The sequence below is a fragment of the Dickeya ananatis genome (assembly GCF_019464615.1).
Lineage (GTDB): Bacteria > Pseudomonadota > Gammaproteobacteria > Enterobacterales > Enterobacteriaceae > Dickeya > Dickeya oryzae.
The window spans coordinates 2,244,990-2,301,710 of sequence record NZ_CP040816.1 but is presented as its reverse complement, the minus strand read 5'-3'; the positions used below and the strand labels follow the sequence as shown (position 1 = coordinate 2,301,710).

Annotated in this window: 57 protein-coding genes and 1 tRNA gene (2 of these 58 running past the window's edge); 26 read left to right on the top strand and 32 right to left on the bottom strand. The window is 51.4% G+C overall.

The genetic code is table 11. The annotated features are described in order from the left end of the window. The 4 genes from glnP to rhtA all read right to left on the bottom strand — a co-directional run. On the bottom strand, window positions 1-226 hold the 5' end (the start) of the coding sequence (gene glnP, locus FGI04_RS10170; protein WP_342700553.1) for a glutamine ABC transporter permease GlnP. The gene continues 434 nt to the left of window position 1, outside the view; the window shows 226 of its 660 coding nt (coding positions 1-226); it begins with the start codon at window positions 224-226; the stop codon falls past the left edge of the window. A gap of 155 nt (window positions 227-381) precedes the next feature. After that, window positions 382-1,128 (bottom strand): glutamine ABC transporter substrate-binding protein GlnH, encoded by a 747-nt coding sequence (glnH, locus tag FGI04_RS10165; RefSeq protein WP_342700554.1) that lies wholly within the window; start codon window positions 1,126-1,128, stop codon window positions 382-384. Window positions 1,129-1,630: 502 nt separating this feature from the next. Beyond that, window positions 1,631-2,134 (bottom strand): DNA starvation/stationary phase protection protein Dps, encoded by a 504-nt coding sequence (gene dps / locus FGI04_RS10160; RefSeq protein WP_038908293.1) that lies wholly within the window; start codon window positions 2,132-2,134, stop codon window positions 1,631-1,633. A gap of 499 nt (window positions 2,135-2,633) precedes the next feature. Then, window positions 2,634-3,515, bottom strand: coding sequence for a threonine/homoserine exporter RhtA (gene rhtA, locus FGI04_RS10155; protein ID WP_342700555.1), 882 nt, complete (start codon window positions 3,513-3,515; stop codon window positions 2,634-2,636). A 373-nt stretch (window positions 3,516-3,888) separates the two neighbouring features. On the opposite strand from rhtA, the gene ompX reads away from it, so the two are divergent. Continuing rightward, entirely contained in the window at window positions 3,889-4,404 is a 516-nt protein-coding gene (gene ompX / locus FGI04_RS10150) for an outer membrane protein OmpX (protein WP_248587770.1), read from the top strand. Window positions 4,405-4,473: 69 nt separating this feature from the next. Here the strand turns inward: ompX and FGI04_RS10145 are convergent, their stop codons facing one another. Then, window positions 4,474-4,968, bottom strand: coding sequence for a MarR family winged helix-turn-helix transcriptional regulator (locus FGI04_RS10145; RefSeq protein WP_342700556.1), 495 nt, complete (start codon window positions 4,966-4,968; stop codon window positions 4,474-4,476). A gap of 96 nt (window positions 4,969-5,064) precedes the next feature. Here FGI04_RS10145 and FGI04_RS10140 point away from each other — a divergent pair, with 96 nt between their 5' ends. Further along, a complete protein-coding gene (locus tag FGI04_RS10140) occupies window positions 5,065-6,246 on the top strand; it encodes an MFS transporter (protein WP_342700557.1) in 1,182 nt (393 codons plus the stop codon). On the opposite strand, the gene FGI04_RS10135 is transcribed toward FGI04_RS10140, so the two are convergent. After that, window positions 6,243-7,157 carry a LysR family transcriptional regulator gene (locus FGI04_RS10135; RefSeq protein ID WP_342700558.1) on the bottom strand — a complete coding sequence of 305 codons (915 nt, stop codon included), beginning with the start codon at window positions 7,155-7,157 and terminating at the stop codon, window positions 6,243-6,245. The two genes, FGI04_RS10140 and FGI04_RS10135, sit on opposite strands and share 4 nt — an antisense overlap. Before the next feature lie 127 nt (window positions 7,158-7,284). Between FGI04_RS10135 and FGI04_RS10130 the strand changes: the two genes are divergently transcribed. The 8 genes from FGI04_RS10130 (at window position 7,285) to FGI04_RS10095 (ending at window position 14,408) form a co-directional block, all read left to right on the top strand. Further along, window positions 7,285-8,067, top strand: a complete 783-nt coding sequence (locus FGI04_RS10130; protein WP_342700559.1) for a 5-oxoprolinase subunit PxpA — start codon at window positions 7,285-7,287, stop codon at window positions 8,065-8,067. 29 nt (window positions 8,068-8,096) lie between these two features. Then, on the top strand, window positions 8,097-8,345 hold the full coding sequence (locus FGI04_RS10125; protein WP_019845612.1) for an acetyl-CoA carboxylase: 249 nt from the start codon (window positions 8,097-8,099) through the stop codon (window positions 8,343-8,345). 52 nt (window positions 8,346-8,397) lie between these two features. Further along, a complete protein-coding gene (locus FGI04_RS10120; protein ID WP_342700560.1) occupies window positions 8,398-9,783 on the top strand; it encodes an acetyl-CoA carboxylase biotin carboxylase subunit in 1,386 nt (461 codons plus the stop codon). Between the two features lies 1 nt (window position 9,784). Continuing rightward, window positions 9,785-10,669 (top strand): 5-oxoprolinase subunit B family protein, encoded by an 885-nt coding sequence (locus FGI04_RS10115; protein ID WP_019845610.1) that lies wholly within the window; start codon window positions 9,785-9,787, stop codon window positions 10,667-10,669. Then, window positions 10,656-11,663 (top strand): 5-oxoprolinase subunit C family protein, encoded by a 1,008-nt coding sequence (locus tag FGI04_RS10110; RefSeq protein WP_407336672.1) that lies wholly within the window; start codon window positions 10,656-10,658, stop codon window positions 11,661-11,663. The genes FGI04_RS10115 and FGI04_RS10110 overlap by 14 nt, the downstream gene beginning before the upstream one ends. Window positions 11,664-11,861: 198 nt before the next feature. Continuing rightward, on the top strand, window positions 11,862-13,169 hold the full coding sequence (locus FGI04_RS10105) for a purine-cytosine permease family protein (RefSeq protein WP_342700563.1): 1,308 nt from the start codon (window positions 11,862-11,864) through the stop codon (window positions 13,167-13,169). Between the two features lie 244 nt (window positions 13,170-13,413). After that, window positions 13,414-13,902: an Hsp20 family protein gene (locus FGI04_RS10100; protein ID WP_407336671.1), complete on the top strand. Its 489-nt coding sequence runs from the start codon at window positions 13,414-13,416 to the stop codon at window positions 13,900-13,902. Window positions 13,903-14,066: 164 nt separating this feature from the next. After that, the gene (locus tag FGI04_RS10095; RefSeq protein ID WP_342700565.1) at window positions 14,067-14,408 is read left to right on the top strand and encodes a GlpM family protein; all 342 of its coding nucleotides are present in this window, start codon (window positions 14,067-14,069) and stop codon (window positions 14,406-14,408) included. Window positions 14,409-14,506: 98 nt separating this feature from the next. Here the strand turns inward: FGI04_RS10095 and FGI04_RS10090 are convergent, their stop codons facing one another. Then, a complete protein-coding gene (locus FGI04_RS10090) occupies window positions 14,507-15,040 on the bottom strand; it encodes an HI_1492 family protein (RefSeq protein WP_407336670.1) in 534 nt (177 codons plus the stop codon). A 524-nt stretch (window positions 15,041-15,564) separates the two neighbouring features. Here FGI04_RS10090 and FGI04_RS10085 point away from each other — a divergent pair. Genes FGI04_RS10085 through FGI04_RS10065 form a run of 5 tightly spaced genes read left to right on the top strand, consistent with a single transcriptional unit; the run spans window position 15,565 to window position 20,949 of the window. Then, window positions 15,565-17,124 (top strand): ABC transporter substrate-binding protein, encoded by a 1,560-nt coding sequence (locus tag FGI04_RS10085; RefSeq protein WP_407273586.1) that lies wholly within the window; start codon window positions 15,565-15,567, stop codon window positions 17,122-17,124. 56 nt (window positions 17,125-17,180) lie between these two features. After that, window positions 17,181-18,134, top strand: coding sequence for an ABC transporter permease (locus FGI04_RS10080; RefSeq protein ID WP_342700568.1), 954 nt, complete (start codon window positions 17,181-17,183; stop codon window positions 18,132-18,134). A 5-nt stretch (window positions 18,135-18,139) separates the two neighbouring features. Continuing rightward, entirely contained in the window at window positions 18,140-18,985 is an 846-nt protein-coding gene (locus FGI04_RS10075) for an ABC transporter permease (protein ID WP_407321300.1), read from the top strand. Continuing rightward, entirely contained in the window at window positions 18,978-19,982 is a 1,005-nt protein-coding gene (locus FGI04_RS10070) for an ABC transporter ATP-binding protein (protein ID WP_407336669.1), read from the top strand. Before FGI04_RS10075 ends, FGI04_RS10070 begins: the two co-directional genes overlap by 8 nt. Beyond that, window positions 19,972-20,949, top strand: coding sequence for an ABC transporter ATP-binding protein (locus FGI04_RS10065; RefSeq protein WP_407336668.1), 978 nt, complete (start codon window positions 19,972-19,974; stop codon window positions 20,947-20,949). The genes FGI04_RS10070 and FGI04_RS10065 overlap by 11 nt, the downstream gene beginning before the upstream one ends. 82 nt (window positions 20,950-21,031) lie before the next feature. On the opposite strand, the gene FGI04_RS10060 is transcribed toward FGI04_RS10065, so the two are convergent. The 4 genes from FGI04_RS10060 to FGI04_RS10045 form a co-directional block, all read right to left on the bottom strand. Beyond that, window positions 21,032-21,397 (bottom strand): protease inhibitor I42 family protein, encoded by a 366-nt coding sequence (locus tag FGI04_RS10060; RefSeq protein WP_016942570.1) that lies wholly within the window; start codon window positions 21,395-21,397, stop codon window positions 21,032-21,034. Window positions 21,398-21,843: 446 nt separating this feature from the next. Then, window positions 21,844-22,086: a hypothetical protein gene (locus FGI04_RS10055; RefSeq protein ID WP_407273581.1), complete on the bottom strand. Its 243-nt coding sequence runs from the start codon at window positions 22,084-22,086 to the stop codon at window positions 21,844-21,846. Continuing rightward, entirely contained in the window at window positions 22,083-22,346 is a 264-nt protein-coding gene (locus tag FGI04_RS10050) for a hypothetical protein (RefSeq protein WP_407336667.1), read from the bottom strand. Before FGI04_RS10050 ends, FGI04_RS10055 begins: the two co-directional genes overlap by 4 nt. Continuing rightward, window positions 22,343-22,750 (bottom strand): Imm63 family immunity protein, encoded by a 408-nt coding sequence (locus FGI04_RS10045; RefSeq protein ID WP_407336666.1) that lies wholly within the window; start codon window positions 22,748-22,750, stop codon window positions 22,343-22,345. The genes FGI04_RS10050 and FGI04_RS10045 overlap by 4 nt, the downstream gene beginning before the upstream one ends. 200 nt (window positions 22,751-22,950) lie before the next feature. Between FGI04_RS10045 and FGI04_RS10040 the strand changes: the two genes are divergently transcribed. The 4 genes from FGI04_RS10040 to FGI04_RS10025 are packed head-to-tail and all read left to right on the top strand — an operon-like array spanning window position 22,951 to window position 25,613. Next, window positions 22,951-23,283, top strand: a complete 333-nt coding sequence (locus FGI04_RS10040) for a metalloregulator ArsR/SmtB family transcription factor (RefSeq protein WP_038904667.1) — start codon at window positions 22,951-22,953, stop codon at window positions 23,281-23,283. Window positions 23,284-23,334: 51 nt separating this feature from the next. Continuing rightward, window positions 23,335-24,618: an arsenic transporter gene (locus FGI04_RS10035; protein ID WP_407336665.1), complete on the top strand. Its 1,284-nt coding sequence runs from the start codon at window positions 23,335-23,337 to the stop codon at window positions 24,616-24,618. Between the two features lie 43 nt (window positions 24,619-24,661). After that, entirely contained in the window at window positions 24,662-25,087 is a 426-nt protein-coding gene (arsC, locus tag FGI04_RS10030) for a glutaredoxin-dependent arsenate reductase (RefSeq protein WP_407336664.1), read from the top strand. A gap of 34 nt (window positions 25,088-25,121) precedes the next feature. Continuing rightward, window positions 25,122-25,613 carry a hypothetical protein gene (locus FGI04_RS10025; RefSeq protein ID WP_407336663.1) on the top strand — a complete coding sequence of 164 codons (492 nt, stop codon included), beginning with the start codon at window positions 25,122-25,124 and terminating at the stop codon, window positions 25,611-25,613. A gap of 33 nt (window positions 25,614-25,646) precedes the next feature. On the opposite strand, the gene FGI04_RS10020 is transcribed toward FGI04_RS10025, so the two are convergent. The 12 genes from FGI04_RS10020 to FGI04_RS09965 all read right to left on the bottom strand — a co-directional run bounded on the left by FGI04_RS10020 (window position 25,647) and on the right by FGI04_RS09965 (window position 38,199). Then, window positions 25,647-25,889, bottom strand: coding sequence for a hypothetical protein (locus FGI04_RS10020; protein WP_407336662.1), 243 nt, complete (start codon window positions 25,887-25,889; stop codon window positions 25,647-25,649). A 69-nt stretch (window positions 25,890-25,958) separates the two neighbouring features. After that, window positions 25,959-26,894: a GlxA family transcriptional regulator gene (locus FGI04_RS10015; protein ID WP_407336661.1), complete on the bottom strand. Its 936-nt coding sequence runs from the start codon at window positions 26,892-26,894 to the stop codon at window positions 25,959-25,961. Then, entirely contained in the window at window positions 26,882-28,093 is a 1,212-nt protein-coding gene (locus FGI04_RS10010) for an MFS transporter (protein WP_407337407.1), read from the bottom strand. Before FGI04_RS10010 ends, FGI04_RS10015 begins: the two co-directional genes overlap by 13 nt. A gap of 42 nt (window positions 28,094-28,135) precedes the next feature. Beyond that, window positions 28,136-28,897, bottom strand: a complete 762-nt coding sequence (locus FGI04_RS10005) for an SDR family oxidoreductase (RefSeq protein ID WP_226067973.1) — start codon at window positions 28,895-28,897, stop codon at window positions 28,136-28,138. A gap of 29 nt (window positions 28,898-28,926) precedes the next feature. Beyond that, window positions 28,927-29,742 carry an SDR family NAD(P)-dependent oxidoreductase gene (locus tag FGI04_RS10000; RefSeq protein ID WP_407336660.1) on the bottom strand — a complete coding sequence of 272 codons (816 nt, stop codon included), beginning with the start codon at window positions 29,740-29,742 and terminating at the stop codon, window positions 28,927-28,929. A gap of 526 nt (window positions 29,743-30,268) precedes the next feature. After that, a complete protein-coding gene (locus tag FGI04_RS09995; protein WP_407336659.1) occupies window positions 30,269-30,745 on the bottom strand; it encodes a GNAT family N-acetyltransferase in 477 nt (158 codons plus the stop codon). A gap of 1,322 nt (window positions 30,746-32,067) precedes the next feature. Next, a complete protein-coding gene (locus tag FGI04_RS09990) occupies window positions 32,068-33,390 on the bottom strand; it encodes an AAA family ATPase (protein WP_407336657.1) in 1,323 nt (440 codons plus the stop codon). A 1-nt stretch (window position 33,391) separates the two neighbouring features. Then, entirely contained in the window at window positions 33,392-34,339 is a 948-nt protein-coding gene (locus tag FGI04_RS09985) for a reverse transcriptase domain-containing protein (protein WP_407336656.1), read from the bottom strand. Window positions 34,340-34,614: 275 nt separating this feature from the next. After that, a complete protein-coding gene (locus FGI04_RS09980) occupies window positions 34,615-35,862 on the bottom strand; it encodes an integrase domain-containing protein (protein ID WP_407336655.1) in 1,248 nt (415 codons plus the stop codon). Between the two features lie 165 nt (window positions 35,863-36,027). Beyond that, window positions 36,028-36,104 (bottom strand) — tRNA-Pro (locus tag FGI04_RS09975). Between the two features lie 78 nt (window positions 36,105-36,182). After that, window positions 36,183-37,955, bottom strand: a complete 1,773-nt coding sequence (gene yejM / locus FGI04_RS09970; RefSeq protein ID WP_342700582.1) for an LPS biosynthesis-modulating metalloenzyme YejM — start codon at window positions 37,953-37,955, stop codon at window positions 36,183-36,185. Between the two features lie 13 nt (window positions 37,956-37,968). Continuing rightward, window positions 37,969-38,199: a YejL family protein gene (locus tag FGI04_RS09965; RefSeq protein ID WP_012885051.1), complete on the bottom strand. Its 231-nt coding sequence runs from the start codon at window positions 38,197-38,199 to the stop codon at window positions 37,969-37,971. Window positions 38,200-38,361: 162 nt separating this feature from the next. On the opposite strand from FGI04_RS09965, the gene yejK reads away from it, so the two are divergent. The 4 genes from yejK (at window position 38,362) to FGI04_RS09945 (ending at window position 43,489) form a co-directional block, all read left to right on the top strand. After that, on the top strand, window positions 38,362-39,372 hold the full coding sequence (gene yejK, locus FGI04_RS09960) for a nucleoid-associated protein YejK (protein WP_016942549.1): 1,011 nt from the start codon (window positions 38,362-38,364) through the stop codon (window positions 39,370-39,372). Between the two features lie 240 nt (window positions 39,373-39,612). Then, complete coding sequence (locus FGI04_RS09955) at window positions 39,613-41,325, top strand: sensor histidine kinase (RefSeq protein ID WP_342700583.1); 1,713 nt, start codon at window positions 39,613-39,615, stop codon at window positions 41,323-41,325. A 12-nt stretch (window positions 41,326-41,337) separates the two neighbouring features. Continuing rightward, window positions 41,338-42,075: a LytR/AlgR family response regulator transcription factor gene (locus FGI04_RS09950; protein ID WP_016942547.1), complete on the top strand. Its 738-nt coding sequence runs from the start codon at window positions 41,338-41,340 to the stop codon at window positions 42,073-42,075. A gap of 196 nt (window positions 42,076-42,271) precedes the next feature. Continuing rightward, entirely contained in the window at window positions 42,272-43,489 is a 1,218-nt protein-coding gene (locus FGI04_RS09945; RefSeq protein WP_407336654.1) for an L-lactate MFS transporter, read from the top strand. A gap of 203 nt (window positions 43,490-43,692) precedes the next feature. Here FGI04_RS09945 and rplY read toward each other — a convergent pair whose 3' ends face one another. The 3 genes from rplY to FGI04_RS09930 form a co-directional block, all read right to left on the bottom strand. Continuing rightward, a complete protein-coding gene (gene rplY / locus FGI04_RS09940; protein WP_012770144.1) occupies window positions 43,693-43,980 on the bottom strand; it encodes a 50S ribosomal protein L25 in 288 nt (95 codons plus the stop codon). A gap of 347 nt (window positions 43,981-44,327) precedes the next feature. Continuing rightward, window positions 44,328-46,088: a DNA repair helicase RadD gene (gene radD, locus FGI04_RS09935; RefSeq protein WP_407321307.1), complete on the bottom strand. Its 1,761-nt coding sequence runs from the start codon at window positions 46,086-46,088 to the stop codon at window positions 44,328-44,330. Next, window positions 46,088-46,327 carry a YecH family metal-binding protein gene (locus FGI04_RS09930; protein ID WP_168365522.1) on the bottom strand — a complete coding sequence of 80 codons (240 nt, stop codon included), beginning with the start codon at window positions 46,325-46,327 and terminating at the stop codon, window positions 46,088-46,090. The genes radD and FGI04_RS09930 overlap by 1 nt, the downstream gene beginning before the upstream one ends. A 276-nt stretch (window positions 46,328-46,603) precedes the next feature. Here FGI04_RS09930 and rsuA point away from each other — a divergent pair, with 276 nt between their 5' ends. The 3 genes from rsuA to FGI04_RS09915 all read left to right on the top strand — a co-directional run bounded on the left by rsuA (window position 46,604) and on the right by FGI04_RS09915 (window position 49,299). Further along, window positions 46,604-47,302, top strand: coding sequence for a 16S rRNA pseudouridine(516) synthase RsuA (gene rsuA / locus FGI04_RS09925; protein ID WP_342700665.1), 699 nt, complete (start codon window positions 46,604-46,606; stop codon window positions 47,300-47,302). A gap of 108 nt (window positions 47,303-47,410) precedes the next feature. Further along, a complete protein-coding gene (locus tag FGI04_RS09920) occupies window positions 47,411-48,601 on the top strand; it encodes a Bcr/CflA family multidrug efflux MFS transporter (RefSeq protein WP_407273570.1) in 1,191 nt (396 codons plus the stop codon). A gap of 353 nt (window positions 48,602-48,954) precedes the next feature. Next, the gene (locus FGI04_RS09915; protein ID WP_012885040.1) at window positions 48,955-49,299 is read left to right on the top strand and encodes a YejG family protein; all 345 of its coding nucleotides are present in this window, start codon (window positions 48,955-48,957) and stop codon (window positions 49,297-49,299) included. A 74-nt stretch (window positions 49,300-49,373) separates the two neighbouring features. Here the strand turns inward: FGI04_RS09915 and yejF are convergent, their stop codons facing one another. From yejF to FGI04_RS09885, 6 genes are all read right to left on the bottom strand, one after another. Continuing rightward, window positions 49,374-50,966, bottom strand: a complete 1,593-nt coding sequence (gene yejF / locus FGI04_RS09910) for a microcin C ABC transporter ATP-binding protein YejF (protein ID WP_342700588.1) — start codon at window positions 50,964-50,966, stop codon at window positions 49,374-49,376. A gap of 1 nt (window position 50,967) precedes the next feature. Beyond that, window positions 50,968-51,993 carry an ABC transporter permease gene (locus FGI04_RS09905; protein ID WP_407336653.1) on the bottom strand — a complete coding sequence of 342 codons (1,026 nt, stop codon included), beginning with the start codon at window positions 51,991-51,993 and terminating at the stop codon, window positions 50,968-50,970. Beyond that, the gene (locus FGI04_RS09900) at window positions 51,990-53,084 is read right to left on the bottom strand and encodes a microcin C ABC transporter permease YejB (protein ID WP_012885037.1); all 1,095 of its coding nucleotides are present in this window, start codon (window positions 53,082-53,084) and stop codon (window positions 51,990-51,992) included. Before FGI04_RS09900 ends, FGI04_RS09905 begins: the two co-directional genes overlap by 4 nt. 9 nt (window positions 53,085-53,093) lie before the next feature. Next, window positions 53,094-54,905: an extracellular solute-binding protein gene (locus FGI04_RS09895; RefSeq protein ID WP_407336652.1), complete on the bottom strand. Its 1,812-nt coding sequence runs from the start codon at window positions 54,903-54,905 to the stop codon at window positions 53,094-53,096. A gap of 252 nt (window positions 54,906-55,157) precedes the next feature. Next, on the bottom strand, window positions 55,158-55,733 hold the full coding sequence (mepS, locus tag FGI04_RS09890) for a bifunctional murein DD-endopeptidase/murein LD-carboxypeptidase (protein WP_342700590.1): 576 nt from the start codon (window positions 55,731-55,733) through the stop codon (window positions 55,158-55,160). A gap of 426 nt (window positions 55,734-56,159) precedes the next feature. Beyond that, a protein-coding gene (locus tag FGI04_RS09885; protein WP_407273565.1) for a CobW family GTP-binding protein crosses the window boundary here: on the bottom strand, window positions 56,160-56,721 show its 3' portion. 416 nt of this gene lie beyond the right edge of the window; only the last 562 of its 978 coding nucleotides appear in the window; its start codon lies beyond the right edge, outside the window — the gene reads right to left on this strand; the stop codon is at window positions 56,160-56,162.

The window sequence follows — 56,721 nt, the reverse complement described above, 5'->3', positions numbered from 1 at the left end:
AATAGATAAACATCACCTGTACGACAATCGGCGTACCGCGGATGATTTCGATAAATACCAGCGCGATACGGTTGGACAGCCAGCCGCCGTAAACACGGGCAAACCCTGCCAGTACGCCAATTACCAGCCCCCCCAGCAGACCCAGCACCGAAATCAGCAGGGTCATTTTCGCCCCTTCCAGCAGAAGCGGGATGGACGGCCAGATGGCACTCCAGTCAAACTGCATGAACATTCTCCAGCAATAATCATTCTGTAATAGCAAGGTGCCGAACGGTCTGGCCGACGGCACCCTAAATGCTATTAAGCGGATACGTTACTCAACCTGGTACGTCGTTAACCAGGCAACACACATGCTCAGCACGCGTGTTGTGTTTCCGCTGGTTATTTCGGGTCAGTACCGAACCATTTCTTGTAGATAGTGGCGTAGGTGCCGTTGTCACGCAGGGTTTTCAGCGCCGCGTTCACCTTGTTGCGCAGGTCGTCGCTGCCTTTCGGGAACGCGATACCATACTGCTGTGCTTTGATGGAATCGCCTACCGCTTTAAACTTGCCGTTGCCTGCGGTTTTGATGAAGTAAAGGATATTTGGCGTGTCGTGCAGCACGGCATCGGCGCGGTTAGTACCGAGTTCCAGATAGGCGTTGTCGATGTTCGGGAACTGACGCAGCTCTTTGGTTTTGATGTTGGCTTTCGCGTAGTCGACAGAACCGGTGCCGCTCTTCACTGCCACGACTTTACCGGCCAGATCCTGCTCGCCTTTGATGTCCTGATTGTCGGCACGTACCATCACCAGCAGGCCGCTGTTGTAGTAACCGTCCGAGAAATCGATTGCGTGCTTACGCTCTTCAGTAATAGTGATGCCAGCCAACGCCAGATCCACATTGCGGGTTTGCAGTGCCGGGATGATCCCACTGAAATCCATCGGTTTCAGGGTATAGGTCAGGTTCAGCTGTTTAGCGATGGCATCCCACAGGTCGATATCAAAACCGACATATTTGTCGCCTTGCTTGAATTCAAACGGTACGAATGCTGTATCAGTTGCTACGATGAGCGGCTTCTCTGCGGCCTGACCGGACAGGCTGAAGGCCAGCGCTAATGCGGCCAGTGAAGATTTAAATAACGATTTCATCAAAACGTCCTTCCTCTCGTTGGTTATATATTCCACTGTCTCACCGCACCTCACAGGTGTGTTGCACCCACTCCGGCATGTCGGTATGACGCTGATGGCACGGCATCGGCTAGGGTCGCCCGCCGTGCTGCCGTTGACGGTGCGGCGGAGAAAACAGGGGGAGTCGTTGCCAAAACAGGACGGGTAGACCCGCTAATAATTATGGTGCTTCCATCAGAAACGCCTATGGAACGCGCTGCTATGAATAACTGAATTGTGCAGGGGACACAACCGTTGATTACGTTCAAAAGGCAATATTGCTAACAAGCGCTAATTTTTTGTACATTTTTTGGCTGCTACACATGCGTTCTGAGTAGCGATGCAAAAAAAATGCATATTATTTCACAGCGTCCGAGGGTGTCAGAATCGTGGAAAATGGCATAGAGAGAACAACTGTGAAGGGGAAGTGCTGATAATAGTCGGGGAAACCCGGCGGCAGAGCCCGCCGGTAGTGATTGATGAATTATTCGATGTTAGCTTCGATGAACCACAGGTACTGATCCAGATCGCGGGAGGCGGCGGTGAGCATGTCGGCGGTATCTTCGTCCTGCGCCTGGCTGATGGCTTTACGCACCGTATTGGCAACAATGGCATAGCGATCCGCCAATGCTTTCAGATGGTCTTGCACACTGTGGAGCGTCAGTGGGTAGCTGGCTAACGCCGTATTCTGATGGATGACCTGCACTGTGCCGGTTGCCACGCCGCCCAATTGCACCACGCGTTCGGCGAAGGTATCCAGATGGGTCACCAGCGATGTGCGGAAGGTATCCAGCATTTCATGTACGGCGATGAAATTTGCTCCACGCATATTCCAGTGCGCCTGTTTGGTAATAAGCGACAGATCGGTAAAGTCCACGACCAGCTGGTTGAGCAGGGCGATGGTCGAGGCTTTAACGTTATCGTCCAGATCGTTACGGGTGAAAATAAGGTCAGCAGATGCTGCTTTTACCAGTTTGGCTGTACGCATAGTGTTATCCTCTTTATTTCTTCTGTTGCTGATAATGAGTCTGGCTTTCAACGAAAAGAATTATAACAGTCGATATCTGCCGGGGATGCTCAGTTCGGTCTATTACAGGAATAGCTTCAGGCAGTGAAGAATAACGTACCGTTGGCATGTTATTTATCGCTCACATCACCCGCTAAAAAAGCGAAAGGATATCGGTGAAGGAGGGAGAATGATTTACGTTGCCAGCCTGATAACGAAAACAAGAAGGTTAACTTCACGTTTAGTGCTATTGGAATAATCCACTGATTTTCTGAATGCGGTGGTTAATAACGCATCAGCGAAGAATGACACTTTCAAGAATGACACTTTCGATTGAAGACAGTAGAAGACAGTAATTGAAGGCAGTAAAGGCAATCAACGCACTATTTCCCAGCCGGATGACCGGTGGGAAATATTTTTTAGCCAGGGTGACACCGCAATGGTGGGTCAGTATTGCAGGGCAATACTGACTGCCGGTGTTTTAGGATGTGGCAGAGGCGCTACGCGTTTTCACGCTGAGCGTGGTGCCCAGGGACGCAATAATAATAAACGCCAGCGCCAGCCACTGAGTGAGGGTCAGGTGCTCATTCAAAAACAGTATGCCGGATAAGGCTGCCACCGCGGGCTCCAGACTCATCAATGTGCTGAAGGTGCGTGTCGGCAGCCGGGTCAGCGCCAGCATTTCTAATGTGTAGGGTAGGGCGGTAGAGAGTACCGCCACGGCAACTCCGATGGGTAAGATGCTCATCGACAATAGGCTGCTGATATCGGAGAACAGCAATCCTATCGGGCAATACACCAGCGCGGCGATAAGCGAGCCCATCGCGACAGTACCGGCACCGTGGCTGGCACCCGCTTTTTGGCCAAACAGGATGTAGCCTGCCCAGCAGGCACCTGCGCCCACGGCGAAAGCCGCACCGGTGAGATCGACATTATTGACGTGCTGACCGAGTGGCAACAGCAGCCACAGCCCGGCGGCAGCCAGCGCTATCCACACGAAATCCAACACTCGGCGCGAGGCCAGTATCGCCACCGCCAGCGGCCCGGTGAATTCCAGCGCTACCGCAATACCCAATGGCACGGTGCGCACCGCCAGATAAAACAGATAGTTCATGCCGCCCAGCGTGATGCCATAAATCAACAATGGCAACCGGTTGGAACCCGCGCGTAGCCGCCAGGGTTTGAACGCTATCAGTAAAATCAGCGAGCCTATCGCCAGACGCAGCACCGTCATGCCGGATGCGCCAATCAGCGGAAAGACAGTTTTGGCCAGCGCGGCCCCCGTCTGGATGGACAACATGGCGATGATTAGCAGTAATACGGGTAACAGAACGGAGTTTTTTAATGCGGAAATCAAGGTCATTGCAGGGCCTTAACATTCAGTGGGGCAATCGGGGAAAAGCAGGCAATAAATGAACAAATTATTCTCGCTTAGTTTACTCTTGTTGACCTTAATTTACTCTCACTTTGAAAATCTTTTTTTTGATATAAAATCAGCCTGAAAATTAATCAAAAAATTAAGAAAACTCTGTATCAAAGAACGGCCTGTTATTATTTTTTTCATGTAAAAATGAACTTTGTTTTTTGTTTTAAAACAGTCAATTACCTTGATATTGAAAAATTTTGTTACATGTTTACCCTAATTGAAAAATAATAACCAGGCAGCATGCGCCCTAATTTTTTGTTATATTTACCTCGCTTAAATCTTCTTTGGTAAGATAAATTCGAGGCATATTATGAAAAAAATCGCGTGTCTTTCCGCTTTAGCTTGTGTTCTGGCTGTAAGCGCTGGTTCTGCTGTCGCTGGTGAAAGTACTGTTACTCTGGGTTATGCTCAGGGTGACGCTCAGAGCGTGCAGAACAAACTGCCGGGCTTCAACCTGAAGTACCGTTACGAGTTTGATAATAGCCAGCTGGGCGTGGTAGGTTCTTTCACCTATCTGCAAGACAGCCAGACTATTGGTACCACTTACAACAAGAACCAGTACTATGGCTTCAGCGCAGGTCCGTCTTTCCGCTTCAATGACTGGGCAAGCATCTACGGTCTGGTGGGTGTGAGCGCAGGCAAGTTCACCTTCAACGAAACTGACGGTTCTTCCAACAACCGCACCAGCGATGCTGGCTTTGTGTATGGTGCTGGTCTGCAGTTCAACCCGGTTCAGAACGTTGCCTTTGATGTTGGCTACGAACAGAGCCGCATCCGCAGCGTTGACGTGGGCAGCTGGAACGTTGGCGTAGGCTACCGTTTCTAATTGCACCCAGTGCGTCAGGCACAGCTTTTACGCAGTGCGCTTAAAAATCCGCCCATCCGGGCGGATTTTTTATTGCTGTGGCAAACCGGCCAGTAATTTTTTGAGCAACACATTCAACTGGCGTTGTTCTTCTTCATCCAGCGATGCCAGTAGTTGCCGTTCGTTATCAATATGCTGCGTCAGCACTGCTTCGACCTGTTCCCGTCCTTTTTCTGTCAATCTCACCAGGGTGCCGCGTCGGTCTTGCGGGTTACTTTGACGCACGACCCATTGTGCCTGCTCCAGCCGGTCGATACGGTTGGTCATACCGCCTGATGACATCATCAGTGCTTCGTATAGTTGAGTGGGCGTCAGTGCGTAAGGTGCACCGCTACGCCGCAAGGTTGCCAGTACATCAAATTCACCTGGGCGCAGGCCGAACTGCGCAAACAGCGGGTTTAGATGATCCCGTTCCAGCCGCAATGAGGCTTCAAACAACCGCCCTACCAGTTGCATCGGAAACGGGTCAATATCCGGTCTTTCCCGTTGCCATTGCTCATATGCATTATCTGCTCGATCAGTCATACGTATAATTTATCTTGACGTTAAGATTCTTTTTGTGAAGATATTCTATGGGTAAAATGTATCATTGTTCAAGTATCAGTAGCCACAGGGAGCGCTATGTCACACGCAATTCGTGCCAAATCACTATTTTTTGTCGTTATTACCGTCATGTTACTGGGACTTAACCTCCGGCCGGTGCTGGCCGGTATTGGGCCGTTGCTGTCACGGATTCAGGCAGATACCGGCATGGGGGATGCGCAGGCAGGCCTGCTGACAACGCTGCCTGTATTTGCGATGGGGATCTGTGCCTTGTATGGTGGATGGTTGCAGGCCCGGGTGGGTGAATACCGGGGGATCGGTGTCGGTATTGTCGGCATTGCGGTTGCCAGCCTGCTGCGTTGTTGGTTAACCGGCACCACCGGGTTACTGCTGACCGCGGCGTTAGCGGGTATTGGTATTGCGTTGATTCAGACGTTGATGCCGTCGTTTTTGCGTCGTAGCTTCAGTCAACAAAGCAGCCGCCTGATGGGGTTGTACACCACGGCGATTATGGCGGGTGCCGCGCTGGCCGCAGCCAGTGTCTCTCCGCTGGCGGATGTGATGGATTGGGACGGTGCGCTGGCAATATGGGGTGGTCTGGCGACGCTGGCTGCCGTGGCCTGGATGATCACCGTATCGATCAATCCAATGCCGAATAATGCACCGCACACAAGGGCGGTAGCCGCTTTGCCGCGCAGCCGGGCATGGGCGCTGATGATATTTTTTGGTATCGGCACCGCAGCCTATACCCTGGTGCTGGCCTGGTTGCCGCCTTACTACACACAGCTTGGCTGGAGCTCGGCCCATAGTGGCCTGCTACTGGGCGGGCTGACGCTAACAGAAGTGGTGGCCGGGTTGCTGGTGTCGTGGCTTATCAACCATGTTCCTGACCGGCGCTATCTGTTGCTGCCGGTGTTGCTGCTGCTGCTGCTGGGCATGGCTGGCCTGATACTGGCACCGCTGACGTTGGTACTGCCGATTATGGTGGCACTGGGGTTGGGGATTGGCGCGTTATTTCCACTGTCGCTGATTATCGCGCTGGATCAGGTAGACGACCCGCGTCAGGCCGGTGCACTGATGGGGTTTGTGCAAGGCGGCGGTTATCTGATAGCCAGCCTGATGCCGCTGCTGGCAGGATTTATCCGGCAACATACCAGCGGGCTGAATCAAGCCTGGTTTATCATGGCGGCGGGTGTTGTCGTCTTGATCCTGATGGCACTGCGTTTTGGTCCACGTGATCCGGTTCCGGCATCAGCCTAACGGCGTGAAAACGCCAACTGCGGTGTCAGGAAAAGGTTACGGAAATATTCCCGCACCGCCTGCATGGCCGGGCTAAACTCGGCGTCACGATACCAGGCCAACCCAACGCTCATGGGGTGAACCTTATCTTTTAGTGAACGGGTCTCGATACGCCGCCCCTCAAGCGACCAGGGGCGGTACACCAGATCAGACAGTATCGCCACACCTAACCCATTCGCCACCATGCTGCGCACCGCTTCCACCGAGCTGGTGCGTAGCATCACCTTCGGGCGATGTCCACTTGACTCCCAGTAACGCATCGCACTGTGGTCCGCCTCATCGACGGTCAGCATGATAAAAGGCTCGTCAGCGACATCCGCCAGGCTCACTTCCGCTTTATCACACAAAGGATGCCGACTGGGTAGCCATAGACGTCGCTCGGAATTAAACAGAGTTTCTGAGGTGATTTCCGGATGCGTGAGGTTAGCCGTCAGCACTAACGATAGGTCCAACGAGCGGTCCAGTAACCCCAGTTCGATATCCTGCCGCTCACGTTCATTGAGATGCAGGGTGACATGAGGGAAACCGTCAGACAGCCGTTGCAGGTGAAAAGGCAGGAAGTAGCCCATGACCGTATAGCTGGCGGCGATATTCAGTGAACCGCTGATTCGGTTATCGGTTAACGGGATGTTCATGGCGTCGTTAACACTGCGCAGCACCGCATAAGCGTGATTAAGGAAGTAACTGCCGTTTTCCGTCAGCGTCATACCGTGTACCGAGCGCAGGAACAGCGGCTTTCCCAACAGGTGTTCCAACTCCTGAATAGCGGTCGTGACCGCCGACTGCGAAATATTGAGATGAATCGCCGCCTGTGAGATTTGGCCCATCTCGGCGGTGGCGATGAAGTAGCGGATCTGACGCAATGTGACCATAACCGTTTCCTTATCGATGAGCGTTCTGTTTTTCAGATAGTGAGTGTTCTGAAAATACGTCTTTCCGAATGGAAAATTGTAGTTCTATATTATTTTTAAACAAAACCATCACAAATAAGAAATAACTATGAAATATGAAATCGATCTGAATTCCGATATGGGCGAAAACTTCGGTCCCTGGAAAATAGGCGATAACGTTGATCAGGAGATTATGCCTTATATCAGTTCGGCCAATATTGCCGCCGGATTTCACGCAGGCGATCCTTCAACGATATACCAGACCATTGAATGGGCTAAAGCGTGTGGTGTTGCAGTGGGTGCCCATCCCGGATTTCGCGATCTGGTCGGTTTTGGTCGTCGGCATATTCATAGCCAGCCGCAGGAAGTGGTCAATGACATTCTGTATCAGCTTGGGGCGGTGCGAGAATTTACCCGACTGCACCAATTACCGTTACAGCATGTGAAACCACACGGCGCGTTGTATATGCATCTGGCCCGTGATCAGGTTGCCGCGCAACAGTTTGTGGAAGCACTGCACCGGCTGGACCCGGAATTACGGTTATTTTGCCTGCACGGTTCCTTGGTGTGGCAGGAAGCAAAAAAGCTACAACATCCTGTTATTTGTGAGTTTTATGGTGACAGGGAATACGACATCAGTGGTTCTATCGTGTTTACTCGCCGGGTCGGTACGCTGGACCCAACGGCGGTGGCGGCGAAGGTCGTGCGCGCTTGTGTTGAGGGCAAAGTCACGACGGTTGACGGCGAGGATATCGCTGTCGAGTTTGATTCTATCTGTATTCATAGTGATACCCCCGGTGCGCTGTCATTAATTAAAGCCACGCGAGAAGCATTGAATGACGCCAATATTCATGTGCGCTCGCCATTGAAAAATAGTTTCAATCATCGGTAATCAGTCAATAAATATAAGGGTTAAAGATAATGAAAACATATGAAGTGTGTTCCCCTTTGCCGGGTATTTTCTATCGGCAGCCTGCCCCGGACACCCCGGTGTTTATTGAAGAGAATACCCCAGTGACGGCGAATAGCGTTATTGGTCTGGTCGAAGTGATGAAACAGTTCAGTGAGATTTATGCGGAGCAGGCCGGGGTATTAGTTTCGTTTTGTGTGAATAACGGTGATGCGCTGGAACCGGGGCAGGTTATAGCCATCATAAAAATCGATGAATAACGGTAAATCTACCCTATAACCTCATTATTACGTCATCAGGAGGACCACAACGATGCGTCAGCCGATCAAAAAATTGCTTATCGCTAACCGTGGGGAGATTGCCGTACGCATTATTCATGCTGCACGCAGTCTGGGGATCACCTCGGTCGCTGCCTGCAGCGAAGCCGACATCGATTCATTGCCCGCGCGTCTGGCGGATGAAACCGTATTGTTGGGGCCGGCGCGCGCTGATCAAAGTTACCTGAATCAGGCCGCGTTGCTCAAAGCCGCCCACGAGTGCGCCGCCGATGCGGTCCACCCGGGATACGGTTTTCTGTCGGAGAATGCGGCATTTGCTGACGCGGTGGAACAGGCTGGGCTGGTGTTTGTCGGCCCTACGGCGGACACCATTCGCCTGATGGGGGACAAGGCAGCGGCACGGCGCACGGCACAGGCTGCCGGGGTGCCGGTCGTTCCCGGTTCCGGGGTGCTGTCATCATTGGAAGCGGCGTTGCAGGCGGCGACGGAGATTGGTTATCCATTGTTGATTAAGGCCGCCGCCGGTGGCGGTGGGCGCGGTATACGGGTGGTGAATAACGAGGATGACCTGAAACGGGAATTACCGATCGCCCAAAGTGAAGCGAAAGCGGCATTTGGGTGTGGCGATGTCTATCTGGAGCTGTTTATCCGTCATGCCCGTCACATTGAAGTGCAAATTCTGGGGGATGGCGAACGGGCGGTACATTTGTATGAGCGTGAATGCTCGCTGCAACGCCGACGTCAGAAAGTCTTTGAGGAAGCCCCCTCATCGGCGTTATCACCAGAACAGCGTGACGCGCTGTGCCGTAGTGCATTGCAGCTGGCACAGCAGTTGTGCTATCGCAGCGCCGGTACGCTGGAATACCTGTTCGATACCGAGCGAGAGCAGTTCTATTTTATCGAAATGAATACCCGCATTCAGGTTGAACACCCGGTTACCGAGCGGGTAACCGGCGTTGATTTAGTACAGTGGATGTTGCGTATCGCCAGCGGTGAACCCCTTGCGCTGCGTCAGGAAGATATCGCCTTACGCGGGCATGCCTGCGAAATGCGAATTAACGCGGAAGACCCGGCGCGCAATTTCTTTCCTTGCCCCGGCGTAGTGACCTCGCTGACCTGGCCGCAGGGCCCCGGTATTCGCATCGACAGCCATGTGTTCAGTGGTTACCGGATTCCACCGTATTACGACTCGCTGCTGGCGAAAGTGGTGGTGTCAGGGGCGGATCGCTCACAAGCGCTGGCTCGTGCCGAACAGGCGCTGCATCAGTTACGGATCGATGGGATCACGACCACGCAATCGTTACACCAGTGGTTGCTGGCTGACCCCCGAGTGCGGGCCGGGCGCTTTGATACCACCTCGCTGGAAAACTGGCTACAGGCGCGGGAAGCCGACGCGCTACCGCTGACGAGGGAGGCCTGAGATGACGTTCCCTGAAATCAGGTACACCTTTGGTGGCGATGAGCACTTGTTTGCTGAAATTGATGAAGCGATGTCGTTGGGGGCGTTCTTCCGTGGGCTGGCGATGACCCGGGCACTCGAACAGCAGGCGTTGCCCGGCGTACTGGACATTTGCCTTGCCAACGCATCGTTTCAGGTGCGTTTTAACCCGGACCTCATCGCACCGCAGGCGCTGTTGGAACAGGTGCGGCAAACCGAGAGTCAGGCGCAAACGATGACGGTGCTCGACACTCGCATCATCGAAATTCCGGTGCTGTACAACGACCCCTGGACGCACGAGACCCTGATGCGGTTTCGCGATCGCCATCAGGACCCCAGCGCTACTGATCTGGAGTACGCCGCTCGCATCAACGGTTATCAGGATGTGGCGGCGTTTATTGCCGCACACAGCGGTACACCGTGGTTTGTGTCGATGGTGGGGTTCGTGGCGGGATTACCGTTCATGTTCCAAATGGCAGAGCAGGCACAACAGCTTCAGGTACCGAAATACCTGCGTCCGCGCACTGATACCCCCAAACTGTCGCTGGGGCATGGTGGCTGTTTCGGCTGCATCTACTCGGTACGTGGAGCAGGTGGCTACCAGTTGTTTGGTGTGACGCCAGCACCGATTTACGACCCGGAGCAGCGGCTGGACTATTTGCAATCGTCGATGGTGTTTTTCCGTGCGGGCGACATCGTGCAGTTCAAGCCCATTGATCTGGCTCGTTACGAACAAGACGTGCAGGCGGTGGAAGCGGGCAGCTTCAGCCTGCGTATTCGCCCGGTCACGTTTGAGCTGGATAAATTCCTCGCCGACCCGGTGGGTTATAAACACTATCTTCAGGGGGTGCTGTATGCAGCGCAATAGTGGGCCACTATCGGGTGGGCGAGTCAACGTTATCCGGCCAGGGCTTGCCACCTCGGTACAGGATACCGGGCGTGAAGGGTATTACCATCTCGGTATCCCGCCGTCCGGTGGGTTAGACCAGTATTCACTGCGGCTGGCAAACCTGCTGGTGGGAAATCCGGCACAGGCGGCGGTGCTGGAGATGACGCTGCTGGGGCCGGAATTACAGTTTGAAGGCGATGCGGTGGTGGCGGTGTGTGGCGCGCGCATGTCGCCGTTGCTGGATGGCGATGCGATGCCGATGGATACCTCGTTTGCGGTGCGGGCTGGTCAGGTGTTGCGGTTTGCACCGACAACGGCAGGCTGTCGTGCCTATCTGGCGGTAGCCGGGGGAGTGGCGGTACCTGAGGTGTTGGACAGCCGTTCGACTTATGCGCTGGGTGCGTTGGGCGGTTATCAGGGGCGGCGGCTGGCGGCCAACGATGTCTTACCGATAGGCGTACCGACCCGTCAGGTGAGCCCCGGTGTGACGGTGCCTGCAGATTGCCTTCAGCCGCTGGATAAGCAGGTAACGCTGCGTATGGTCACCGGCTTGTATATTCATCGGCTGACACCCGCCGCCGTTGAACAGTTTTTCGCTGATAACTGGCGGGTTGGCACCGAGGCGGATCGTATTGGTTATCGCCTGAAAGGTGGCGCACCGCTAGCATTTGAGCCGCGCACACCTCCCTTTGGTGCCGGGTCAGACCCGTCTAATATCGTTGATGCCTGTTATCCCATCGGTTCGGTACAAGTGCCGGGCGGGCTGGAGCCGATTATTTTGTTGCGAGACGCGGTATCCGGCGGAGGGTACATGACGTTGGGCACGGTGATCAGCAGTGATCTGGACCTCATCGGGCAGTTACAACCCCATTACGGCGTTCGTTTTACGCCGGTATCGCTGGAGGAGGCGTTGCTTGCCCGCCAGCACTATCGCCACCGCCTTGAGCGGCTGGAACATCTGTTAGCGCACTGATTTCAGACAGCCCCGCCAACTCTCACCCCCGCGCCAACGCCAGGGCAACGGTGGCGGCGGGGCATGTCTGATTATACCGAATACATCATTGACCGTGCGGTATTGCTGCCACGGCGGGTGCGTTCGGCCTGAAAACCTGCGACAGCAGGTTCATCAACGTCAACAACGATACATCAATGACAGGTCTGCGGAGGGTGTATGGCTGAAATATCAGGAGTACAAGGGGAGGTGGTGACGCCTGCCGATACGGTGTCTGGCGCAGAGCGCATGGGCAAGCTCTCGCTGACCATGGCCTGGTGGGCGGTGTGCAGCGCTATTTTTTACATTGTGGTCGGTGCATCGCTGGCGCTGAATTACGGTGCGCGCAATGCCATCATCGGCATGGTGCTCTCCGTGGTGTGTTACGGTGTGATCAACGCGGTGATTAGCCGTTTTGCCATTCGCAGCGGCCTGTCGGTGGCGGCGTTTTCCGGCCAGTTATTCGGTCAGGCGGGGTCAGCGTTGGCGACGCTGATTTTTTTCTCTACCGCGATTTATTACGCCGTGTTTGAAGGCTCGGTGATCGCGTTTGCCATCAATCACCTGTTTCCCGCGCTGGATTATCGCTGGGCGGCGTTACTGGTGGTGCTCTACAGCGTACCGTTGATCTTCGGCAGCGTGCAGCACTGGCTGGATAAATTCAACGGCGTTCTGTTGCCGTTTTATCTGTTAGGTCTGGCGCTGACGGTCGCGGTGTCTATCCAGCATTATGGCTATCAGCCGCAATGGTTGTCGTTTGGCCCGGCGTCACCGCCTGCCAATGGCTGGTGGAACTGTTTTACCTACTATATGGGGGTGTGGATCCTGATGATGTACACCTTTGATTACGCACGGTTCGGCCGTCAGGAAGACAGTCAGTATCATGCGCGCATTAACTTCGGTATGCCGTTCTATCTGATCACCTTCCTGCTCAATGGTGCGGTGGGTATCTATCTGGTGAGTAGTTTTGCCCAGCAAAATGGCGTCAGTGAAACCGCTGTTGTGGTTAATATCCTTAATCTGCTCGGTTTCTGGGGATTACTGTTTGTGTGGGTGACACAAACACGTATCAATACCGCCAACTATTATTTGGCTACCGTCAACATGCAGGTGTTTTTTGACCGACTGTTTCGATTGCGCCATCGCAAGATTGTTTGGGCCTGTGTGGTGGGCGCGGCGGTATATGGCCTGATGCTGGCAGATGTCTTTGCCTATATTTTGCAGGCGCTGGCCTATCAAGGGGTGTTTGTGGTGGCGTGGGTTGGTGTGGCGCTGGCGCATATTCTTGGTCACCGCACGCTACCGGCCGCGACGGCGATACGTGCATTTAATCCGACCGGCCTTATTGCCTGGCTGCTGAGCGTGATTGCCGGGGTAGCACTGATGCATGGCAACGCGTTGTTACAGTCATTTTCCGCGCCAGTGACTTTTGTGGTGGCGTTGGCGCTCTATCGGGTATTGCCGGATAGCCATCGCGTTCGGGGATAGTCGCCGCGCTTAAGCATGCCGTAACGCCTTAATCACGTAAACCAGGAAATCGTGTAAACCAAGTGTACCGGGGCAGGGACGCCCACACCTTTCTATTGGTCGATTTCCTATTGGTCTATTTCTTGAGTAATCCCCTTGAAAAAATCGGATACGGATCTATATGAAGAAGTGAAAGCAAGACAATGCTGTTGCCTTGCGGTTTGCACTTTTGAATGTGTATCACGATATATTCAGGAGGTTAACCATGGCATTCAAAACGGTGTCTTTATTTCCGGCGTTTACCGACTCACTGTTCTCTGATCGTTTCAACCGTATCGACAGGCTTTTCAGCCAGTTGACGGGGGATACGCCGCTTAGCGCGACACCATCCTACGATATCCGTCGTCTTGACGACACCCATTACGGCATTACGGTGAGTGTGCCGGGCTGGCGCGAAGAGGAATTGGAGATCAATACACAGGGTGGTCAGCTCACCATTAGCGGCAAACACAGTGAAGACGTACCGGAAGCGTCGCAACATCAGGAAGGCTGGCTCTACCGCGGGATCAACCGCACGGATTTCAGCATCAGTTATTCGCTACCGGAGCATGTCAAGGTGGAAGGCGCGCACCTGGAAAACGGGTTGCTGACCGTTAACCTTCGGCAGGATATCCCGGAAAGCGAAAAACCGAAGAAAATCGCCATTGAAAACCGTAATCCGCAGGCGTCTAAGGCGCTGGAGCACGCCCATTAACCGGTGTTTGCCGCTGTGTAGCCCCGAGAGTATCGGGGCTTTTTATTTTTCAAGTTTTTGTCCGATTTTTCTGTTAGATATAGCAATAGCCGCTGGATGAAGACGGTGGAAAGGGCGGACGTGTGACGTGCCGAATAGCAAACCGATAACCGAACATCATAAATATGGCCTTACTGATAAAAGCGGCGCTGGGCGCACTCGTGGTGGTTTTGATTGGCCTGCTGGCCAAAACCCGTAATTACTACATTGCCGGACTGGTGCCGCTGTTTCCGACCTTTGCGTTGATTGCGCACTACATCGTGGGAACGGAGCGTGGTGTGGAAGCGTTACGCGCCACGATTCTGTTTGGTATTTGGGCGGTGATCCCTTATCTGGTGTACCTGATATCGCTCTATTACTTTACTGGTGTGATGCGTCTGCCCCCAGCGCTGTTACTGGCGGTGGTGTGCTGGAGCCTTTCGGCTGCGGTATTGGTCAAAGTCTGGAGTGACTATTATGTTGGATAAACCCACATGTTGGATAAACCAGCACGCCGGATAAACCCGTGTGATTGCGGTGTTGCTGAGAGAAGAAGAGCCCGGTGCCTGGCACCGGGAACGCGATATTACAGGTCGTCTTTGGTGATGCCCCGGCTGGCTAGTGCCGCCGTCGGACCGGCGCTGACACTGTTTTCAGCGTTATACACCAGGTAGATATTCTTCTGACTATCGATACCGTTGTCGAACACCAGCGTAATAGTGTTCTTGTCGAACCGGGCCGTGACGCGGGTATTGGGCTTGTTCATGAAGGTATCCACATCGTTGGCGGACAGCGGTGCCGTCATGCCGTATTTGCTTTTTAACCCTTCGATGACGCTTGGCAGATCGGCCATTGTGATAGAGATAGCCATACGGTTGAATTTGTCATTGTTGAAACTGAAAATCGCCTGGGTTTTCTTATCGGCAAAACTGAAATCAGGGCAGATGTACACCGTTTGGCCCATGATCGTCTCTGGGCCGCGCAATGAACAATTCGCTTGTTGCCGGATAGTGGCAGCGGAAGACCCAAATTTCAGGTTTTTGTAGCCATCGGCGGCGGACGCCGTCAACGACAGCAGCGACAAGGCAATCGCCAGCAAAGGGGTATGTGACTTGTTCATGTGAACCCTCGTGATTGTGTTGCTATGGTGTTGTATTGCTATAGTTATTGCATTGCTATGGTAATGAGCCTTGCACCTGGCGAACCGTATGGGCCCGGCGATAATAGAGAGACCTATCTTACGTCGACTGACGGATTCTCTGAACAATTTATTTGCTTATGGCTTGATGCCGGTGGCATGACTCAACGGTGATCCCAAGGGATCAGCAATAACAGCAGTTCAATCACCACGACAACAATCAGCAAGGCAATCAGTTTCTTGCGCCATAACCAGTCATCAAACCTCATGGTGTTTCCTGTGTTATACCTCGTTGGCTTAATCTAGCGCTTGCTGTCGCACGTTACGAGTCTGTAGCTGCAATTAATGGGTGCGTTGCCAGAGTCCCGTCGGTGCTGTCAACCAGTCGTAGATAACCGTGCTGTGTTAGTCGTTTTTTCGCTAATCTTATATGATTTACGCGCTTTGGTAAGTCTATTCCCTGGTGCAATATTCGGATTTTTATCATTCCGGGGAAACAGAACACAATGCGTAATCGGGCATTTTCAGCGTGGGCGGCGGTCATGATTCTGTCGCTGGGTATCAGTGGTCAGGCTGCAGCGGAAACGACAGCCAGCGCGGATGGTAATCTGATCATCGGCATCACTAGCGGCGACCCGCTGGTGATGAACCCGCTGTATGCCAGCGACCGAACCACACTCACTATCATGCAGGCGCTGTATTCGCCGTTGTACAGTTATAATGACGGCAAGGTGGAATGGGGGCTGGCGCAAAGCCTGACGCCATCGGCCGACAATCTGTCCTACACATTGAAACTTAAACCCGGTCTTAAGTGGCAGGATGGGCAACCAATCACGGCCGATGATGTGGTGTTCACGTTCAATAAGCTGCTGGATGAGAAGCAACATAGCTTTTTCCGCAGTATGTTTGTGTACAACAACCAGCCGGTGGTAGTCAGCAAGGTGGACGACCTGACGGTGAAGTTTACATTGCCGCAGGTCAGTGCCGCTTTTGTCGGTTCTCTGGTGCAGATTTATCCCATCCCTCAGCATGTCTTTGCCACAGAAGACGATTTGTCGAAGAGCGCCAAAAATGATGCACCGGTTGGTTCCGGTCCGTTCAAATTCGGCGAATACCGTTCCGGTCAGTTTTACGCGCTGAGCCGCTTTGATGATTACTGGAACGGCAAGCCGAAGCTGGCAGCGGTGACATATCGCTTCGCCAGAGATGCCAACGCGGCAAGGCTGGCGATGCAAAACGGCGAAATCAATCTCAAGCTGATCGATCCACAGGATGTCAGACAGCTCAAGGCCACCGGCCGTTTTGACTTCATTATTTATCCGGAAGGCCGTCTGGCTTACATGGTGTTCAACCAGAACCTCGACAGTATGAAGAACAAGGCGTTGCGTCAGGCGATCGCCTATGCCATCAACAAAGATGAACTGGTGCAGACAGCGTTTACCTCACTGGATTACGCCAAACCCGCCAATTCAATCCTGACACCGGATACGCTTTACCAGACCGGGGATGTCGAGGCGTATTCTTACAATCTTGATAAAGCCAAAGCCCTGTTCCGTGAGTCCGGCCAACCGCAAGGGTTGACGCTGCGCCTGGCTTACATCAATACCAACAAGACCCAAGAGAGCATGGGGCTGTATATCCAACAGAAACTCAAAGATATCGGTATCAATGTGGAATTGCTGCCACTGGACGCCAACGCCATGTCGCAAAAAGGTCGTGACAAGAACAACACGGCTTACGAATTGAGTCTGGGCGGGTACATCATGGGGTCCGAACCGGACGGCTATAAGTCGCTGTTCATGAGTAATGAGGATTACAACTACGCGCACTACAAAAACCCGGCGTTTGACGCGCTGTGGGACAAGGGGGCGATTGAAACTGATACCGGGCGGCGCGCCGCTATCTACCAGGATATTCAGCGGACGGTAGCGAACGACATGGTCTGGTATCCGATCGCCTACACCAACGCGGTGGTGGCGATAGACAAACGCTTTGGCGGTACGCAGGAGGCGGAGCCGAAACCGGTCTACCTGTTCCAGGATTTGTCGAAAATCTATCAGAAATAATCGCTACGGTTGCCCGCAGCGATGCGGACAACCGCTGTAACACCTACGGAAGGATCATGGATAACATGGTGGTGCGTCGGTTTGGGCAACTATTGCCGATGCTATTTTTCATTTCACTGGTGTCGTTTCTGCTGGTGAAACTGGCACCGGGTGATCCGGTGCAGGCGTATGTCACGCCGCGTATGAGCCAGGATGACATCGAACGGGTGCGTCATAGCCTCGGATTAGACCGGCCATTGGCGATGCAGTACCTGTTGTGGCTGAAAAACGTAGCGCAGGGCGATCTGGGTTATTCGATGATTTCTCACCGCCCGGTGCTGACCCTGATTGCGGAGAGGTTGCCGGCGACGCTCGGCCTGATGGGCGTGTCGCTGCTGCTGGCGGTGTTACTAGCCATGCCGCTGGGGCTGCTGGCGGGCGCGTTTCGCCACCGCTGGTTGGATCATTTGCTCAATCTGGTGGCATACATTGGTATTTCTGTGCCGATTTTCTGGTTCGGCATTCTGTTGATCATTATTTTTTCGGTTCAGCTCAACTGGTTGCCAAGCATGGGAATGCGCACTATTGGGGCGGCGGATTCATGGCTTGACGTCGTGCGGCATGGCGTTCTGCCGTGCGTGGCGTTGACCTTTTATAACCTGTCGAGTTATGTCCGTTACATCCGTTCTCATACCATCACTCAACTCTCCGCTGACTACGTGCAAACGCAACTGGCGTATGGCGCGACGCGTGCTCACATCCTGTTTCGGCATGTACTGAAGAACGTGATGTTGCCGGTGATAACCCTGTTCGGTTTGTCGTTTTCTGAACTGGTGGTGGGTGCCTACGTGACGGAGAGCGTGTTTTCCTGGCCGGGAATGGGATTGCTGGGCCTTCAATCTATCACGTCGCTGGATTACCCATTGATCATGGCAATGGTGATGTTGTCGGCGGGCATGCTGGTTATCGGCAATCTGCTGGCGGATATGTTGTATCGCGTGATTGATCCGCGCATCAGAGCAATGAGGTAAGTCTGATGGGAAGACGTTGGCAACAGACAAGACAACAGTTGCGTCGTAACCGGTCGGCGCAACTAGCGTTGGTTATTCTGATTGTATTCGGCGCGACGTCGGCGTTGGCGTGGATCAGTCCGTGGGACCCGAACGCTATGACGATTCAGGCACGGATGCTGCCGCCGGATGGCATACACTGGTTTGGCACCGACGAATACGGGCGTGATTATTTCACCCGTGCGCTTTACGGCGGACAAATTTCGCTGATGGTAGGTGTACTGTCGATGATTTTCTCTACCCTGATCGGCACCCTGGTAGGGACCGTCAGCGGTTATGCCGGTGGCTATCTGGATGCGGTGCTGATGCGGGCGGTAGATATGCTGATGTCGATCCCGGCCTTCTTTCTGCTGCTGGTACTGAATGCTTATCTGAAGCCGGGGGTCGCCAACATCATTCTGATCATCAGCGCTCTGACCTGGATGAACCTGTCGCGGCTGGTACGGGCTGAAACCCTGTCGCTGAAAGAGCGGGAGTATGTGTTGTACGCGCGCGCATCCGGCGAGCGGGCATGGCGCATCATCCTGCGTCATATTATCCCTACTATTTTACCCACGATTATGGTGGCGGCGACGTTGAACATCGCGTCGGCGATCTTGATGGAATCCACGCTTAGCTTTCTCGGGCTGGGTGTGCAACAGCCTAATGCTTCCTGGGGCAGTATGCTCAACAATGCGCAGGCCTACATTGGCGATGCCACCTGGCTGGCGTTGTTCCCCGGCATGCTGATCTTGCTGACGGTTCTCAGTTTTAATGTGCTGGGCGATGTGTTCCGCACTGCGTTTGAGCCGGGAGCGCAACCTGATGAGTGAGACGGCGATCAACAACCCATTATTAGCGATTGAAAACCTGCGCACCTCCTTCTTCACCCGTGATGGGGAAGTGCAGGCGGTGCGCGGCGTCAGTTTCAGCGTCCGTGCAGGAGAAATCGTCGGTATTGTCGGTGAATCCGGCTGTGGGAAAAGCGTCACCTGTAAATCGGTGATTCAACTGCTGGGGGGTAATGGTCGTATCGTGGGCGGGCAGATCCGCTTTCGTGGCGACGATCTGGCCAGCTACAGTCCACAGGCGTTGCGTCGACTGTGCGGCAATGATATCGCCATGATTTTTCAGGACTCAATGACGGCACTTAACCCAGTGTTGACGATCGGACAGCAGATGCGTGACATCCTGATGCGCAATCAGCAACTCGATAAAAAAACCGCCAGGCTACGGGCGATTGCCATGTTACAACAGGTGGGTATCACGGATGCCGGGCAGCGCTACAATCAGTATCCCCACGAATTCAGCGGCGGCATGCGCCAGCGGGTGATGATCGCCATTGCGTTGTCCTGCCATCCGGCGCTGCTGATTGCTGATGAACCCACCACCGCGCTGGATGTCACTATTCAGGCGCAGATCCTTCGACTGCTCAAACAACTACAACAGCAGACTGGCACTGCCATTATGCTGATTACTCACGATTTGGGCGTCGTCGCGCAGCTTTGCTCACGGGTAGTCGTGATGTATGGCGGCCTGGTGATGGAAGAAGGGCGCGTGGAGGATATTTTCTACCGACCGACACACCCTTACACCCAGGGATTGCTGGCATCGTTGCCACGGCATGACGACGTGCGTCAGCGGCTGTCACCGATTGAGGGCGCGCCGCCGGGGTTGCTGAATCCGCCAGCAGGCTGCCCGTTTGCCGCGCGTTGCCCACAACGTATGACCGTGTGTGAACAGCAACTGCCGGAGCGGCGACAGTGTGGCGATCATCACTGGGTGCAATGTTGGTTGATGGATTGCGGGGAGGCTCGATATGCCGGCTAACCGACAACCGTTATTGCGTATCCGCGAACTTAAAACGTATTACGACATGCGCCGGGGCTGGCGTAAACAAGGCCAACTGGTGCGAGCACTGGATGGTGTCAGTTTTGACATCTGGCCGGGCGAAACCTATGGGTTGGTAGGGGAGTCGGGCTGCGGTAAGTCGACCCTCGGGCGCAGTCTGCTACGCTTGGTTGAGATTACTGCTGGCGAGATCCAGTTTGATGGCGAGCTTATCAGCGCGCTGCCGGAAGCGGCGCTAAAGCCGTTTCGCCGACGTGTGCAGGCTATCTTCCAGGATCCCTATTCCTCACTTAATCCAGGAATGACGGTGGCACAGTTGATCGCTGAACCGATGCGGATTCACGGCTATACCCGTGAGGAACGGCAGTCGCGCACGTTAGAGTTACTGGCGCGAGTAGGGTTGAAAGCGGAACATTTGCAGCGCTTTCCCCATGAGTTCAGCGGTGGACAACGACAACGTATTTGCATTGCCCGGGCGCTGTCGGTAAATCCGCAATTCGTGGTGTGCGATGAACCGCTGTCGGCGCTGGATGTGTCAGTGCAGGCGCAGGTGGTTAATCTGCTGCAGGATCTGCAACAAGAGCGAGGACTGACGTATCTGTTTATTGCTCATGATTTATCGATGGTACGCCATATTTCGGATCGGATTGGCGTGATGTTTCAGGGACGGCTGGTTGAGGAAGCGTCGGCGGAGCAACTGTATCGGCAACCGTCTCACCCCTACACCCGCATGTTACTGGCATCCATCCCTATACCGGATCCGCGTGTACAGGTACCGGATGAGCCTGTTGTTACCGAATCGGGAGCAGGTCAAGATGTCTCGCCGCCGATGAACGGTTGCCCGTTTTATACTCGCTGTACGCTGGCAAGTGAACAGTGTCGAGCTGTTGCGCCGCTGTTACGTGATATCACCGATGGACATCGGGTGGCATGCTGGCATGTGTGAACAGGCGATGTTCGGTGCAAAAGCCAGATAGAGACTAATTGCTGTCGTCAGGCGTTCTGACACGCCTGACGACAGGATGATTTTACTTCACGGTCACCTTAATAACCGCTTCCTTATCATCCGGCTGAGGTTGTTTTTCCCACGGGCGCGAGTAAGAGAGGTCAATATCGCCAACACCGGCTTTCACTGCTTTGAAGTGGAACATTTCATGACCACCACAGCCGACTTTATCGTGGCACTCTGCACCGGGCTTGTAAGACTTGCCCGTCAACACCACCACGTCGGGCAGTTTCTTGATAGCCCAGGTATAGCCCGTGCTAGGGTTCGCTGGCAGCGTCACCTCAAACTGCTCGCCAACTTTCACTTCTTTGTGCTGATTCTCTACGGCGGTAGCGGCCATAGCACTCAGCGGGAACAATAAACCAACTGCAAACATAAATTTCTTCATGAATCTCTCCAGAGATAAGCGTGAATACAAAATATGGCTTGAATAGGGCAACTACGGCCCGTGTTTTCGCATTAGCAGGCAGTCATATCCACCATGAAAACCGGTATGATGAAAGAAAGGAACAGTAGGTTTCAATAACATAGATGCCAGAAAATTAAGCAGGTGATAATTCATCATAGATGGCATGCCAGATACCTCTTTTATAGTGATTTCATTGTGTTTTATAAAAGATGGCACAGGATCTGGAAATAGCAATAAAGCATTTTTTGAATATAGTGATCAGGCTATGAATGTTGATGGGTGAACATCTGATTTTAATTAGTTGTATGGTTTGATTATGTTTTCGTGGTGATTATGTAGTGGTGTCGCTCATCTGTGACTCTATTTTAATTTTTATTAAAGTTATGAGGTAGAATAATAATTGTGGTATGTCGCTTTCACTCTTATTAATCTGACTCCCATCCTAATTCCTTATATGTCTTTTTATCATGTTCAGGGAAATTAGCTGTATATTTACCCCAATTGCGAAATTCATAGTATTTGGTCATCGCTTCAAAATGACAGTCTGCCTCACACGTCCAGATCAATGTATAGTTGGGTTCAAGAAGGCTACGTGCATCATCACCCCTTTTACCCGCCAGGCAAAACAAATCCAGACCTTCTTCATTCGTCCACAGTTCATGTTTCATAGTTCTATCCTATTAATTTTAAATGATAGCCATTCGTCCCAGACATGTTCAGGGGATATATCATGATATCCTCTTTCGGCGGACATACTGATTGCGACGTCTTCAGGTAAATTTATTGCAGTAGCATTATCCCGAATGGTTTCTACTTCTTCTCTTGTTAGCGGCCTTCCTGCCTCGTCTTCTCGCATCATTAGTAGTGAAATTAATGCGGGTATAAAAACAATTGTCATCTTTTCACCATCATCATCTAACACGCTCACTTTTTCATTTCACTGACAAGAATATCAATAAAGTATTTTCGCTTTTTCTCTGCCCATGCCAGGTTTACTGATTTAAGCAATTCATATTGTTTTTTAAAATATAGTCGTCTGAATTCACCGTTAGGGAGGCATTCGCTAGCAGCCAGGCTGGAGGCGATGGCACTGACGCTTGATTCGACAAACCAATAAAGGATTTCATCTTCGCTTGAGGTGATTTTTCGAGAAAACTCCACACCTCTTTCACAGACAACATAATGGTATTTATCATCATGAATTTCGAGATGAGGCGTTGCCATACCATCAGGTGCATCAGGAATAATAAAATGCCCATTTAGGAGGACCCCGCCACCCAATTTTTCGCCAATCTCGATAAGTTGCTGACGTAATTCTTCAAGCGTTTTCATTATGTCATCTGAAAGAGTTGAAATAATGTTCAATCTTACTATTGATACTACTTGATTCTATCATAAAAAGAAGCTTGGATTTGCTATGGACACGTAGTGTCGACCCAACTTCGTATAAAGGTGATTGACTACCAAACTACATATTGCCACAACAAACACATCTGCTTTAACCTATATAAAGATGCTTTGGGGAGGATATCATGGCTACGTTGATCCCGCTGGAATTGTTTAAGGCGCTGTCTGATGAAACCCGTCTTTCGATCGTGTTATTGCTGCGAGAAGCGGGTGAGTTATGTGTGTGCGATTTGTGTGAAGGCTTACAGGAGCCTCAACCCAAGATTTCCCGCCACCTTGCACTATTACGGGATGCCGGGCTGTTAGTGGATCGCCGTCAGGGGAAATGGATTCATTATCGCCTTTCACCGCATGTCCCCGCCTGGTGTGCCGCGATTATTGAGCAGGCCTGGCTAAGTCAGCGGCATGCTGTGACAAGTGTGGTAAGCCGACTCGGGCATCAGCGGGTTTGCGGATAAAAATTTATCTCTATATATTCGTTATTTCATATGTGTTGATGGGAGCATGGCATGGTACTGGCTGGAGCCGTTTTTATACTGACGCTGATTCTGGTCATCTGGCAACCTCGCGGGTTGGGGATTGGCTGGAGCGCGTCGTTCGGGGCTGTGTTGGCCTGGGCCACCGGGGTGATTCACATAGACGATATTCCCGTGGTATGGCACATCGTCTGGAATGCGACTATCACGTTTATTGCGATCATTATTATCAGCTTACTGCTCGATAAGTCTGGCTTTTTTGAGTGGGCCGCGCTGCACATGGCTCGCAAAGGACACGGGCGGGGCAAGCGTCTGTTCTCCTTGATGATTGTGCTGGGGGCGCTGGTTGCTGCGCTGTTCGCGAATGATGGTGCTGCCCTGATCCTGACGCCGATTGTGGTGGCGATGTTGACTGCATTGGGCTTTAGCCGCGGCGCAACACTGGCCTTTGTGATGGCCGCCGGATTTATTGCCGATACCTCCAGCCTGCCGCTGGTGGTATCCAATCTGGTTAATATCGTCACGGCGGATTACTTCCGTATCGGTTTCAATACCTATGCGCGGGTCATGATTCCAGTCAATATCGCTGCTGTTGTTGCCACATTAGGCGTCTTGCACCTGTATTTCCGCCGGGAAATTCCGGCCGATTACGACTTGGACAAACTGAAAGATCCCGCGGCGGCTATTCGTGACAGGCAAACGTTCAAGGCAGGATGGTGGGTATTAGCACTGTTGTTAAGCGGCTTTTTTGTGCTGGAGCCACATGGGGTGCCTGTTAGCGTGGTCGCGACGATCGCTGCCGTGATCCTCTGGCTGGTCGCCCGGCGAGGGAAGGTGATTGATACCACCAGTGTACTGCGCGGCGCGCCCTGGCAGATTGTGGTGTTTTCACTGGGCATGTATCTGGTGGTATATGGTCTGCGCAATGCCGGGCTGACTAATTACCTGTCCCATGTGCTGAATTATTTTGCCGCACAAGGGTTGTGGGTGGCGACGATAGGCACCGGTTTCCTCACGGCGGTGTTGTCATCAGTGATGAACAATATGCCGACGGTACTTATCGGCGCATTGTCGATTGATTCTTCTGCGGCTAATGGCGTCATCCGTGAGGCCATGACGTACGCCAATATTATTGGCTGTGATTTAGGCCCCAAACTAACCCCTATCGGCAGTCTTGCCACATTGTTGTGGCTGCACGTACTGGCGCAAAAAGATATTCGCATCAGTTGGGGATATTACTTCCGTGTTGGTGTGGTGATGACGTTGCCGGTGCTATTCGTGACGCTGGCAGCACTGGCGCTACATCTTTCTATTTAACCGATGCGGCTTTCAGCATCGGCTTTTCAAAGAGAATAGGGCAATGACAGAGATTACTATTTACCACAACCCGGCATGCGGTACATCGCGCAATACACTGGCGCTGATTCGCAATAGCGGTGTTGAACCTACCGTTATTCACTACCTCGAAACACCGCCCTCTAAAGCGGAGCTTGAAGGGCTGATTCGTGCGATGGGTATCACCCCGCGTATGTTGCTGCGTCAAAACGTTGAACCTTACAAAGAGTTAGGTCTGGCTGACGATAGCTTCAGCGATGAACAGCTGATCGCCTTTATGCTGGCTCACCCCATATTGATTAACCGCCCGATTGTGGTCACGCCCCTTGGCACCCGGCTATGCCGCCCGTCAGAAGTGGTGCTGGATATTTTGCCTGACGCACAACAAGGCGAATTCATTAAAGAGGATGGTGAGCGAGTGATTGATGCGTCGGGAAAGCGAATTAAATAACCTGGGACGAAGATCTTTATTAAAGGTAATAAAAATGGAAATTTTAAACCCTGTACATGATTACTTTCAAAATATAGTTAAACCGACAATAGCCGAGTTTCTGCAGGATAGAACTGATCTGAGAAGGGCAAGAATTGCAGCAATTGTTCTTTTTCATATGCGCGATTATGCGAAGGAATGTGGTATGGGTACACCATGTGATTCGCTTACAGATAGGCGGAAATTGATGCATGACGTTGTCAGGGCAGCTGCGAATGCATCAAAACATTATCGGTTAAAACACCGTAATCAGCTGGAAAAAGATCATATTGCTTCATGTGCTGACCAAATGCAGATAGAAGAAAGTGCGGGATTATTCAACAATGTGCCCTTTGGAGACGGTGTGTTTGCGGAAGCTAACGAGGTATTCTTGATACTGGATGATAATAAACAATCAGAATGGGATGGGGTGAGATGTGTCAATCTATCCGATGCTATTCTTACGATACAAAACTTTTGGGATGAATTTCTAAATAATAGTAATTGAATTTCAATACTCTGATGTGCAAATGAACTTAAATTAATTACCATTATTAATGGTTTTGGGTGGGAGATATTTCTTTGCTTCCGAAATGAGTTTTTCGATTGCATCAAGGGGGACGTTCTCCACATAGCATGTCAGGACAAATTCGTGAGTACTGTCAGAATAAAAGATTTCAGCAATTTGTTGCAGTGGGGATGTCCCTGCTTCAGACAGTTCAAGATACATGCCGTTACGAATGATGTCACTTCCGCGAGTCAGTTCATACTTCATCTTGGTCATAATGCAATTCCCTCGTTTCTCCCGAGAATGATGCCGCAGTTTCGTGCGCCGATAAACGACACTGAGACACTACCTGCCAGTACGAAGCGACTGCGGGGGAATACCGTAACCGCGAATAAACACTTCCCGCATATGTCGTCTGTCGCGAAAACCCGATTCGCGGGCAATGGCATCGAGCGACAGGCGGCTTTGCTCAATCATTAATCGTGCCGCCTCAAGCCGCAGTCCTTCGATGGCTTTCGCCGGGGATTTACCCGTTTCCTGACGAAACAGGCGACTGAGCTGGCGGGCACTGACATGAACTGCATCAGCCAGCAGTTCTACCGTCAGTGTTTTGCTCAGATTATTGCGGACATATTCGAGCGCGCTTTGCAGGCGATCTGAGCGCGGGGCCAGTGCCAGCATTTCTGAATGCTGTGTCTGACCGCCAGAGCGGCGCTGGTTCATCACCAGACGATGGGCGACAATACGGGCAATGTCCGGGCCCAGATCTTTTTCCACCATACCGAGCGCCATATCCAGCCCGGCGGTCATCCCTGCTGATGTCCAGATAGTGTCATCAATAATAAAAATGCGATCATCTTCCAGCTGAATATCCGGGTACAACGTGGAAAGGCTACGGGAGTGCGACCAGTGTGTGGTGGCGCGTTTTTGCAGCAGCAGCCCGGCCTGCGCCAGCACAAAGGCACCGGTACAGATGCCTGCAATGCGGCGCGCCTGGCGGGCGGTGGTTTGCAGAAAGTGAACCACGCCAGGGCTGGCTGGCTCGTTCACGGGCGACAGCACACCAGCCACCAGCCAGGTATCTACCCGCGTTTCGTCGTTAAGCCGTTCAGAATCAACCCCAATCCCTGACGAGGAACGTACCGTGCCGCCCGATTCGGAATAGACCACCGGCTGATAAAATGGTTTTTCAGCCACATGGTTGGCAAACTCAAACACAGTCAGCGTTGACAGTGCCAGCATCTGAAAATGGTCGGAAATGATTAATCCTATTCGGTGCATCGCAACTCCTTAATGGCAGGCTGACGGTCTGATAGTGCGCGTAGCCGCTCCGATCCCCACAGGCTCGTCAATGCCAGCAGCAGGAACAGCACTGCGCTTATCATCACCCCGTAAAAACCATACAAGGGATACAACCAGGAGGCCATCGCAGAGCCAAAACCGATGCCGCAAAACATAAAGGCACTGGTTAACGCCAGCGAAATCCCCCGTGTTTGTGCTGACGAGATCTCCACAATACGCCGCTGTTGGGTTGGCCATAGCAGGTCGGTTGAAAACGCCCACACTACCAGCAGGATGTATAGCAATGCCAGCGTCGCAGGCAGCAACATGATCACCAGCATATCCGCTACCAGCATCGCCATACCGATAATCAGTAAGCGCTCTGCGCTGTAAAGGCGTGCGGCACGACTGACAAACAGATTCCCCAGAATACCCGCCACACCAATGACCGTTAAGGCAATAGAGACGGCAGACGCATCGCCCTGCCAGCGGTCGCGGATCATCGGTGAGATAAACGCGTACATATCGTACACCCCAGAGGTGATAAAAAAGACCACCAGAAAGGCGGTAAGCGATTTGCCCTCCATCAGCACCTGACCCACCTGTTGTATACGAATATCGACGCCTTTCACCACGTTTGGCACCAGCAGCCACACGCCTGCCGCGGTCAGTACGCTAACCAGCGCGACAAGTGTAAATAACAACCGTGCGCCCCAGACATTGGCTATCCATGCCGCCAGCGGAATACCGACCATGCTGGCCATCGAGACACCCAGCAGGATCATGGCGATGGCGCTACCTCGCTCTTTGGGGGAGACTAACTCAGAGCCGAGTGCTACCAGCACAGGGCCTATCAGTGATGCTCCTAACCCCATCACGATGCGCGATATGACCAGTACGGTGTAGTTTGGGGCACTGGCAAAAATAAACGCACCCAACCCGAACACCAGCATCCCGGCCAGTACCTGCGAACGGCGCATGAACTTGCCGAATAGCACCTGGGCCAGCGGTGCGGCCAGTGCAAACGTCAGACCAAAAATAGACAGCAGGCGGGCGCTTTGCGCGTCACTCAACCCCCATACCTGCGCAATGGGGGTAAGGCTACCGGCAACAGAAAGTGCCCCTGTTGCCTGAATAAAGTAGGCCAGGCTCAGTGCCCATAGTGCGCGTCTTTGCGACGCTGAAATGTGATTTTGCATCATAGACTCCAGAGAGCAGGCCGTGGCCTGCTCTACAGCACATCACTCAACCGGGATGGGATTTTCCACGATGGACTGGTTAAACGCGTTCACCATCGCATGCTCATTTGCCCCCGGATTGTCGCGAGCTGGCAGTACGCTGTCGACGATTGCTTCGATGGTATCCGTACCCAGTTTTTCAAACGTCTGCTGTATAAAGTCAGCGAGCGGCATCGCACGGGCATCTCCACTTTTGTAGATCAGATCCGTGTCCACCCACGGTGGTGAAATCTCGATAACGCTGACGCCTGCATCACGCAGCACAAAGCGCTGCGATAAGGTATAGGAGTGAATGGCCGCTTTGGTGGCGGAGTAGAGCGCGTTGGTCGCCAGCGGTAAAAAAGCCAGAATCGAGCTGTTATTGATCAGTACGGCATCCGACTGCTGTTTCAGGTGTTCAACGAATGCGGCGCTGACCCGCACGGTACCCAGCAGATTGGTGTTCAGCAACGTGGTGGCCATCTCGTCATCCAGTTCACCTGCCGGATTATCAAACGGCATAATGCCTGCGTTGTTGATCACCACGTTCAGTGCCGGATAGCGTGACAGTACTTCCTGCGCCGCCGCTTTAATGCTTGAAGCACTGGTTACGTCCAGCACCACGGAATCCATCCCCGGCCAGGCAGCGGTAACTTTGTCCAGCAAGGCTTTACGACGACCAGAGATGATCACTTGATTGCCAAGCTGGTGGAATTTTTCTGCCATGGCACGGCCGATACCTGAAGTGCCACCTGTAATAAAAATTGTATTGCCGGTCAGTTTCATCATCATATTCCTGTTGGATAAGTAGCACGTTAGTGCGTCATGCTGGCACGATAGCGCTCAGCCGGTACGTTGCTTGATAGGTGCTGCATCATGGCCTGGCGGCTGTTTTCCATTGCCAGCCACTCAGCTTCGTTGTGCAGAGAAGGGATCGTCACCCGTTCCCCCTGAAGGAAACCCACCAGTGCGGCATCAACCAGGTCATCTGCACTCATGACGATCGCTTTATCGAGTTGTTCCAGTGGTAAACCGCCGTTATCCCAGAATGGGGTTGCTGTGGCACCCGGCAGTACGGCTTGGATCTGAATCCCTTTGTCGGCCAGTTCGTGGTGCAATGACTGGCTGAAAGCCAGCACGAAGGCTTTTGTTCCACCGTAAACACCGTTCAGCAGTTCCGGGGCGAGGCTGACGATGGAGGAGATATTGATAACGGCACCGGTACCACGTGCGGCAAACCCCGGTACGACGGCATAGGTCAGACGGGTCAGCGCGGTGACATTGAGGTTGATCATTGCCTGCATATGATCCACATCACTGGATAACAGCGGCGTATGTGTACCCATTCCGGCATTGTTGACCAGCAATGTAATGCTGGCATCGTCACGCAGTTTTCTCTCCAGCAGGGTGAGTTGTTGAGCATCGCCGAGATCCGCCGCGACCACTTCCACATTACGGGCGGTATCGGCGGTAATACGGCTTGCCATCTGGTTCAGGCGGTTGTGATTACGGGCCACAATAATCAGGTCATAGCCCATGTGTGCCAGGCGGTTGGCGTAAACAGACCCGATACCGGTTGATGCACCAGTGATCACGGCAGTGCCTTTATTGGGTTGTGTTGCGAAGGTCATGGCAGGCTCCTTTCAGTCACTACTGACTCGATGGAAGAATCATAATCAAGAAAGGAGTGTCTTAAATGACGATTATGGTAGTCATTTAAGACATTCAGCATTTCACGTTGGATGACTGACAGGCGGGGTATGAAATAGCGGGTTGTGGTTGGTTAACGGTATGGTGGTTATCGTTCGCAGGGCTGTATTGCCTGCAGTGTGTCTCACTGACTGGTTGCCATGATTGCAACGTGAGTGATGGATTAGCAGTACGACCAACCGGCTGATTCATCAACCAGCCGTGGACGAAGAAACTATCTTTTCTTCTTCAAAAGCCTTCCGATCAAGGACGCCAGGGCAAAAGCGAAAACAGACGATACGATGATCCTGATAATCAAGACTGAAAAGTAGAAATCATCCATCGCCTCTTCACCGTCACCGCTGATAGACAGGTGATTCATAACGACATCCTCAACTACATGCTCAGGCAGAAGACATATAGTTAAGAAGAAAAAAAACAATATTACTCTGGCTATTTTTTAGTACCTCAGACCGCAATAACCTTACTCATGTTGATACCCGTAACACCAAATCCACTGTTCTCGTAGATATGTCGGGCACGAGCATTATCACCAGCAACACGTAGTCTGATTTCTTTGAAACCGTTCTCCCGTAGATTTTCTTCAAAAGCACGAAGAGTTCGTTTACCAAGCCCTATTCCCTGGCAGGAGTTGAAGATGTGAAAATCGTAGATAAAAGCACTACCCATAACCGTATCTGGTTTATACCAGATATAGCCGATATGCCTGTCGATTTGATCTGACCGTTCAAAAAGACACCATAGTACGTGCCCATGAGTATTCACTCCCCCAGTTAGTGTTTCTGATATTTCCTTAGTCGCTCTTGCAAGAGAATCAGTTGGGGAAAGTCTATAGTTTGACCGTATCTCATCAGCATAATCAGGAATAAAATATTCAAGAAAAGCTGGATACTCTTCTTCAGTCATCGAACGTAACGAGATCATCCTTTACTCCTTAGCGATAGTTCCTACAACAAATCGGACAATATTAGTAACGTTGGTGGTTCCAGTGCGTCAATATAATTCGTTTTTTATACTTGGATTCTACTGGTGGTGGGTAGGATCACAGTTCCTATCTTGTCATTAGTATTTTCGATGGGGGGACAACTATCCTGACAGAGGGGGGTATCGTGAAAATACAAAAGGAATTGTATGCAACAGTTCATGAGATAGAAAAGAACGATTCCTTCTATCTTTAATAGTTGTATTGATGTGGAATTTCAACATCAATTCTACATTTTCAATTTCATTGTCATAAAATAAAAGATTTTTACCTTCATTATCCACATGATGAAAGTCAGCACCATACATCAAGAGTAATCTAAATTGAATTTTATCTTTACAGTAAAAAATTGGAGTTTTACCAAAATTATCAATGCTATTAATATTAAATCCATTTTTAGTTAAGGATTCTAATTCATTCAGATTCCATGTGTAATCTTTAAGTATTATGCTCTGCCATTTTTTATTTTTAAATCTAGGGCTGCCATATTGTTTGATCAATTCAGAGGGAAATTATTTTATTGAATTGTGCGAATCTTCTGGCATTTTCAAATCTCCTTTTTAATAAATCAATAATGTATAAAAAGGAGAAGTCAATAGTGATTAAAAATTAGATGGTATTTTTAGACTTGGGTTCAATAAATTCACTATCACTCCCACTATTAAATATTTATGGGGGATAAATAGCAATCTCATTTTACTTAAATGTTTTCGAGAGTGAATTTTTTAAGTTTTGAACAGAGTGATTTTGATTGCTGCATTCATTGTTAATAATATCACGAAGTAATTCTATATGTATTTCGGGTAATGTTTTTTCATCAAAAAGATTAGTTAAGTTATCTTTTAATAAAATGGGTGAAGTAGAAAATACGTTTTTTGTCAGGAGTTAAACTATTTTCTTTTTTTGATAATAATAAATAGTTTGCCATTTCATCAAGATGATTAAATTCATCTGGCTTTTCGTTTTTAAAATTTGTTTTTCTACATTACCAGAAGGGCTTGCTGAATAAATTTTTTTTAAATATTTTAAGTAAGTATTTATTAAATAGTATGCTAGATTCACATCACTGAAGAACCAAGGAATGTATCAAACGAGTCAAAAACTTGATAAGTTTTGTGCTTGTTTTCATTGGTACTTTCAATGATGTTAAATGTATATAGCATGATTTTTTCCTTAGTGTGATGTTTATATAAACACGTTATTTTATAACTATTTGGATGTTTCACATGGAAAAACTAAGTTTTATTGTGCGTATATAATTTTTTCATCTCATAAAATCCACAAGGATTTGTTTTAATGAGTCAATTTCTGGTCTGTGGCCTTTTTCAACGATCCCAATTATTTTATCAAAAGATAGTTTGTCCGATAATTTTTCGAAAATATGCTTTGCACCCGAATTTCGATAACCAACTTTAGGTAATTTATATCTTGTTCTATCTCTGTATTTCTTAAATAGTTCTTTTTCAATACTGTCAAAAGGAATGAAATATATATTAGGGATGCTCGTTTTTTCACTTAATATCTCCTTTTTAACATCCCCGTCAAGTATGGAAATGACATTTTTTGGATTTGAGAGGAATTGTTGATGCTTATTTCTATCCATTAGAGAAATTACTCCTTGGCAACCACCTATGAATATAACCTTGTATGAGTTTTTGCTTTTAATTGTAGAAAGAATCCTAATGAGATATTTTTCAAGGACAATGTCTTCAGTTAGAATATATCTATCATAACCAACAAAGCCATACATGGAACTTTTGACGTAATTATATGAGCATGGTGTTGCCTTAACAACTCCTTCCTCATTTTCGAGGAATAAAAGTAATTCATGATCTTCTTGCAATGTTCTTAGTAAAGCGAGTGAGTGCGATGTAAAAATTATTTTCTTATTGCTTTTTTTACACATTTCTCTGATGTGAGTAATTAATCGAACCTGTGCAGCTGCGTCCAGAGAGGTGTCTATTTCATCAATTATTAATATATCTTTTGTCGAGCTTAAATGGCGGTACAGATTAATTATGAAGTATTCGCCTGTGCTAAAATGATCTTCCCTTATATAACGTCCATTTTTTGCAATAAGAAAGTAATAATCAACTCCGTCAATCATGGTTGTTTTTAGCTCTTTGAATTTCGTATTTTCATAAATCGAATTCAAAAAATCACTCATTTCATCTGCGGTTTGATAATTATTTATCAAAACATTCGTTCTTAGCTGATCATCTAGGGCGCTTAGTTTTGAGAATTTCTGAAATCTATCTCCAAATGGAGTTGCAAGCTCAAGACTGTATGTTTTATTAGTTCTTACAAACCCTTTTGATTCAAGGTAATCAATAGCAGGAGAGTAAAAGAATTTATAAATACTATCGTCAATTGATATCTCTATTTTGCTATCTTCAGATATTATTCCCGTCGGACAAGTTTGTTTAATTATTGAAGGTCTATAGAGCATGGAAAAAGCTTTTAAAAGCGTTGTTTTACCCACCCCATTTTTACTCACTATACAAGCCATATTATAATTCTGAAGATCAATTTTTACTTCCATAGAAACAATGTGCTGAATGTTTTCGATTTTAATGTTTAGGTTCATTTTAGATTGCCTTCCTAAAAAAAAGGTCCACTAAAGAATTACCGTATTTATATTTTAGCTTATCGATATATTTAGGATCGATAGTATTTATATAGTTTAGTTGACCGGAAAGCCTGGCAATAGCATGATTTTTATCAAGGCTTGAATATGAAACAAAATCATTTTGGTTTTTTAAAAAAAGATATAGTTTAGTTTCAATTTCATTTTTTAATCTTTTACCTATAGAAAGAGTGCCATCAGGATGGATCTGAACTCCCATAACTTCCATGTTTTTGCCTTTTTTTATTAATTTTGTCTTCAAGGTATTTATCTTGAATTTTTGTTCAAAGCAGGAATTAAGAATGTTATCGATATCATGTATACATTCCTCCTTATCAAGATAATTATTTGATGAAATTAATATATCATCAGCATATCTTGAATAGATCATATTATTTTCATTACAATATTTTTTTATTTTTATATCGAAGCTATTAAAAACAGCATTGCTCAGTACAGGTGAAGTTGAAAAACCTTGAGGCAATCTATCTTTATAAGTTACTAAATTACAAATTCGGTCTAAATAGGAATCTATGTCGGATAATGGTTGGTTGTCAATTTGAGTGAAAATACAGTTGTATATTGTTTTTTTTGAAATGGAATGAAAGAAAGAATGTATGTCAGTTTTGAAAATAAATTTATTCATTGAGTGAGGGACAATGCAGTCAAGAACATTAACATTTTTTCGGTATGAAAAAACACAGTCTTCTTGTATTTCTAAATTATCAAATATAAATTGATTGAAAAAAGAATGGATTCTTTTTAGTTTTTCACTGCATTTTACGACTTCACGTTTTTCAACTTTGATTTCTTCTATATTTGTTTTTAATTCAATTTTAAGAAAATCATTGAAATCAAGTTTACCATCGCAATACGCATTAAATGTGTGCTCTAAATAATATTTATCCATGGTTAATTCTGATTTAAGAGTTTTGAATAAGATGATACCTTCCTAAAAGGATAAGTACAGTTTTTTTTAATGGTTGAAAAGCTTGTAATAGAAAATTATGAAGTTACGAGGAGGTGCGGAAGGTTCAGAAAAACTATAGATACTAAAAATTACAAAGCCCCTAAAGAAGTTTTTAAACTCCTAAGAGGGGCAAGTAACGTACCTAAATGCCTGTAGAGGCCGTCTATTGTGACTGGGGAATACCCTCTAGTCAGACAGCATACCCACAATCTAGTTTATGCGGGATTTTTTGTCAACTCTGCTAAGGTTGACATTGCCATTGTACCTAATGAAGTCAGTTGGATATGTTTGCCCCACCACACCATCATCTCCTTTCGTTGTTCCAAATACTGAGAACGGTTGTAAGCGCGGCGCACTTCATTGGTGTCAACGTGAGCTAGCGCGGCTTCGATGACGTCCGGCGGGAAGCCTGCTTCGTTGGCGGCGGTACTGAAGATAGCGCGCAAGCCGTGGGACACCAGCACGCCTTTGTAGCCCATGCGACGCAGTGCGGCGTTAGCGGTTTGGCTGTTCATCGGCTGTTTGGGGTCTTTAGCGGAAGGGAACAGGTATTCCCGGTGGCCGCTGATTGGCTTCATGGCGTCCAGAATGGCTAACGCTTGTGAGGGCAAGGGAATAACGTGCTCGCGGCGCATCTTCATGCGGCCAGCCGGGATTGTCCAGGTGTTCTGCGTAAGGTCTATCTCGCTCCAGCGGGTTTCTGCGGCTTCAGCCGGGCGGGCGACGGTCAGCAATTGCCATTCAATCAATAACCGGGTTTGTAGCTCAATGCTGGCGACCGATAGCGTTTTCATCAGGCCAGGTAATGCCTCTGGCCGGATGGTCGGCATATGGGTTTTTACCGGCGTCTGAAACGTTTTGCGGATCTTCGCCGCCGGGTTAGCCGGTATCAGGCCGGAATTAACGGCATAGTCCATCACTTCGTTGATGCGCTGGCTAACCCGTTTAACGGTTTCCAGTTTGCCGCTGGCCTGTATCGGTTCCAGCGCGGTGATGAAATGACGGGCGGTAAGCTGGCTAATGGGCTGATTTGCGATGAACGGGAACACGTATTTTTCCAAGGAGCGCCAGATATCTTTAATCGTGTTTGCGGCCAGCGGTTGAGATTTTTTCACTTCATACCAGTCGGCGGCGACTTTGGCGAACGTGTTCAGGCTGATTGCCTGTTCTTGTTCGCGCTGCTGTTGCTGGTGGAATTGCGGATCGATGCCTTTGCTTATCAGTGCTTTTGCTGATTCACGCCGTTGCCTGGCTTCGGCCAAAGAAACCGCAGGGAATGCGCCAAAGCTGATTAATGCACGTTTCTTCGTATCAGGACGGTAATAGTTAAAGCGCCAGATCTTAGAGCCACTCGGTTTCACCAACAGATACAACCCATCCCCGTCTTGTAGCGTGTATTCCTTCTCGGCAGGTTTGGCGGCTTTGATCTCGGTATTGGTCAGAGGGGTAGTTATACGGGCCATCGTAGTTATACGCTTTTGTAGTTATATGGGGCGGTATAACTAAACTTTCCGGCTGTAAACGGGGTATCCCGGCAGATAACAGGCAACAAAAAACCCGCAAACTCAGAGAGGATGCGGGTTTCTGTGGGGTTTCCGTTAGTAACCGGTACTTACGGAAGTAGTATTTGGTCGGCACGAGAGGATTTGAACCTCCGACCCCCGACACCCCATGACGGTGCGCTACCAGGCTGCGCTACGTGCCGATGCTATGGGCCGCTATACTACCGTTTCCTGACCCGATTGCAATAGCCGCCCTAAACGACTGCTTTAGATTTAGGCAGTTAGTTAGCAATAAATCGCCGTTCAGTCGTCAGCACCTGCAAGAGCAACCCTAACTGCGGTTTTTCATCCGGTAATAAGCGTCCATTGGCGTCGTAAGCCCGGTAACTGCCGTTGCGACCTAACTGAATAACCTGCTGCGGTGTGATGATGGTCAGCGAATTACTGTCGCCGTTGAGCAACCAGTTGGCCCGCCGTTCAGCGCTGAACAAGTCCTCTCCTTGCGAGTAATCTTCTGCCGCGGTTTTCACATGCAGCAGGCGTTGCATCAGCGTGGTCATCACGTCTTTCGGGTCAGTCATTTTGCTGATGGTCTGTGCCGGGGTTTCCGGCCAGTGAACGACCAGCGGCACCTGTCGGTGTTCACGGTTCATTGGCGACGGGTCGTCGTCTTTGAGGCGTTCGGCACTGCTTTGCTCGGCGGTAATCACCACCACCGTTTTGTCGAGCAGGTTTTTCTCCCGCAGCGTCGTGATAATGCGGTCGATTTGCTCATCAATACTGGCGGTATCCTGACGGTAACGACGCTGCTGTTCGCCAGCGGCAAGCGGGCGGCCATTGCTGCCTGTGGTCGCGTGGTTGAACTCGATGAACGAGAACCAGGGCGAACGGGTACCGGTATTATTATCCAGCCACTTGACCCACTGCGTGGTGATAGCGTCATCGCTTTGCGGTTGTGGCGGTGGCAGCGAGAAGTCGGATAGCAGGGCCTGACGGTACAATGGACTGCTAAACCCGCTGGCAGAGAACAGACCAAACTGGTAACCCTGCTGACTCAGGGCATCGATCAGCGCAGACGGTTTGCTACTGCCGAGTATGCCGTCCATGTAGGTGGTGGAGATACCATAAAACAGATTAAACAGACCGCCATCTTGCTGAGTACCGGCGCTGAAATAGTTGCTGAAGCGTACGTTTTCTTCGGCGAAGCGCGCCAGGTTGGGCATGGAATGTGGTGTGTCCTGATCCGGCACGCTATCCATCACCACCAGCAACAGGTTATAGCCGCTGCCTGCGTCGCGAAAACTGATGTCGCTGAGCGGGTATTCTACCGAGACCGCGTCCGGGTTGCCCTGCAATGCCAGACGGCGCTCATATTCTTGCGCATTGAGCAGGCCATGTTTCTCCAGAAAACGGCGGGCCGTCATCGGGTAGGAGAGGGGCAGGTTGGCGCGCTGCATGGTGATCGGGCGGTAGAAATTGGCGTCTGCCCAGATGTACATCAGGTGAGACAGGCAAAACGCCACGATGAAGACGGCCGCCATGGGTCTGGCGAAATGGCGTCGGTTAAGACTGCGCAGCTTTTGCCAGCACCAGGTGCCGAATAGCATCTCCACCATGAAGATAACCGGCACACTGATGAACAGTAACTGCCAGTCGCGCACCATTTCGCTTTGGTCCGGGTTAGTCACCAAATCCCAGACCGTCATGTTCAGGTGGAGATGAAAACGGCTGAATACTGACGCATCAACAATCAACAGCGTTTGGCCGGCGGTGGCGAGTGCCGCAGACAGGAAGCGCAGCAATCGCTGCGACATCACAATAAATGTCAGCGGGAAAATGATCAGCAGGTAGGTGGAAAAACCGATAAAGCTGAAATGCCCCAGCCAGCTTACCAGCGAATACAGCCGTCCAGGCAGTGACGATGGCCAGTCGGCAACGAACAGATAACGGCTACCCAGCCCCAGTGCGAGTAGAATGTTGAACAGGGCGAACCAGTGCCCCCAGCTTATCATCTGGGAGACTTTTTCACGGTAGCGCGGACGGTTGGTTACCATAAACGGGCCGGTATCAATGGATGTCGTTGGTTTTTATAGACGCCTGCAACGCGTCGGCAAAAGAACCCGCCAACGCTTCACGCTGTTTCGGATTCGCGATGCTGGTATTGAGCAGATTGGTGACCATGTTGCCGAGCACCATCAGTGCAAGATCGGTCGGAGTGTGGTGTTTCTCCAGTACATTGACCAGATCAGTCAGCAATTGTTCGATTTGTTCGTCACTATAACGGGATGATTGCGGCATAAAATCGTGTATCTCTGGTGGTGAAAGGCAAATATATTACCGTATAGGGGCGTGGTTTTCCGCACTTTTATCAATGCCGCCCGTCAGAATCGAGGAGCTTTTGAGTTGCATGCTGGAACACCTAGTGCTTGAATACGCGCCTTACTAGAAGGAGAGTTTACCATGAGTCTGGATATCGACCAGATTGCCCTGCACCAGTTGGTCAAACGTGACGAGCAGTCGTTGGACATGGTGTTGCGCGATTCGTTGCTGACCGTGAACGGCGCGGTCAGCGATATGATGGCGGAACTGCATCGCGTCTACAGCGCTAAAAGCAAGGCGTATGGCCTGTTTAACGAAGAGAGCGAACTGGCGGCGGCGTTGCGTTCCTGTCGTAAAGGCGATGATGACTTTCTGGCTTTCTCGCGTGCGGCGACAGGCCGGTTACGTGATGAACTGGCGAAATACCCCTTCGCGGAAGGCGGCGTGGTGCTGTTTTGTCAGTACCGTTATCTGGCTGTCGAGTACCTGCTGATTGCGGTGCTGAACAGCTGTAATAGCCTGCGGGTCAATGAACAGTTGGATATCAGCAGTACCCATTATTTGGACATTCATCACGCAGATATCGTGGCGCGCATCGATCTGACCGAATGGGAAACCAGCCCGGAATCCACCCGTTACCTGACGTTTCTTAAAGGTCGCGTTGGCCGTAAGGTGTCTGATTTCTTTATGGATTTCCTGGCTGCGGCTGAAGGGCTGGATACCAAAGCGCAAAATAAAGGCCTGCTGAAGGCAGTAGATGATTACTGTACTGATGCACAACTGGATAAAAACGAGCGTCAGCAATACCGTCAGCAGGTATACAGCTACTGCAATGAACAGTTGCAGGCCGGGGAGGAAATCGAACTGGAGGCGCTGTCAAATGAACTGCCGCCACTGGGCGAGAAAACCTTCCAGGCGTTTACCGCCGAGCAAGGGTATGAGCTGGAAGAGAGCTTCCCGGCCGATCGCAGCACGTTGCGCCAGTTGACCAAATTTGCCGGTAGCGGCGGCGGGCTTAGCATTAATTTCGATGCGCTGCTGTTAGGCGAACGTATTTTCTGGGATCCGGCTACGGATACGTTGACCATCAAAGGCACGCCACCTAATCTGCGCGACCAGTTGCAGCGTCGGTTCGGCGGTGGCGATCGCTGATTTTCCCTTTCCTTCGCCTGCTTCGAGGCCTCCTACGCTGGGGGCCTGTTCAGGCCGCGTGTTATCACGCAGTATTTTATGTATGAAGTGTTTTATTCACGCAATGCTTTATTCAATTCACGTAGCGCTATTCATACAACAATAGTTCAGGCAGAAATAGTCCCTGACTGCAAACGGGTTTGGCAGTGCTTGCCCCTTGTTTTATGATGGATATTCGGCTGTATAGGTGGTGAGATTCCCGTGCGTTCTATCTTTGACATGGTGCTGGCGGTTTATGACCGAGCAGCGCTGATGCTTATTTGCCTGTTTTTCCTGACCCGAACACGACATTTTCGTCAGCTGCTTCAGCAGGATGAGCACTCACGTTTTGACCTGGCGGTGGTTACTGCCATCTTTTCGTTGTTTGCGTTGTTCAGTACCTGGTCCGGCATCAACGTGGAAGGGTCACTGGTCAACGTGCGGGTGGTAGCGGTGATGTCCGGCGGTATCCTGTTTGGGCCGTGGGTGGGCATTACCACGGGGGTGATCGCCGGAGTGCATCGTTACCTGATCGATATGCACGGTATTACCTCGGTCCCTTGCCTTATCACCAGCATTGTCGCCGGGTTTATGTCTGCCTGGATTCACCACCGCATCCCGCGTGATCGCCACTGGAGTGTGGGGATTGTCGGCGGTATGTTGTGCGAGTCACTGACCATGTTGTTGGTTGTACTGTGGGCCCGGCCGTTTTCACTGGGGTTGGACATTGTTGCGCATATCGCGATTCCGATGATTCTGGGGGCGGTCAGTATTGGGTTGATCGTGCTGCTGGTGCGTAGCGTGGAAGGGGAAAAAGAGGCAGTTGCCGCGCGGCAGGCCAAGCTGGCGCTGGATATTGCCAATAAAACGCTACCGTTGTTTCGCCATATCAATAGTCAGTCGCTCAGTACGATATGCGATATTATCCGTCGCGATATCGATGCCGACGCGGTGGCGATCACTAACACCTCGCAGGTGCTGGCCTACGTGGGGGTAGGGGAAGAGAACTACCACAGTGGCGATCGCGACCTAAGCCCGACGACGCAACTGGCGCTAAAGAGCGGAAAGATTATCATCAAAAATAATGATGAGGCCTACCGCACCCCGGAAATCCATTCGATGATCGTCATCCCGCTGTGGGAAAAAGGCGAAGTCACTGGCGCGCTAAAAATCTATTACCAGCGGGCACACCGCATCACCTGGTCGCTCAAAGAGATGGCTGTCGGGTTGTCGCAAATCATCTCCACCCAGCTTGAGGTGTCACGCGCCGAGCAACTGCGTGATATGGCGAACCGTGCGGAGCTGCGGGCGCTGCAAAGCAAGATCAATCCACATTTCTTGTTTAACGCGCTGAATGCCATTTCCACGTCTATCCGGCTCAACCCGGATACCGCGCGCCAGCTTATTATCAATCTGTCGCGTTATCTGCGCTACAACCTGGAGCGCAATGACGAGGAACTGATTGATATAAAAAGCGAGCTTTATCAGATAAAAGATTACATCGCTATCGAGCAGGCGCGCTTTGGCGATAAGCTGACGGTGATTTACGAGATTGATGAAGACGTCAGTTGTCTGATTCCTGGTCTGCTGATTCAACCGTTGGTTGAAAATGCGATTGTTCACGGTATCCGTTCTTGCAAAGGCAAAGGGGTGGTGACGTTGAGTATCCGGGAGCAGGGGGAGCGTATCCGGGTTGCGGTGCGTGATACCGGTATTGGCATCAGCGATGAGGTGATTGCCCGCGTGGAGCGCAATGAATTGCCGGGTAATAAGATAGGCCTGCTCAATGTACATCATCGGATCAAACTGCTGTATGGGGAGGGGCTGCACATTAGTCGGCTCAACCCTGGAACGGAAATCGAATTTTTTATTACCCGTGACAACACTGAGCGTGTGGATAACGCGGTGGCGTTTCCCTCAGAGCAGGGCCGGTGACAGGAGAATAACGTGAAGGCGATCATTGTCGAAGATGAATTTCTGGCACAGCAGGAGTTGAGCTGGCTTATCAAACAACACAGCCAGATAGACGTGGATGCGGTGTTTGATGATGGCCTCGATGTGCTGAAATACCTGCAGGATAATCGGGTAGATGTCATCTTCCTTGATATCAACATCCCTTCGCTGGATGGGGTGATGCTGGCGAAAAACATCAGCCAGTTTGCGCATAAGCCGCTGATTGTTTTCATTACCGCTTATAAAAATCATGCGGTAGAGGCGTTTGAGCTGGAAGCGTTTGATTATATTCTCAAGCCCTATCATGAAACCCGCATAGTCGGCATGCTGCAAAAACTTGAAGCGGCGTGGCAGCAACAGCAATTACCTGCTCATCCCAGCAGCGACAGCAATCGTCCGGCACCGATGACCATCAATCTGGTCAAAGATAAGCGGATTATCGTCACCAACATCCACGATATCTATTACGCCGAATCCCACGAAAAACTGACCTTTGTGTACACCCGGCGTGATGAGTTCGTCATGTCGATGAACATTACCGAGTTTTGCAGCCGCTTGCCGGAGGCCTATTTCTTTCGCTGTCACCGTTCGTATTGCGTAAATTTGAGCAAGATCCGTGAGATAGAACCCTGGTTCAACAATACCTATATCCTCAAACTGAGCGATCTGGATTTTCAGGTGCCGGTTAGCCGCAGCAAAGTGCGGGAATTCCGTCAACTGATGCGTCTGTAGTGGTTAGGAGGTCAGACGTCAGACATGAGAAGATAGATTTACTGTCATTAATACCGCTCTGGATGCATTTCATTCCCTGATTCATGCCGTTCATGCCGTTCTTTAATCCGTGGTGGTGACCCCTCCTTATACTGGTGCCATTCGCAGGCCGTTTTGCCCGCATTGTCTTCACACCAGAAAAATCGAGGCTACCGTTATGAACGGAAAACCAGTAAATCGCGGCGTTATTGTTGCCGGAACCATCCTGGCTCAAATGGGGCTGGGAACCATCTATACCTGGAGTCTTTACAACCAACCGCTGGTGGATAAATTTCACTGGCCGCTCAGTTCGGTTGCCACGACGTTTTCCCTTACCAGCTTTTTCCTGGCTTTCGCCACTTTGTTTGCTGGCCGCATTCAGGAGCGTATCGGTATCCGCAAGCTGACATTGATTGCTGGTCTGGTGTTGGGTGTGGCGTTGATGGCGACATCCATGGTGTCGTCACTGCCGATGCTGTGGTTACTGGTCGGGCTCGTGGTCGGGTTTGCCGACGGTACGGCATACATCACCACGTTATCCAATCTGATCAAGTGGTTCCCGAATCGCAAAGGTGTGATTGCCGGGGTGTCCGTCGGCGCGTATGGCACCGGGAGTCTGGTGTTTAAATATGTCAATAGTGCGCTGCTGATGCACGTTGGTGTGTCCCAGACGTTTTTCTGGTGGGGAGCGATGGCGTTAGTGATGATCACCGGCGGCGCGATGCTGCTGAAAGACGCACCGGTACAGCCAGTCCAGACGGCGGCTCAGGGCGGCAACGTTAACTTCACGGTCAGTGAAATGCTGCGTCGCAAAGAAGCCTGGTTGCTGTTTGTGGTGTTCTTCACCTCCTGCATGAGTGGGTTGTACCTGATCGGTATCGTGAAGGATATCGGCGTCAAAATGGCTGGGCTGGATGTGGTCACGGCTGCCAGCGCCGTATCAGCGATTGCCATTTGCAACACAGCCGGTCGCCTGATCCTGGGGTATCTGTCTGATAAAGTCGGTCGTTTGCGGGTGCTGAACTTCACGCTGCTGGTCACTGCACTGGCGGTCACAGTGATGGCGTTCCTGCCGCTCAATGCGATGACGTTCTTCCTGTGCACCGGGGCGGTAGCCTTCTGCTTCGGCGGAAATATCACGGTCTACCCGGCGATTGTGGCTGATTTCTTCGGCCTCAAGCACCACAGTAAAAACTACGGGCTGATTTATCAGGGGTTTGGCTTAGGCCCGTTGGCCGGTTCCTTTATCGCTGCCGCACTGGGCGGGTTCCACAGCACCTTTATCGCAATTGCGCTGCTGTCGGTGGTTTCACTGGTGATTACCCTGTTTATCCAGCCGCCGAAAGCGCCGCGTGAGCGTGATATCCCGCTGGTTGCCCAAGGTAGCCACGCCTGATAATCACACGCTTGCGTGTAGCCCAACGCCATCGCCACCCGCGGTGGCGTTTTTTTATCTGGGGATGGTGATTGGGTGGGTATGGCAGAGAGCAACATGACAGACAGAAACATGGCAGGGATAAGTCGTGGCAGAAGGCACAAACAAAAACGCCGCACAGTTGTGCGGCGTTTTTGCTGGCTCGTCGAAACGTTGTAGTGTAATTACACGCGAACGAAATCGATGTGAGTCAGTTTCGGCTTGAACACGTGACGCTGAACAGCCTGGATTTTTACTTTGGTTTCTTTGCCATCGATAACCAGGACGATTTCACCGTACAGGCCTTCGCTGTTACGATCTTCCAGGTTTTTAACGATATCGTGGTCCAGTTCGATGGAAACCGGTGCTTCGCTACCACCGTAAACGATAGCGGGGAATTTACCGGTAGTGCGCAGGCGGCGGCTCGCACCCTTACCCTGCTCTTTACGTACTTCTGCGTTGATAGTAATCATTGCTTTCTCTACTTAATAAAATGACCCTGTTACAGGCGACCCAGCAACAGGCAGGATAATCTGCTTTGTTCAAATAACTATACCCGTCATACTTCAAGTTGCAGGTGTGTTGGCGGCGTTCGTTCACCCGAATCACTTACCTGAGTAAGCTCATCGGGATTCTCTCTCTTGCCGCGTTACAAGGCTCTAACGAGCCTTGCCCTAAAGGGCCAACGCATCGCGTTGTTCAACACGCGAGCGTGTTGTCCTGCAACTCGAATTATTTTGGGTATATGTTGATATTCGAAATAAAAGCGGGCGAGATTCTAGCGGAATATGGCCGTGCGGGCAAATAAAACCGCCTAAGGCTAGCCGCGCAGTTCGTTTGCCCGGCGATAGCGGCCCTGATAATCGAAGATTTTTTCCCGCACCTGCCAGTATTTCCCCTGCAGGCGCGCCACCACGAAGTCCGGCGCCCGCAGCAACGCCTGCTGGGCCACCACGTCGTCGGCGCGTTGCCAATGGAACGGGACGCCGGGTGCCCGCTGATGCACCCGCAGAAACACATGGTTAAATGCGTTACGCTGGGCTGATGTATGCAGGCGAAAGCGCTCGCTGACATCGGCACCGTCTTCGTCGTGATAGGTGATACGCAGCCATTCGCCTTTAGCATCGGTACCGTGTTGCAGTTGCATCCCGCTACAGCGTAGCACCAGCGCATCTTTGAGCTTTAACGCGGCTTTTAGCATGTCATCCGGGTCAACCAACAGCGCATCGCAGGTCTGGCAACGTCGGGCGGCGATATCGTTTTCCGCGCCGCAATGCGGGCAGCTCTTGAAGCGAAAACGGTAGTCGCACTGTTGGCGTTTGCCGTGCTCGTCATCCTGCCAGCCCTGACAGCGGCGGCCGTAATGCTCTATTACGCTACCGTCATCGGTGCATTTACCCCAGAACAGGTTGGCGAAACCGCATTGTGGGCAGAATACCTGCACGGGTTGGCTGTCACTGTGCGGTTTGCTGTTGCCGACCTCTGGCGTGTAGAGGTCAAAGGGATTACCGGCATAATCGAGTATCAGGCAGTCGGTTTTCCCAGGAAACAGGCGCAAGCCACGCCCGATGATTTGCTGATAGAGGCTGACGGATTCCGTCGGGCGTAGAATGGCGATAGCGTCAACATGCGGTGCATCAAAACCGGTCGTCAATACCGATACGTTCACCAGATAGCGCAACTGCTGCTGTTTGAAGGCGCTGATGAGCGCGTCACGCTGTGGGGTAGGGGTTTCCCCGCTGATAAGCGCTGCTTCTCTGGGCGGTAACAAGCCTTCGATTTCCCGGGCATGCTCCACTGTGGCAGCGAAAATCATCACGCCGCGCCGATCGGCGGTGTACTCGATAATTTGGCGGACTATCTGTGGCGTGACCCGCTGCTGACGTTTTAACTCCCGGTTTAAGTCCACCTCGCTGAACAAGCCATGACTGCGGGCGGCTAACTGGCTGAAATCGTACTGCACCACTGGCATATCGAGCCGCTCCGGCGGCACCAGAAAACCATGGCGGATCATGTAACGCAGCGGCAATTCGTAGATACAGTCGCGGAACAAACAGTTCTCGTCGCCACGGATCATGCCGTGGTAATGGTACTGATAGATCCACCCCCGCCCCAGGCGATAAGGCGTTGCCGTTAACCCCAGTAGCCGTAACCGGGGATTTGCCCGCTGCAAGTGCTGAATAATTTGCTGATACTGACTGTTTTCATCGTCGCTAATGCGGTGACACTCATCGATAATCAGCAGCGAAAACGCATCGTCAAATTTGTCAGGATGGCGTGCGACCGACTGCACACTGCCAAAAACCACTTTGCCCGCGCTGTCACGCTGGTTGAGCCCGGCGGCGAAAATGTCCGCCGGTAAACCCAATGCGCAATATTTCGCGTGATTCTGCTCAACCAGTTCTTTGACGTGCGCCAGTACCAATACCCGCCCGCGCGCCAGCCGCGCCAATTCGGCAATCACCAGGCTTTTGCCTGCGCCGGTGGGTAAGACGATCACCGCCGGAGCGGTGTGCTGGCGAAAATAGGCAAGGGTAGCGTCAACCGCTTCTTGCTGGTACGGGCGCAGTGTAAATGACATCAGTGGCGGCAGATTTTGCTTTCGTGGGTCGTAAAGCCGTTATCTTGCGCAATGAATTTGCCTTTGTCAGCCAGAAATTGCACCAGCCCGGCGGCGGTCATGTCGCTGGCAGAGCAGGTATGAAAGCGGGCATCGTGGCCAAAGCGCGCCTCGATGGTGGCAATCAGTTCATCAGTGGTAAAGGATCTGTTGGCGGTCACCATCATATGTAATACTTCATGACCGTGAATCGATGACATAATAGGTCTCCTGATAATTATCGGGCGATTTATCGCCGTATGACGGCGAAGCATCGCGACAGACTTTACATGCAGTGCCGGCCGATAGCGGCAGGATGGCAACGTGGTAAAGTTGCTTTTATTATGCTTTTTTAAACGGTACAGAGAGGCGGTCTACATCAATATCTTTTCTGAAAGAGGATATTCGGTGTGAAAGACAACGCCTTATTCCTGTCAGGTGACGTTACGTCCGTACCTGACCGGCAATTCGTGATCACCATAGGCAGTCATTCATTAATGCGATTGGATAAATTTCTTTCCCAGCAGTTGGGAATCAGCCGTTCTCTGATAGTGCGCGAACTGCGTGCACAGCGTGTGACAGTAAACGGTGAGGTGGTAAAAAGCGGGGCATTCAAACTGTTGCCAGAGCATGAAGTGGCGTTCGACGGCAATGTACTCGAGCAGCAGAATGGGCCGCGGTATTTCATGCTCAATAAACCTCAGGGCTATGTGTGCTCAACCGACGATCCTGACCACCCGACGATTTTGTATTTCATTGACGAACCGGTCGCGCACAAGTTGCATGCTGCCGGGCGGCTGGATATCGACACCAGCGGTTTAGTGCTGTTGACCGATGATGGGCAGTGGTCACACCGTATTACCTCGCCAAAGCATCATTGTGAAAAAACCTATCTGGTGACGCTGGAGCAGCCGCTGGCGGCAGATACGGCGGAAAAATTTCAGGCAGGTGTTCAGCTGCATAACGAGAAAAACCTGACCCGCCCGGCTACCCTGGAGGCCCTGTCTGAACATCAGGTCCGTCTGACTATCAGTGAAGGGCGTTACCATCAGGTGAAACGCATGTTTGCTGCGGTCGGCAACCACGTGGTGGCGCTGCATCGTGAACGTATTGGTGCCATTGCATTGGATGACACGCTGGAGCCGGGTGAATACCGGCCGTTGACACAGGAAGAAGTCGACAGTTTCGGGCAGTAACCAACGCGTTGTCGTGGGTCTGCCATTATCTGGCTTGATGTGTGTGATCAGGCCTGACGTTTTTACCCCGCTGCTGTGGTGGCGGGAACTGTTCTTCTGTCTGGAGAAATGTTTGTCGTGCAACCACCCTCATCTTCGCGCGTCGGTCTGATTTTTATCCTGGGGTTGATATCGATGCTGATGCCTATCGCCATCGATATGTATCTGCCCGCGTTGCCCGTGATTGCAAAAGAATTTTCTGTTGATCCCGGCCGGGTGCAGATGACCCTCAGTTCGTATGTGCTCGGCTTTGCGATTGGGCAGGTGTTTTACGGCCCGATGTCGGACAGCATCGGTCGTAAACCGGTGATTCTGGGGGGCGTGCTGATTTTTACGCTGGCTGCCGCGGCCTGTGCACTGTCGCAAACGGTCGAACAACTGATTCATATGCGTTTTCTGCACGGTCTATCCGCTGCCTCGGCTAGTGTGGTGATCAACGCGTTGCTGCGCGACCGATTCTCGAAAGATGAATTTTCGCGCATGATGTCGTTTGTGATTCTGGTCATGACGGTAGCGCCGCTGCTGGCGCCGATTATCGGCGGCGCGTTGCTATTCTGGCTGAGCTGGCATGCCATTTTCTGGACGATTGCGGCGGCCTCGCTGGTGGCGACAGTCCTGGTATGGTTATGCGTGCATGAAACCTTACCGGCAGAGCAGCGGCAGCGTTTTCGCCTGCGTACCACGCTGATGAATTTTTTCCAGTTGGTTCGTCATCGTCGCGTTTTCAGTTATATGTTCGCCAGTGGGCTGTCGTTTTCCGGCATGTTTGCTTTTCTCAGCGCCGGGCCGTTTGTGTACATCGACCTGAACGGGGTGTCACCTCAACACTTTGGCTACTACTTTGCGCTGAATATCGTGTTCCTGTTTCTGATGACATTGCTCAATAGCCGTATCGTGTCGCGCATGGGGGCGATGTTCATGTTCCGTCTGGGGTTGATCATCCAGTTTGTGATGGGAATATGGCTGGTGGCAGTTTGCAGTTTCCATCTGGGTTTTTTCCCGCTGGTACTGGGCGTGGCGGTGTTCGTGGGCTGTGTTGCTACCGTGGCGTCTAATGCCATGGCGGTGATCCTCGATGACTTCCCGCACATGGCCGGTACGGCGTCGTCATTGGCCGGGACGCTGCGTTTCGGACTAGGGTCTCTGATGGGTACGGTGTTGTCACTGGCAACCGCTCAAAGCGCCTGGCCGATGGTGAGCGCCATGGCAGTGTGCTCGGTTGCTGCCCTCGGTTTATTTCTGTACGCCAGTCGGCGTTAATGCCGCCTTTTCGCATTTTTCCTGATAAGACTGCCAGCGTATGGCTGGCAGTTCACCCGTCTATCGTTCCTGAATTGTGAAAATTTTGAATCAAAAGTGAACAACTAGAAGAAATGGGTTGAGATATTGAGAATAAAAGGTTACATATAGCGCAAAATCGATCAGGAACGTGATCTTGTTAACGTTTTGACCAGTGACCACATTGAGCGCCATGCTTCTGGGTTGGCCTCATTATGAAGATATGTTGATTTTTTGTATCTAAATCGTGGTAAAAGAAAGATGTCTGGCAAAAAATCCTATGAGTTTATGTTATAATTTTGTGAATTTATGGCTGCTTAGCTGAGGAAGACGCTGTGAATACTCTCCAACTTTCGGTAGTCCATCGCTTGCCGCAAAGTTATCGATGGTCATCGGGTTTTACTGGTGTCAAAGTTGAACCGATTCCGCTTTGCGGTCTGGATGACGACAGTTATCTGATTGGTTTTAAACTGCTCAGCCATGACGGCGACGAAGCCCGTCAGATCATGCGGCATCTCAACCAGTCGCTGGATGAGATCCAACTGCAATGTGCCGTGGTGGAGTGGGAGGGTGAGCCCTGCCTGTTTTTATATCGTCAGGACGAGAGTGCGGCGATGTGTCGTTTGAAAGATGTGGGTGTGGCGATCGCCGAATCGGTTTGCGCTCAATACCCGTTCTGAATCAGGCAGCATCGGTATCGATGCTGCCTGATTCCTGTTTTCATGTACGTCTGGCATGTACTTCTGAATCGTTGTCAGGCTGACAGCTGTAATAGCGCTCGGGTGTAGTCCTGCTGCGGATGTTCAAAGATTTGTCGGCAGTCGCCTTGCTCGACCACCTCACCATGGCGCAGCACGATAACCTGATGGCAGAGTGCGCGTACGACGTGTAAGTCGTGGCTGATGAACAGGTAAGCGAGCTGGTGGGTCTGTTGCAGGGTTTTCAGCAGCGCCAGAATCTGTGCCTGAACCGTGCGATCGAGCGACGAAGTCGGCTCGTCGAGAATCAGCAATTCCGGTTGCAGTATCAAGGCCCGGGCGATAGCAATACGTTGACGCTGGCCGCCGGAAAACTCTGATGGGTAGCGGTGACGGCTATCCGGATCCAACCCTACTTCCTGCATGGCCTGAATAACCCGCTGCGTCTGTTCTGTCGCGCTCAGTCGGTGATGGACCCGCAACCCTTCCGCGATAATTTGCTCCACATTCAGTCGAGGGTTCAATGAGCCGTTGGGATCCTGAAAAACGACCTGAATGCGGCGACGAAACGGCAGCATTTGCTTGCGGTTAAATTGATGCAACGGCTGCCCATCAAACCAGATCTCACCCTGACTGCGCAGTAACCGCAGCAATGCCAGCCCGGTCGTGCTTTTCCCTGACCCCGACTCACCCACCAGCCCGATGCTTTCGCCACGGCGCAGACAAAAGCTAAGCGCCTGCAGTACCGACTTTTCCCCCACCGTACGGCGTAGCAAACCGCGTCTGATAGGGAAGTTGACACCCAGCCCCCGGACATCCAGCAAGGCCGACGTATCCGAGGTGAGCGGTAATGCTTCCCCGGTTGGCTCGGCATCCAGTAATTGTCGGGTATAAGGATGTTGTGGCGCCCTGAACAGCGCAGGGGTTCGGTTCTGCTCGACGCAGCGCCCTGCCTGCATGACAGCAACCCGGTCAGCCAGCCGACGCACAATATTCAGGTTGTGGGTAATAAACAGCAGGCTCATGTTCAGTTCCTGCTTGAGTTCATTGAGCAGGTCCAGAATTTGGGCCTGTACGGTGACATCCAGCGCGGTGGTCGGTTCATCCGCAATCAACAGACGGGGTTGTGTCAGCAATGCCATGGCAATCATCACCCGCTGGCGCTCACCACCGGAAAGCTGGTGAGGGAAATCCGCCAGCCGTCGCGCCGCCTGACGAATGCCGACACGTTCAAGACAACGGACGATTTCATCACGGGCGGCGTCACGACGCATGCCCCGGTGCAGCGAGAGCACCTCCGCCAGCTGTTTTTCAATGGTATGTAGCGGGTTAAGCGACACCATCGGTTCCTGAAAGATCATGGCAATCTGGTTACCGCGCACCTGGCGCAACTGCTGTTCACTGGCGTGTAGCAACGACTCGCCGGCAAACAGAATATCGCCCTGAGGGTAGACGACAGGCGGCGAAGGTAGCAGGCGCAACACCGATAACGCGGTGATGCTTTTGCCGGAGCCGGATTCCCCCACCAGCGCCAGCGTTTCTCCGGCAGCAATACTCAGTGAGACGTTTTCGACCACACACCGTTGCTGATCGCCGCTGCGAAACGCGATACTCAGGTCACGAATGTCAAGTAAAGGTTGTTCGGACATATCAATGCGCCTTGCTCGGGTCAAAGGCGTCGCGAACGGCTTCGCCGATAAAAATAAGCAGTGACAGCACCACCGCCAACACGATGAAAACGGTGATGCCAAGCCACGGTGCCTGTAGGTTGTTTTTCCCTTCCAGCAATAAACCGCCGAGTGACGCCGAGCCCATCGGTAAACCGAACCCCAGAAAATCGAGCGAGGTCAGGGTGGTGATGGAACCACACAAAATAAACGGCAGGTAGGTGAGGGTAGCGACCATCGCGTTGGGCAGCATGCAGCGGAACATGATGGAACGATCGCTAACCCCCATGGCCTGTGCGGCGCGAATATAGTCGAAATTGCGGGTGCGCAGGAATTCCGCGCGTACCACGCCGACCAGCGCCATCCAGCCAAACAGTACCGTAATGCCTAGCAGCCACCAGAAATTTGGCTGAATCACGCTAGAGAGCAGGATAATCAGGAATAGCGTCGGCATACCGGACCAGACCTCGATAACGCGTTGTCCCCACAAATCGATACGCCCGCCGTAATACCCCTGGCAGGCACCTACCACTATGCCAATCAGGCTGGACAGCAGCGTCAACGCCAGCCCAAACAGAATGGAAATACGAAAGCCATACAGGATTTGCGCCAGCACATCACGCCCCTGGCTGTCCGTACCGAGCCAATTCTGGCACGAGGGCGGCGAGGGGAACGCATGCTGGGTAGCATAATTGATGGTGTCGTAATGATAGTGAATCGGTGGCCACACCACCCAACCGCCTTGTTCCAGTCGCTTTGCCAACCAAGGGTCGCGGTAATCGGCCGCTGTCGCCAGTTGGCCACCAAACGTGGTTTCACTGTAATCCACGATAAACGGCGTGTACCACTGTCCGTTGTAATGCACCAATAACGGCTTATCGTTAGCGATTAACTCCGAGCCGAGCGTCACCAGGAACAGCACCAGAAAAACCCATAACGACCAGTAACCACGGCGATTAGCGCGAAAACGCGCCCAGCGCGCCTGATTAATCGGGCTTAGACGACTCATTGGCGCTCCTCGAAGTCGATACGCGGGTCAACCAGCGTATAGGTCATGTCGCTGAGAATATTTAGCAACAGGCCGATGAGAGTAAAAATGTACAAGGTGCCGAACATCACCGGGTAATCGCGCTGCAAGGTGGCGTCGTACCCCAAAAGACCGAGGCCATTAAGGGAAAACATCACCTCGATCAACAGGGAACCGGTAAAGAACATGCTGATGAACGTGGCGGGAAAACCGGCTATGACCAGCAGCATGGCGTTGCGAAATACGTGACGGTAGAGGATCTGTTTCTCTTCCAGGCCTTTGGCGCGGGCGGTGATCACGTACTGTTTGCGGATTTCGTCCAGAAATGAGTTCTTGGTTAGCATGGTCAGCGTGGCGAAGCCGCCGATCACGGTCGCCAGCACCGGTAATGTAATGTGCCACAGGTAATCGATGACCTTGTCGAACGCGGAGAGGCTATCAAAATGCGGGGATACCAGTCCGCGTAGCGGGAACCAGTCCAGATAACTGCCACCCGCGAACACGACGATCAGCAAAATAGCGAACAGAAATGCGGGAATGGCGTAACCGATAATAATCAGCGTACTACTCCAGACGTCAAACGCCGAGCCATTACGCACCGCCTTGTTAATACCCAGAGGAATCGATACCAGATAGATAATCAGCGTGCTCCATAACCCAAGGGATATCGAAACCGGCATGCTCTCTTTAATCAATGCAATCACGGACGAACCGCGAAACAGACTGTTGCCGAAGTCAAAACGGACATAATCCCACAACAGCTTGAGGTAACGTTCATGCAGCGGTTTATCAAACCCGTAGCGTTTGGTGATTTCAGCGATCACTTCCGGGTCCAGACCACGGGCACCCCGATAGGTGTTTTCCACCGAGGGCTTGCCCCCCGGACCACGAGCCAGCCCACCGCCGTCGTTGCCACCCATGCTAAACCCCGTGCCCTGACCCATTTCAATGGACGCAATGGCCTGATCAACCGGGCCGCCCGGCGCGATTTGCACAATAAAAAAGTTGATGGTGATGATGGCCCACAGCGTGGGGATCACCAGCAGTAATCGGCGTAACAGGTAAGTTCCCATATCGGCTCCTTATCGACGCGCTGCTGGCAGGGTGGCGGCTTTACTGGCGTCATACCACCAACTGTCGATACCCAGCGAATAGGCCGGGCGGGTTGCCGGCATGGCGAATTTGTTCCAGTAGGCGAAACGGTCGTGGTTGGAATACCACATCGGGATAGCAAACTGGTTCCAGGTGAGTACCCGGTCCAACGCCGGACCCAATGACAGCAGTGCGGCTTTATCACCTTGATGACTGACAATGTTATCAATCAACTGATCGATAGCCGTATCTTGTACACCCGGCGAATTGTAGGAAGAGTTGATGTAGGCGGAGCTCCAACTGATCGCCAGATCGGAGCTGGGGTAGGGCATCGCCGGATACAGTTTCGGGATCATGTCGAAATCGCGCTTGCGAAACCGATTATTGAATTGCGGGCTGTCGACGCTGCGTACTTCCATGCGGATACCGAGCCGAGCCAGATTGTGTTGGAACGGCAACACATAGATAGCGTTTGAGGCACTTGGTAGCAGCAATTCGAAACGAAAAGGCTGGCCGGTGTTCTTATTGACCAGCACCTGATTTTTCAATTCCCAACCCGCTTGCTGCAACAGGTGTAATGCCTTGAGCAGACCGGCGCGATCATAGCCACTGCCATCGGATTCCTCCGGGCGGTATGCCGGGCCGAAAACCTCGGCGGGAAGACGGTCTTTCAGCGGTGTCAGCCAGGCCAGCTCAGCAGCGGATGGCATTCCCCGAGCGGCGTATTCGGTGTTCTGGAAAAAGCTGTAAGGGCGTTGGTAGCTACTAAAAAACAGTGCCTTGTTCATCCAGTTAAAGTCAAAAGCGAGTGCCAGCGCCTGACGTACCCGGCGATCGCTAAACTGTGGGCGCTGGATGTTAAACACCAGCCAGCGGGTATCTTGCGCCGCCTGATTAGTTTCATCTTTCTTCAGAATATAACCCCGTGCGAAGTTACCGCCTTCGTACTGGGTTGCCCAGTGCTTAGGTGAGCCTTCGATGCGTAGATCGAAGGCACCCGCTTTGAAGGCTTCCAGCGCGACGCTATCATCCAGGTAGTAGTCGTAACGCAACTGGTTAAAGTTGTAGCGACCCCGGTTGACCGGCAAGTCAGCAGCCCAGTAGTCGGTTACGCGTGAATAAATCACGTATTGCCCCATGCGGTAATCGGTGATGCGATAAGGACCACTGGCTAACGGCGGGGTGCTTAACGGGTCGCTGAGTTTGTGATCGCGCCAGAATTTTTCCGGCATAACCGGTAGCGTTAGCATCCCCAGCATTTTCTCTTTGTCAGGCTCGGCGAAGGTAAAACGCACCCGGTGTGGGTTAATCACACTGGCTTCGGTGCCTTTGTAATAAAGACGAAACTGCGGTACACCCTGCGTCATAAACATGGTGAAGGTGAACGTCACATCAGACGCGGTAATCGGCGAGCCATCGTGGAAACGGGCGGCCGGGTTCATGTCTATTTCTATCCAGCTGTAGTCGCTGGCATAGCGGGCGTTAAGCGCAATCAGCGGGTAATAACTGCCCGGCTCGTCTTCCGAACTGACGTAGAGCGAATCGTAAAGGCTTTCCGTGCGAGCCGCAGCCAGGCCACGCAACGCAAAACGGTTAAAGTTATCGAAGGTGCCCAGCGCGCTGTACGTTACGTCGCCGCCTTTGGGGGCCGTCGGGTTGGTATAGTCGTAGTGGGTGAACCCCTGTGGGTATTTAGGCTCACCCAGGGTGGCGAACGCGTAGGTCTGCAATGTCGTGGGTGCGGCATAGGCCAGCCAGGTGCAGGCGGACAGTAAGGCGACGATAATCGCACGTGTAAACATCGAAAGGGCTGACTCCTGATAACCTCATGTTTCTCCGTATGAAAGTAGACCGAACGGAGAAAAAGCCTGAAATTCCTGGCAATCGCGATGCCGGACGCTATGGCGTTCTGTTTTACCACGAAATAACACGTCGAACCTACTGTTAATCAACCCGGATGATGATCGGGAGGCAACAGACAGGTAATAAAAAAACGCCGCTGTTTGGCAGGCGGCGTTTTCTGGTTGTCTGGACGACATCAAAGGAAAAATAAATCAGCTGTGCGGCGCTTGTGCCAGCACCCGGCGAGCTTCACGGTAGCGAGGCTTCCAGTAGTTGTCATCCATGCTGGAAATAGTCACACCAATACTGGTGGAGGCATGAACGAATTGCTGGTTACCAAGGTAGATACCCATGTGACGGCCGGTTGAACCCGCATGAAATACAACCAAATCACCGGGACGCAGCTTACTGCGCTGAATTTGAACACCGATGTCTTGTTGCTCATAGCTGGAGCGCGGCAAGTCTATACCAAACTGTTCGCGGAAAGTGCGCTGAACGAAACTGGAGCAATCGATGCCTTTACGGCTGTCGCCCCCGAGACGATAGCGTACGCCTTTCCAACTGGCGTATTGTTCAAGCAACTTGGATTTGACTTCCACGTTGCGAACCATCGCTTCGAATTCATCCTGAGAGGCTTGTAGTGAAGGGTCACCACCGTTAACCACACGCCTATCAGTCTGATTATTAACATTTGCATTGTTGCTGGTACAGGCAGAAAGCGCTATCGCTACTGCCACGGCAGGTAACACCCGCCAGATATATCTCAGAGTCGGTTGAGATTTGACCATTGTTGTTATGTTCCCTTGATGTCCTTAACGATTAAATCGCTATGCTGTGTTTATAAACACTGTTATCTATGCCAAACAAAACGAGTGTCAGACTAAAGCACTACTTTTCATGGGACAATTATTCGTCTGTTAATTTGTGCAACACCGCACACTATTATTGGTGTTGCAACATCTATTTAACTGGCCGGATGTCTGCCCATGAATCCTGGACCTCGACGACCATACCTTAACGAAAAACAGATTGCGAGTTTTTTTGTCTTTTTTGTTTATATGATTTCGTGATGAAATATCCCACGTCAGCCCGATAAAACACTGCGATAGGCGTACAGAACGAGAAATAAAAGAGAGTATGGCGTTCTGACAGATATCCCTACTGCCGTTTCATGTCGGCCGTTTAACGTTGGCACGACGCGCTACCGGTTGTGCTTACCTCTCGCGGCAATCTAACAGCTGTTTTTGCAGCGTGTTCCATTCCGCTTCTGAGTCATTAATGATTTCGATACGGCTGTCTGGCGGTGACGCTGGCTGTGTTTCAATGCGCAGGTCGAATCCCTGACGATTGACCACCAACGTACCTTCCGCAATATGTATCACACCTTTAATACGGCTTACCGGTGCCAACCGTACCCAGTCGAGCAGACGAGCGGTGTTGAATTGAGTCTCGCCATCAAAAATCCAGCCGCAGGCGTAATACCCCTGACCCTGATTCAGCGCACGACGCCAGCGTTCATGACCCGTCAGTTTAAGTGCCGCCAGCCCGGTTTTCGCCGGTGCATCGTGATGGTGGTGGCGGGCATCCGGCAGTGCGGTGTGATTGTCCCGCGGTAGATCCAATACGGCGGTATCGACCTGACCCTGAGACGCTGTTAGCAGTCGACGCCCCTGGCCCTGCTGTTGATGCCAATGTTGTAGCGCATCGCGGTCGCTCTGTTGCCAGGTGTCTTCTTTATTAGCGATGATGACATCCGCAGCGGCAAGCTGATCGCGA

What these genes read in the sequence shown, in the direction of transcription:
- glnH (WP_342700554.1), bottom strand. Translation starts at nt 1,128, where the DNA reads ATGAAATCGTTATTTAAATCTTCACTGGCCGCATTAGCGCTGGCCTTC.
- dps (WP_038908293.1), bottom strand. Translation starts at nt 2,134, where the DNA reads ATGCGTACAGCCAAACTGGTAAAAGCAGCATCTGCTGACCTTATTTTC.
- rhtA (WP_342700555.1), bottom strand. Translation starts at nt 3,515, where the DNA reads ATGACCTTGATTTCCGCATTAAAAAACTCCGTTCTGTTACCCGTATTA.
- ompX (WP_248587770.1), top strand. Translation starts at nt 3,889, where the DNA reads ATGAAAAAAATCGCGTGTCTTTCCGCTTTAGCTTGTGTTCTGGCTGTA.
- FGI04_RS10145 (WP_342700556.1), bottom strand. Translation starts at nt 4,968, where the DNA reads ATGACTGATCGAGCAGATAATGCATATGAGCAATGGCAACGGGAAAGA.
- FGI04_RS10140 (WP_342700557.1), top strand. Translation starts at nt 5,065, where the DNA reads ATGTCACACGCAATTCGTGCCAAATCACTATTTTTTGTCGTTATTACC.
- FGI04_RS10135 (WP_342700558.1), bottom strand. Translation starts at nt 7,157, where the DNA reads ATGGTCACATTGCGTCAGATCCGCTACTTCATCGCCACCGCCGAGATG.
- FGI04_RS10130 (WP_342700559.1), top strand. Translation starts at nt 7,285, where the DNA reads ATGAAATATGAAATCGATCTGAATTCCGATATGGGCGAAAACTTCGGT.
- FGI04_RS10125 (WP_019845612.1), top strand. Translation starts at nt 8,097, where the DNA reads ATGAAAACATATGAAGTGTGTTCCCCTTTGCCGGGTATTTTCTATCGG.
- FGI04_RS10120 (WP_342700560.1), top strand. Translation starts at nt 8,398, where the DNA reads ATGCGTCAGCCGATCAAAAAATTGCTTATCGCTAACCGTGGGGAGATT.
- FGI04_RS10115 (WP_019845610.1), top strand. Translation starts at nt 9,785, where the DNA reads ATGACGTTCCCTGAAATCAGGTACACCTTTGGTGGCGATGAGCACTTG.
- FGI04_RS10110 (WP_407336672.1), top strand. Translation starts at nt 10,656, where the DNA reads ATGCAGCGCAATAGTGGGCCACTATCGGGTGGGCGAGTCAACGTTATC.
- FGI04_RS10105 (WP_342700563.1), top strand. Translation starts at nt 11,862, where the DNA reads ATGGCTGAAATATCAGGAGTACAAGGGGAGGTGGTGACGCCTGCCGAT.
- FGI04_RS10100 (WP_407336671.1), top strand. Translation starts at nt 13,414, where the DNA reads ATGGCATTCAAAACGGTGTCTTTATTTCCGGCGTTTACCGACTCACTG.
- FGI04_RS10095 (WP_342700565.1), top strand. Translation starts at nt 14,067, where the DNA reads ATGGCCTTACTGATAAAAGCGGCGCTGGGCGCACTCGTGGTGGTTTTG.
- FGI04_RS10090 (WP_407336670.1), bottom strand. Translation starts at nt 15,040, where the DNA reads ATGAACAAGTCACATACCCCTTTGCTGGCGATTGCCTTGTCGCTGCTG.
- FGI04_RS10085 (WP_407273586.1), top strand. Translation starts at nt 15,565, where the DNA reads ATGCGTAATCGGGCATTTTCAGCGTGGGCGGCGGTCATGATTCTGTCG.
- FGI04_RS10080 (WP_342700568.1), top strand. Translation starts at nt 17,181, where the DNA reads ATGGATAACATGGTGGTGCGTCGGTTTGGGCAACTATTGCCGATGCTA.
- FGI04_RS10075 (WP_407321300.1), top strand. Translation starts at nt 18,140, where the DNA reads ATGGGAAGACGTTGGCAACAGACAAGACAACAGTTGCGTCGTAACCGG.
- FGI04_RS10070 (WP_407336669.1), top strand. Translation starts at nt 18,978, where the DNA reads ATGAGTGAGACGGCGATCAACAACCCATTATTAGCGATTGAAAACCTG.
- FGI04_RS10065 (WP_407336668.1), top strand. Translation starts at nt 19,972, where the DNA reads ATGCCGGCTAACCGACAACCGTTATTGCGTATCCGCGAACTTAAAACG.
- FGI04_RS10060 (WP_016942570.1), bottom strand. Translation starts at nt 21,397, where the DNA reads ATGAAGAAATTTATGTTTGCAGTTGGTTTATTGTTCCCGCTGAGTGCT.
- FGI04_RS10055 (WP_407273581.1), bottom strand. Translation starts at nt 22,086, where the DNA reads ATGAAACATGAACTGTGGACGAATGAAGAAGGTCTGGATTTGTTTTGC.
- FGI04_RS10045 (WP_407336666.1), bottom strand. Translation starts at nt 22,750, where the DNA reads ATGAAAACGCTTGAAGAATTACGTCAGCAACTTATCGAGATTGGCGAA.
- FGI04_RS10040 (WP_038904667.1), top strand. Translation starts at nt 22,951, where the DNA reads ATGGCTACGTTGATCCCGCTGGAATTGTTTAAGGCGCTGTCTGATGAA.
- FGI04_RS10035 (WP_407336665.1), top strand. Translation starts at nt 23,335, where the DNA reads ATGGTACTGGCTGGAGCCGTTTTTATACTGACGCTGATTCTGGTCATC.
- arsC (WP_407336664.1), top strand. Translation starts at nt 24,662, where the DNA reads ATGACAGAGATTACTATTTACCACAACCCGGCATGCGGTACATCGCGC.
- FGI04_RS10025 (WP_407336663.1), top strand. Translation starts at nt 25,122, where the DNA reads ATGGAAATTTTAAACCCTGTACATGATTACTTTCAAAATATAGTTAAA.
- FGI04_RS10020 (WP_407336662.1), bottom strand. Translation starts at nt 25,889, where the DNA reads ATGACCAAGATGAAGTATGAACTGACTCGCGGAAGTGACATCATTCGT.
- FGI04_RS10015 (WP_407336661.1), bottom strand. Translation starts at nt 26,894, where the DNA reads ATGCACCGAATAGGATTAATCATTTCCGACCATTTTCAGATGCTGGCA.
- FGI04_RS10010 (WP_407337407.1), bottom strand. Translation starts at nt 28,093, where the DNA reads ATGCAAAATCACATTTCAGCGTCGCAAAGACGCGCACTATGGGCACTG.
- FGI04_RS10005 (WP_226067973.1), bottom strand. Translation starts at nt 28,897, where the DNA reads ATGAAACTGACCGGCAATACAATTTTTATTACAGGTGGCACTTCAGGT.
- FGI04_RS10000 (WP_407336660.1), bottom strand. Translation starts at nt 29,742, where the DNA reads ATGACCTTCGCAACACAACCCAATAAAGGCACTGCCGTGATCACTGGT.
- FGI04_RS09995 (WP_407336659.1), bottom strand. Translation starts at nt 30,745, where the DNA reads ATGATCTCGTTACGTTCGATGACTGAAGAAGAGTATCCAGCTTTTCTT.
- FGI04_RS09990 (WP_407336657.1), bottom strand. Translation starts at nt 33,390, where the DNA reads ATGAACCTAAACATTAAAATCGAAAACATTCAGCACATTGTTTCTATG.
- FGI04_RS09985 (WP_407336656.1), bottom strand. Translation starts at nt 34,339, where the DNA reads ATGGATAAATATTATTTAGAGCACACATTTAATGCGTATTGCGATGGT.
- FGI04_RS09980 (WP_407336655.1), bottom strand. Translation starts at nt 35,862, where the DNA reads ATGGCCCGTATAACTACCCCTCTGACCAATACCGAGATCAAAGCCGCC.
- yejM (WP_342700582.1), bottom strand. Translation starts at nt 37,955, where the DNA reads ATGGTAACCAACCGTCCGCGCTACCGTGAAAAAGTCTCCCAGATGATA.
- FGI04_RS09965 (WP_012885051.1), bottom strand. Translation starts at nt 38,199, where the DNA reads ATGCCGCAATCATCCCGTTATAGTGACGAACAAATCGAACAATTGCTG.
- yejK (WP_016942549.1), top strand. Translation starts at nt 38,362, where the DNA reads ATGAGTCTGGATATCGACCAGATTGCCCTGCACCAGTTGGTCAAACGT.
- FGI04_RS09945 (WP_407336654.1), top strand. Translation starts at nt 42,272, where the DNA reads ATGAACGGAAAACCAGTAAATCGCGGCGTTATTGTTGCCGGAACCATC.
- rplY (WP_012770144.1), bottom strand. Translation starts at nt 43,980, where the DNA reads ATGATTACTATCAACGCAGAAGTACGTAAAGAGCAGGGTAAGGGTGCG.
- radD (WP_407321307.1), bottom strand. Translation starts at nt 46,088, where the DNA reads ATGTCATTTACACTGCGCCCGTACCAGCAAGAAGCGGTTGACGCTACC.
- FGI04_RS09930 (WP_168365522.1), bottom strand. Translation starts at nt 46,327, where the DNA reads ATGTCATCGATTCACGGTCATGAAGTATTACATATGATGGTGACCGCC.
- rsuA (WP_342700665.1), top strand. Translation starts at nt 46,604, where the DNA reads ATGCGATTGGATAAATTTCTTTCCCAGCAGTTGGGAATCAGCCGTTCT.
- FGI04_RS09920 (WP_407273570.1), top strand. Translation starts at nt 47,411, where the DNA reads ATGTTTGTCGTGCAACCACCCTCATCTTCGCGCGTCGGTCTGATTTTT.
- yejF (WP_342700588.1), bottom strand. Translation starts at nt 50,966, where the DNA reads ATGTCCGAACAACCTTTACTTGACATTCGTGACCTGAGTATCGCGTTT.
- FGI04_RS09905 (WP_407336653.1), bottom strand. Translation starts at nt 51,993, where the DNA reads ATGAGTCGTCTAAGCCCGATTAATCAGGCGCGCTGGGCGCGTTTTCGC.
- FGI04_RS09900 (WP_012885037.1), bottom strand. Translation starts at nt 53,084, where the DNA reads ATGGGAACTTACCTGTTACGCCGATTACTGCTGGTGATCCCCACGCTG.
- FGI04_RS09895 (WP_407336652.1), bottom strand. Translation starts at nt 54,905, where the DNA reads ATGTTTACACGTGCGATTATCGTCGCCTTACTGTCCGCCTGCACCTGG.
- mepS (WP_342700590.1), bottom strand. Translation starts at nt 55,733, where the DNA reads ATGGTCAAATCTCAACCGACTCTGAGATATATCTGGCGGGTGTTACCT.